The 52,453-nt window shown below is 38.7% G+C and carries 41 protein-coding genes and 1 tRNA gene; 25 read left to right on the plus strand and 17 right to left on the minus strand.

Translation table 11 applies throughout. From position 1 onward, the window contains the following. Positions 1-143 precede the first annotated feature (143 nt). The 4 genes from LC115_04125 to miaB all read left to right on the plus strand — a co-directional run bounded on the left by LC115_04125 (position 144) and on the right by miaB (position 6,150). On the plus strand, positions 144-656 hold the full coding sequence (locus LC115_04125) for a hypothetical protein (GenBank protein ID MCZ2355868.1): 513 nt from the start codon (positions 144-146) through the stop codon (positions 654-656). A 23-nt stretch (positions 657-679) separates the two neighbouring features. Beyond that, a complete protein-coding gene (locus tag LC115_04130) occupies positions 680-1,213 on the plus strand; it encodes an IS630 family transposase (GenBank protein MCZ2355869.1) in 534 nt (177 codons plus the stop codon). A gap of 233 nt (positions 1,214-1,446) precedes the next feature. Next, entirely contained in the window at positions 1,447-4,731 is a 3,285-nt protein-coding gene (gene secA, locus LC115_04135) for a preprotein translocase subunit SecA (protein ID MCZ2355870.1), read from the plus strand. Between the two features lie 21 nt (positions 4,732-4,752). Beyond that, on the plus strand, positions 4,753-6,150 hold the full coding sequence (gene miaB, locus LC115_04140; GenBank protein MCZ2355871.1) for a tRNA (N6-isopentenyl adenosine(37)-C2)-methylthiotransferase MiaB: 1,398 nt from the start codon (positions 4,753-4,755) through the stop codon (positions 6,148-6,150). 61 nt (positions 6,151-6,211) lie between these two features. On the opposite strand, the gene LC115_04145 is transcribed toward miaB, so the two are convergent. The 4 genes from LC115_04145 to LC115_04160 form a co-directional block, all read right to left on the minus strand. Next, complete coding sequence (locus LC115_04145; GenBank protein MCZ2355872.1) at positions 6,212-6,877, minus strand: ABC transporter permease; 666 nt, start codon at positions 6,875-6,877, stop codon at positions 6,212-6,214. 7 nt (positions 6,878-6,884) lie between these two features. Then, positions 6,885-7,079 carry a hypothetical protein gene (locus LC115_04150; protein ID MCZ2355873.1) on the minus strand — a complete coding sequence of 65 codons (195 nt, stop codon included), beginning with the start codon at positions 7,077-7,079 and terminating at the stop codon, positions 6,885-6,887. 48 nt (positions 7,080-7,127) lie between these two features. After that, entirely contained in the window at positions 7,128-10,043 is a 2,916-nt protein-coding gene (locus LC115_04155) for a serine hydrolase (GenBank protein MCZ2355874.1), read from the minus strand. A gap of 129 nt (positions 10,044-10,172) precedes the next feature. After that, on the minus strand, positions 10,173-13,973 hold the full coding sequence (locus LC115_04160) for a PAS domain S-box protein (protein MCZ2355875.1): 3,801 nt from the start codon (positions 13,971-13,973) through the stop codon (positions 10,173-10,175). 198 nt (positions 13,974-14,171) lie between these two features. On the opposite strand from LC115_04160, the gene rpsP reads away from it, so the two are divergent. From rpsP to LC115_04185, 5 genes are all read left to right on the plus strand, one after another. Continuing rightward, entirely contained in the window at positions 14,172-14,657 is a 486-nt protein-coding gene (rpsP, locus tag LC115_04165; protein ID MCZ2355876.1) for a 30S ribosomal protein S16, read from the plus strand. A gap of 3 nt (positions 14,658-14,660) precedes the next feature. Continuing rightward, positions 14,661-15,206 carry a ribosome maturation factor RimM gene (rimM, locus tag LC115_04170; protein ID MCZ2355877.1) on the plus strand — a complete coding sequence of 182 codons (546 nt, stop codon included), beginning with the start codon at positions 14,661-14,663 and terminating at the stop codon, positions 15,204-15,206. A 149-nt stretch (positions 15,207-15,355) separates the two neighbouring features. Continuing rightward, a complete protein-coding gene (gene porQ / locus LC115_04175) occupies positions 15,356-16,399 on the plus strand; it encodes a type IX secretion system protein PorQ (protein ID MCZ2355878.1) in 1,044 nt (347 codons plus the stop codon). After that, positions 16,396-17,130 carry a shikimate dehydrogenase gene (aroE, locus tag LC115_04180; GenBank protein MCZ2355879.1) on the plus strand — a complete coding sequence of 245 codons (735 nt, stop codon included), beginning with the start codon at positions 16,396-16,398 and terminating at the stop codon, positions 17,128-17,130. Before porQ ends, aroE begins: the two co-directional genes overlap by 4 nt. Positions 17,131-17,429: 299 nt before the next feature. Beyond that, on the plus strand, positions 17,430-18,728 hold the full coding sequence (locus LC115_04185; protein ID MCZ2355880.1) for a hypothetical protein: 1,299 nt from the start codon (positions 17,430-17,432) through the stop codon (positions 18,726-18,728). 6 nt (positions 18,729-18,734) lie between these two features. Here LC115_04185 and LC115_04190 read toward each other — a convergent pair whose 3' ends face one another. Next, positions 18,735-19,628, minus strand: coding sequence for a class I SAM-dependent methyltransferase (locus LC115_04190; GenBank protein ID MCZ2355881.1), 894 nt, complete (start codon positions 19,626-19,628; stop codon positions 18,735-18,737). Positions 19,629-19,699: 71 nt separating this feature from the next. On the opposite strand from LC115_04190, the gene prfA reads away from it, so the two are divergent. Continuing rightward, complete coding sequence (gene prfA / locus LC115_04195; GenBank protein MCZ2355882.1) at positions 19,700-20,776, plus strand: peptide chain release factor 1; 1,077 nt, start codon at positions 19,700-19,702, stop codon at positions 20,774-20,776. A 1-nt stretch (position 20,777) separates the two neighbouring features. Then, positions 20,778-21,797 (plus strand): A/G-specific adenine glycosylase, encoded by a 1,020-nt coding sequence (gene mutY / locus LC115_04200; protein ID MCZ2355883.1) that lies wholly within the window; start codon positions 20,778-20,780, stop codon positions 21,795-21,797. Between the two features lie 44 nt (positions 21,798-21,841). Here mutY and LC115_04205 read toward each other — a convergent pair whose 3' ends face one another. The 3 genes from LC115_04205 to aspS all read right to left on the minus strand — a co-directional run bounded on the left by LC115_04205 (position 21,842) and on the right by aspS (position 24,736). After that, on the minus strand, positions 21,842-22,684 hold the full coding sequence (locus LC115_04205) for a glycosyltransferase (protein MCZ2355884.1): 843 nt from the start codon (positions 22,682-22,684) through the stop codon (positions 21,842-21,844). Positions 22,685-22,788: 104 nt separating this feature from the next. After that, positions 22,789-22,861: transfer RNA gene (locus LC115_04210), tRNA-Met, on the minus strand. Positions 22,862-22,963: 102 nt separating this feature from the next. Then, positions 22,964-24,736, minus strand: coding sequence for an aspartate--tRNA ligase (aspS, locus tag LC115_04215; protein MCZ2355885.1), 1,773 nt, complete (start codon positions 24,734-24,736; stop codon positions 22,964-22,966). A gap of 246 nt (positions 24,737-24,982) precedes the next feature. On the opposite strand from aspS, the gene LC115_04220 reads away from it, so the two are divergent. Then, complete coding sequence (locus tag LC115_04220) at positions 24,983-26,212, plus strand: hypothetical protein (protein ID MCZ2355886.1); 1,230 nt, start codon at positions 24,983-24,985, stop codon at positions 26,210-26,212. A gap of 194 nt (positions 26,213-26,406) precedes the next feature. Beyond that, a complete protein-coding gene (locus LC115_04225; protein MCZ2355887.1) occupies positions 26,407-27,513 on the plus strand; it encodes a hypothetical protein in 1,107 nt (368 codons plus the stop codon). Between the two features lie 49 nt (positions 27,514-27,562). On the opposite strand, the gene murG is transcribed toward LC115_04225, so the two are convergent. The 3 genes from murG to LC115_04240 all read right to left on the minus strand — a co-directional run bounded on the left by murG (position 27,563) and on the right by LC115_04240 (position 30,280). Then, the gene (murG, locus tag LC115_04230; protein MCZ2355888.1) at positions 27,563-28,684 is read right to left on the minus strand and encodes an undecaprenyldiphospho-muramoylpentapeptide beta-N-acetylglucosaminyltransferase; all 1,122 of its coding nucleotides are present in this window, start codon (positions 28,682-28,684) and stop codon (positions 27,563-27,565) included. Between the two features lie 175 nt (positions 28,685-28,859). Beyond that, positions 28,860-28,952, minus strand: a complete 93-nt coding sequence (locus tag LC115_04235; protein MCZ2355889.1) for a hypothetical protein — start codon at positions 28,950-28,952, stop codon at positions 28,860-28,862. Between the two features lie 218 nt (positions 28,953-29,170). Then, positions 29,171-30,280, minus strand: a complete 1,110-nt coding sequence (locus tag LC115_04240; GenBank protein ID MCZ2355890.1) for an IS5 family transposase — start codon at positions 30,278-30,280, stop codon at positions 29,171-29,173. A 175-nt stretch (positions 30,281-30,455) separates the two neighbouring features. On the opposite strand from LC115_04240, the gene LC115_04245 reads away from it, so the two are divergent. Next, positions 30,456-31,538, plus strand: a complete 1,083-nt coding sequence (locus tag LC115_04245) for an Mrp/NBP35 family ATP-binding protein (protein MCZ2355891.1) — start codon at positions 30,456-30,458, stop codon at positions 31,536-31,538. Positions 31,539-31,639: 101 nt separating this feature from the next. On the opposite strand, the gene LC115_04250 is transcribed toward LC115_04245, so the two are convergent. Then, entirely contained in the window at positions 31,640-32,416 is a 777-nt protein-coding gene (locus LC115_04250) for a methyltransferase domain-containing protein (GenBank protein ID MCZ2355892.1), read from the minus strand. Between the two features lie 266 nt (positions 32,417-32,682). Here LC115_04250 and LC115_04255 point away from each other — a divergent pair, with 266 nt between their 5' ends. Both LC115_04255 and nadB read left to right on the plus strand, forming a co-directional pair. Continuing rightward, a complete protein-coding gene (locus LC115_04255; GenBank protein MCZ2355893.1) occupies positions 32,683-35,532 on the plus strand; it encodes a DEAD/DEAH box helicase in 2,850 nt (949 codons plus the stop codon). Between the two features lie 478 nt (positions 35,533-36,010). Beyond that, the gene (gene nadB, locus LC115_04260) at positions 36,011-37,606 is read left to right on the plus strand and encodes an L-aspartate oxidase (GenBank protein ID MCZ2355894.1); all 1,596 of its coding nucleotides are present in this window, start codon (positions 36,011-36,013) and stop codon (positions 37,604-37,606) included. Positions 37,607-37,615: 9 nt separating this feature from the next. Here the strand turns inward: nadB and LC115_04265 are convergent, their stop codons facing one another. Both LC115_04265 and LC115_04270 read right to left on the minus strand, forming a co-directional pair. Next, a complete protein-coding gene (locus LC115_04265) occupies positions 37,616-38,377 on the minus strand; it encodes an RNA methyltransferase (protein ID MCZ2355895.1) in 762 nt (253 codons plus the stop codon). Positions 38,378-38,382: 5 nt separating this feature from the next. Further along, a complete protein-coding gene (locus LC115_04270; protein MCZ2355896.1) occupies positions 38,383-39,009 on the minus strand; it encodes a rhomboid family intramembrane serine protease in 627 nt (208 codons plus the stop codon). A 316-nt stretch (positions 39,010-39,325) separates the two neighbouring features. Between LC115_04270 and LC115_04275 the strand changes: the two genes are divergently transcribed. Both LC115_04275 and moaCB read left to right on the plus strand, forming a co-directional pair. After that, positions 39,326-40,081: an IS5 family transposase gene (locus LC115_04275; GenBank protein ID MCZ2355897.1), complete on the plus strand. Its 756-nt coding sequence runs from the start codon at positions 39,326-39,328 to the stop codon at positions 40,079-40,081. A 318-nt stretch (positions 40,082-40,399) separates the two neighbouring features. After that, a complete protein-coding gene (moaCB, locus tag LC115_04280) occupies positions 40,400-41,311 on the plus strand; it encodes a bifunctional molybdenum cofactor biosynthesis protein MoaC/MoaB (protein MCZ2355898.1) in 912 nt (303 codons plus the stop codon). A gap of 78 nt (positions 41,312-41,389) precedes the next feature. Here the strand turns inward: moaCB and LC115_04285 are convergent, their stop codons facing one another. After that, positions 41,390-41,929: a hypothetical protein gene (locus LC115_04285; protein MCZ2355899.1), complete on the minus strand. Its 540-nt coding sequence runs from the start codon at positions 41,927-41,929 to the stop codon at positions 41,390-41,392. Between the two features lie 119 nt (positions 41,930-42,048). After that, on the minus strand, positions 42,049-42,852 hold the full coding sequence (locus LC115_04290; protein ID MCZ2355900.1) for a hypothetical protein: 804 nt from the start codon (positions 42,850-42,852) through the stop codon (positions 42,049-42,051). Positions 42,853-42,879: 27 nt separating this feature from the next. Here LC115_04290 and LC115_04295 point away from each other — a divergent pair, with 27 nt between their 5' ends. From LC115_04295 to rpiB, 7 genes are all read left to right on the plus strand, one after another. After that, complete coding sequence (locus LC115_04295) at positions 42,880-43,374, plus strand: DUF6438 domain-containing protein (GenBank protein ID MCZ2355901.1); 495 nt, start codon at positions 42,880-42,882, stop codon at positions 43,372-43,374. A 180-nt stretch (positions 43,375-43,554) separates the two neighbouring features. Further along, positions 43,555-44,418 (plus strand): hypothetical protein, encoded by an 864-nt coding sequence (locus LC115_04300; GenBank protein ID MCZ2355902.1) that lies wholly within the window; start codon positions 43,555-43,557, stop codon positions 44,416-44,418. Between the two features lie 8 nt (positions 44,419-44,426). Continuing rightward, positions 44,427-45,623: a glycosyltransferase family 9 protein gene (locus LC115_04305; protein MCZ2355903.1), complete on the plus strand. Its 1,197-nt coding sequence runs from the start codon at positions 44,427-44,429 to the stop codon at positions 45,621-45,623. Positions 45,624-45,741: 118 nt separating this feature from the next. Continuing rightward, positions 45,742-46,437: a DNA repair protein RadC gene (radC, locus tag LC115_04310; GenBank protein ID MCZ2355904.1), complete on the plus strand. Its 696-nt coding sequence runs from the start codon at positions 45,742-45,744 to the stop codon at positions 46,435-46,437. A gap of 230 nt (positions 46,438-46,667) precedes the next feature. Continuing rightward, the gene (locus tag LC115_04315; protein MCZ2355905.1) at positions 46,668-49,727 is read left to right on the plus strand and encodes an efflux RND transporter permease subunit; all 3,060 of its coding nucleotides are present in this window, start codon (positions 46,668-46,670) and stop codon (positions 49,725-49,727) included. A 134-nt stretch (positions 49,728-49,861) separates the two neighbouring features. Continuing rightward, complete coding sequence (gene rfbA, locus LC115_04320) at positions 49,862-50,731, plus strand: glucose-1-phosphate thymidylyltransferase RfbA (protein ID MCZ2355906.1); 870 nt, start codon at positions 49,862-49,864, stop codon at positions 50,729-50,731. Positions 50,732-50,738: 7 nt separating this feature from the next. After that, positions 50,739-51,167, plus strand: coding sequence for a ribose 5-phosphate isomerase B (gene rpiB / locus LC115_04325; GenBank protein ID MCZ2355907.1), 429 nt, complete (start codon positions 50,739-50,741; stop codon positions 51,165-51,167). 67 nt (positions 51,168-51,234) lie between these two features. Here the strand turns inward: rpiB and ubiA are convergent, their stop codons facing one another. After that, entirely contained in the window at positions 51,235-52,086 is an 852-nt protein-coding gene (ubiA, locus tag LC115_04330; GenBank protein MCZ2355908.1) for a putative 4-hydroxybenzoate polyprenyltransferase, read from the minus strand. Positions 52,087-52,453 lie beyond the last annotated feature (367 nt).

Genomic DNA, 52,453 nt, shown 5'->3' on the forward strand with positions numbered 1-52,453 from the left:
TTGAGCCTGTTGCACGACAAAAAGAATAAAAATATTTAACTATTTGATTTTGAATTAATTAATACGATAGTGAAAAATAAACAAGACCAATATTTTGCATATTGGATTTTTTATTTTATTTTTGGTTTTTAATATAAATCATTATGTCATTTGCATTATATATTCCTGTATCAGAAAGTTTGACTGAGTTGAGAAAATCATTAAAATCATCGTCTTTAATGATGCAACCTCGCATCAAAATGTTGGTAGCGATGAAAGAGGCGGGCAGTAAAGGTATTTCTAAACGTGAGTTGATGGATACCATTGGTGCCAGCAGTCAAAGCATCCACAATTGGCGCACTGCCTACAAAAAAGGAGGTATGGACACCTTGCTACATAATGGTAGGAAAGGGAAAGCAGGAAAGCCATCAGTGTTCACCAAGGAAGAGCATAAAAAAATGGAAGAGAAACTGCATGACCCTAAAAATGGACTGGCAGGGTATATTGAACTCAAGGAATGGATAGCCAATGAGTTTAACAAGGATATTAAATACAACACAGTGCTTAAATATGCCACAAAGCATTTTGGGACAAAGGTAAAAGTAGCTCGCAAAAGCCATGTCAAAAAAAATGAACTAGCTGTTGAGGATTTTAAAAAAACTTTATCAATAGAGTAACCAATATAATCCTTTCATTTTCAATAGATTTTCAATCTGTTAATCTCTATTTTCAAGACGAAAGCCGTTTTGGATTACATACCAAGTATGGTAGAGGTCTTACGGCCAAGGGCATTCAACCGGTGTGTACTTTCCAACAAGTTTTTCAATACACTTATCTTTTTGGAGCATTTTCTCCTGTAAGTGGTACGCAATTCCAACTGGAGATGCCTAGTTGCAATGGAGAAACTTTTCAAATTTTCATTGATGAATTTTCATTGCAAGAACCTGAAGAATACAAAATAATGGTTTTGGATAATGGTGCATTCCACAAGGCAAAAAAACTAATCATTCCAAAAAATATCTTCCTATTATTTCTACCTCCTTACAGCCCAGAGTTAAACCCTGCTGAAAAGATATGGCAACATATCAAAAGAAAGTTTACCAATAAACATTTCGAAAATTTAGAACAAATCAGCACATTCTTTGACCAAGCAATAAAGAACCTAAGCCCTCAAATGGTAATGTCTATATGCACATTCAAATATATGAATATAGATACATTTTGGTCTAATTAAAATATCATTATCGTATAATTGCCTATTTTTGTTTTCTGGATTAATGCTCTTTTTTAACGGTATTGTATTGAAAATAAACCTTTAATATACAGAATATCAGTTCTCTGTCAAAATTGATAAGAACCTATTTCTTCGGTTTTTAGGTTGCTATATTTTTGTCTTGTACCGAAATATTAAGAATGATAGCCTAAAATATTTGTAACTTTGCAACCTTTTCGAAAAGAAATATTTATATGTGGAACTTTCTTTCTAAATTTTTTCCTTCTAAGAAAGATAAAGACGTTGCAGCTCTAAAGCCATTAGTAGCAGCTATTAACCAAGAATATGCTAAGCTACGTACTATCTCTGACGATATGTTACGAGCCAAAACCGAAGACTTTCAAAAACGTATTACCAATCACTTAACTGCTACTAACTCAAAGTTGGCTTCCCTACAAGAAGAAACCCAAGCCAGCGAAAACCAAGATGATACTACTCATTTAGAGCAAATTTACCGCCAAATAGACCAGCTAACCAAAGAAAGAAATCAAACTTTGGAAGCTGCTCTAAATGAAATTTTACCGGAGGCATTTGCCGTCGTTAAAGAAACCTGTCGCCGTTTAACAGAAAATAAACAGTTGGTTGTTCAAGCTACCGATTGGGACAGAACCATTGCAGCCAATAAGCCTAACGTAGTAATCAATGGAGATAAAGCTATCTGGCAAAACCGCTGGTTAGTAACCGGTAACGAAATTGAGTGGAACATGGTGCATTATGATGTGCAGCTCATGGGAGGGGTCAACTTACATCAGGGAAAAATCTCTGAAATGGCAACTGGTGAAGGAAAAACCTTAGTATCTACACTGCCAGCCTACTTAAACGCACTCGCCGGCTTCGGAGTCCATATCGTAACCGTTAATGACTACTTAGCACGAAGAGACTGCGAGTGGAACGGCCCTATCTTTGAATTCCATAAAATCCGTGTTGATGTAATTGACATCCATGACCCCAATACCCCTCAACGGCAAAATGCCTACTTAGCTGATATAACCTACGGAACCAACAACGAATTTGGCTTCGATTATCTTCGGGACAATATGGTTACCCACCCCGAAAACCTCGTACAACGAAAACTTCATTATGCAATGATAGACGAAGTGGACTCCGTATTGGTTGATGAAGCCCGTACTCCCTTAATCATATCCGGCCCAGTTCCGCAAGGAGATAAACATGAATTTCATCTACTTAAACCACGTATTGAACGCTTAGTGCAAGAACAACGCCGTGTCGTCAATGAATGTTTAAATAAAGCAAAACTGCTAATTGACAAAAACGACACAACGCAAGGAGGCCTAATGCTCCTAAGAGCACACCGAGGACTCCCTAAATACAAGCCACTTATCAAATACCTAAGCGAAAAAGGAGTTAAAGCAGTGCTGAATAAATCAGAAGCACACTATATGCAAGATAACTCCAAAAATATGCATATCGTAGATGAAGAACTGTATTTCGTAATAGACGAAAAAAACAATTCATCTGAACTTACGGATAAAGGACGCGAGTTAATTACCAAACAGGGAGAAGACCACGACTTCTTCGTGCTGCCGGATATCGCAGCAATGCTTAACGAAATAGAATATTCCGCTAACATATCCGATGCAGAAAGAATACAACGTAAAGAAGACCTCTCCCGCAGCTATTCTGAAAAATCAGAACGTTTACACTCCGTCCAACAGTTATTAAAAGCCTACTGCCTATTTGAAAAAGACATTCAATATATCGTTCAAGATGGCAAAGTGATGATTGTAGATGAGCAAACGGGGCGTGTGCTACCCGGCCGCCGGTATTCAGACGGATTACACCAAGCCATTGAAGCCAAAGAAAACGTTCGAGTAGAAGCTGCCACCCAAACCTTTGCAACCATCACGCTGCAAAACTACTTCCGAATGTATCACAAATTAGCCGGAATGACCGGTACTGCTGAAACAGAAGCTGCCGAATTATACCAAATCTATAAGTTAGATGTAACCGTTATCCTCACCAATAAATTAATTATCCGTAAAGATGCCGATGATTTGGTATATAAAACTAAACGAGAAAAATATAACGCTATCATCGAAGAAATAGTAAGCCTTTCACAGGCAGGAAGACCCGTTCTGGTAGGAACAACCTCTGTGGAAGTATCAGAGCTATTAAGCAAAATGCTTTCATTGCAAAAAATCAAGCATAATGTCTTGAATGCCAAGCAGCATCAGCGTGAAGCAGAAATTGTTGCAGAGGCAGGGACTGCCGGTACAGTAACTATTGCTACCAATATGGCTGGACGCGGTACAGACATTAAATTAGGGCCGGGCGTTAAAGAAGCCGGAGGCTTAGCAATCATCGGGAGTGAACGGCACGAATCCAGACGTATTGACCGCCAGCTACGCGGACGGGCAGGCCGGCAAGGAGACCCAGGCTCATCACAATTCTTCGTATCCTTAGAAGATGACCTCATGAGACTTTTTGGCTCCGAAAAAATCGCCGGAATCATGGATAGACTTGGCCATAAAGAAGGAGAAGTTATCCAGCATTCCATGATATCAAGGTCAATCACAAATGCACAGAAAAAAGTAGAAGAAAATCACTTTGGAATGCGTAAACGTCTCCTTGAGTACGATGACGTGATGAACTCCCAAAGAGAGGTTATCTATAAACGCAGACGCAATGCCTTATTCGGTGATAGAATCCGGGTGGACTTTGAAGATATGCTCTATGACACCTGCCAAAATATCATTCAAAAAAGTTCTGATGCCGAAACATTACGATTAGAAGCACTTAGAACCCTCGCTATTGACCCTACCATAACAGATAAAGACCTTGAACATAAAAAACAAGAAGACTTAATCCAAGATTTATTTGAACTTGCTAAAAATCAGTATAAAGTAAGAACCGAAAGAATAGCAGAGATTATCACCTCTTCAATCAAGGCTGTAATCGGGCAAATTCCGCCTCAGGTAAACTATGTTGAAGTAGCCCTCACAGACGGATCAAGCGTTATAGGCTTACCGCTACCGATTCGCCAAATAGCCCAAGAACACGGCAAATACCTGATTGACTTATTGGAAAGAACCATAATTCTTCAAGTAATAGACCGAAATTGGATGGAACACCTAAGAGAAATGGACGACCTTCGCCAATCTGTTCAAAATGCTGTTTTTGAGCAAAAAGACCCTCTCTTGGTTTATAAATTCCAAGCATTTGAAATCTTTCAGCAAATGCTGAGTACCATCAATTTTCAAACGCTATCTTTCTTGTTCAGAGCTCAGATTGCAAATCCGCCAGAAGAGCAAAAACGATTTAACACAACTCAGGCTGCACCCAAGAGAGATGACTTTTCCAAACTTTCTGCTAAACACGAGGAAGAACACAAAGAACAATCAAAATCAAAAAATTATGTTATTCAAGATGACGAATATGCAGATGAAAACCCCCATACAGATGACCGTCCGTTAAGCCGTGCTGAACGCAGAAAATTAGAACGAAACAAAAAAAGATAACCTAATCACCTTAAAACCAATATGTTTAATGAGTCTAAAAAAGTAATTGACGAGCAGAGACAGGGTGAACGCTATCTACCAAATGAGGAAAAAGATAGCTCAAGTAAATTCGCTTTCGTTGAGACTTACGGCTGCCAAATGAATTTTTCTGATACCGAAATCATCGCATCGGTACTTACCGGCGCAGGCTATGGCTTTACTCAAGATGAATTAAACGCAGACTTAGTGCTATTAAACACCTGTTCCATTCGAGAAAATGCTGAAAATCGAGTTTGGCAACGCCTAAAATCTCTCAGCTACCTCAAAAAGAAAAAACCGGGCTTAGTTGTGGGGCTATTAGGCTGTATGGCAGAACGACTAAAAGATAAAGTTTTAGAGCAAGAAAAATTAGTTGATTTGGTCGTTGGCCCTGATGCTTATAGGAGTTTACCAACACTCTTAGCAGAAATAGAAACAGGACAAAAAGCTGTTAATGTGCTGCTTTCTCGCGAAGAAACGTATGCAGATATTTCGCCGGTTCGGTTAAATAGCAACGGAGTAACTGCATTTTTGTCAATTATGCGGGGCTGCAATAATATGTGCAGTTTTTGTGTAGTTCCGTTTACACGCGGGCGCGAACGCTCCCGACCCGCCAAAAGCATTTTAGATGAAGTATCTGAACTTATACAAAACGGCTACAAAGAAGTAACTCTACTAGGCCAAAATGTAGATTCTTATGATTATGAGGGAGTTAGCTTTGCCCAGATTATGCGTCAAGTGGCCGCGTTAGATTCAAGCCTCAGAGTTCGTTTTGCCACTTCGCACCCCAAAGACATCACAGACGAAGTGCTATTTACAATAGCAGAATTTCCAAATATCTGTAATTACATTCATCTACCAGTTCAAAGTGGCTCTACCCGAATCTTGGATATGATGAACCGCAATTACTCCCGAGAATGGTATCTCCAAAAAATAGCCAGAATACGGGAAATTATCCCTAACTGCGCCATCTCTACGGATATTATAACCGGATTTTGTAGCGAAACAGAATCCGACCACCAAGAAACAGTATCACTTATGAAGCAAGTTCAATTTGATTACGCCTATATGTTTGCATACTCAGAGAGAGACGGCACCTTAGCACAACGAAAATACCCTGATGACGTTCCCGAAGAAACCAAAAAACAAAGGCTGAATGAAATCATAGACATTCAGAGCAAGGCAAGTTTCCAATCAAACCAGCGAGATATTGGAAAAAAGTTTTCTATATTGGTAGAAAAAACAGCTAAAAAAAACCAATCTGAATGGTGTGGCAGAAACGACAATAATAAAATGGTAGTATTTTCACCTAAAAATCAAATAATTAATCAGGGAGATTATGTTGAGGTGTTGGTTGAAAGTGCTACATCAGCAACCCTACTTGGCTCGATAGCTGAATAGCTTTTAACTACTTTTGAAACCGTAAATCCTTTATTGCCAGATGCATTCCGGAATTCAGATTTCAGAATAAGATTATCCAGAGAATATAATCAGAAATAAGTACCGCAACAGCAGATCCCACAAAGGCTTGAATAGTAGCGTTTCCAACGCCTACTGAGCCGCCACTTGCTTTCAGGCCTATATGGCAGGAAACTCCAGATATTAATGCCCCAAAAATAACCGCTTTAAAAATACCCCCAAAAATATCCTTTACTTCTACAAAATCTTGAATCGAGCTGAAAAAAGTTTCCGGAGTAATTCCCAAAAAATAATTTGATACAAAACAAGCTCCCACTATTGCTATCATATTGGCATAAAATGTTAGCAAAGGCATCATTATTGTTAAAGCGACGATACGAGGTAATGCCAAAAAACGTATTGGCGAGATAGCTAATGTTAGTAGCGCATCTATTTGTTCGGAGAGGCGCATTGTTCCTAACTCAGCAGCCATTGAAGCACCAATACGGCCTGAAATCACTAAGGCAGTTAAAACAGGCCCCATCTCCATCACAATAACTCGCGTTGCCTGCCCACCCATGATAGATAGAGATATTAAACCCTTAAACTGATAGGCAGCCTGCCAAGCGATAATAGATCCGGCAAAAAAACCAACTAATGCTACTAAGGGAAAAGAATCAACGCCCGTCCGGATACATTGCTCCCGAATACGCCCCCAATCCCGTAACATTAGCTTGCTAAAATCTCCTTTGTCTAAATATAGTTCGCATAATCAGCCGTATAACCATCGAAAAAATGGTCATCAAAATAAACTGCTTAGTGCTACTATTTATCAACGGGTTTCTGTCTGCCTGCGAATTGCTATTATTATTAGACAGGTTGTTAGTTGTGGTGATGTTTTCCGGTTCATCGCGTTCAATACGTACTGGCATAGTTTTAGTTTTAAAGAACCAAATATACAGTTTTTTTATTCAACAAAGTCAATTTTGTATCGCGCCATAGAGTAAATCCATAACTTTTACTCTTATACTCTCCTGCACGAAACGCATATCAGTATCTACTGGGTAGGTTCTATTGGATAAAAATACATACGTTAGCTGGTTTGTTGGGTCTATCCAAACACAGGTTCCGGTGAATCCCAAGTGGCCGTAGGTTTGTGGAGACGCTTTTTCTGAGGTAGGGGAGGCAGCTTTGTTATTTATATCAGGCTTATCCCAGCCTAAACCACGCCGGCTATAGGTTAGAGAAGGGCGAGTAAAAAGTTCTATAGTTGTAGAATCTAAATAACGTTTTCTGGCAAATAGACCGTTGTTTCGCAACATCGAAAGAACTTTAAGGATGTCATAACCTGTTGAAAATAAACCTGCATGACCGGAAACGCCCCCTAATAAAGCAGCGTTTTCATCATGTACATAACCAGATACAGTTCCAAGCCGCCAAATATCATCTATCTCTGTTGGGGCTATTGGCTTATTCAGGCATTTCATTCCGGGGTTAAAAACCGTATTGGTCATCCCAAGTGGTGAGTAAAATGTTTCTGTAAGATACCATTCTAAGGGCATCTTAAGTATGCGTTCAATAATTTTTGCCAACACAATCATACTTAAATCGCTATAGACAACTTTTCCTTTATTGGGTAAATCACAATGCTGAATCCAGTGCCACATGGAATCCGGGAAATTTTTGTTTAGGAATAAGCTGTCGTTTAATGGGATAGTAAACGGGGTTTCCATTTTTTTGCTTATCCAATTCGGGTCAACGTTTTTTCCATTCATCGTGCGCTTCCAAAATGGAATAAATGGCGGGAAACCTGCATTATGCTGTAATAGCTGGATAACTTGAATAGTTGCTTTGTTTGTGTTTTTTAGCTCCGGAAGGTAGGTAGCTATGGGTTCATCTAAGAGCAAGCGACCTTGTTCATATAAGCGCATGGCGGCCAACAAAGTAGCCGTTACTTTTGTAACGGAGGCTAAATCATACAGCGTGTTGGCCGGATTTACGGGCACTTTGGCACTGTAATCCGTAAACCCAAAGCCTTTGGCATAAAATACAGTATCTCCTTTCATGGCCATTACAACGGCACCGGGAAATAGCTTTTTTTCTAAGCATTTGGACATTAAGGTGTCTATTTGGCTCAAAGAATTTCTTTTTATTCCCATCGTTGTAGGTTCGCCGAAAACAAAGCGTTTTGTGAGTGAATCTTTTTTGATAGCACTTGGTAAGCGGCCATTAACTGGAATTCTTCCATAGGGAATAAATTCAGATAAGATAGTTTCTGCCGCAACTGACTGTGCTTCAACTGATTCGTCATAACATTGCAACCACGCTCCTTCAAAATTTGGAATTAACCGTTGTGAATATGCATTTCCAAAAACAGATAGGATTGTTTTTTTCCCTTTGGAAGCAATTCTTTCAATTAGTTGTAATGTACCTTGACTTAGGCCAAAGTTTTTGGCTGGCTGACGATTCATATCAAAAATCCCGATAATCACGGTATTAACTGCATTTAAGCGCATCAACAAAGAATCTTGCTGAATCGGGCTTAAACCCTCTTTGGGTAAAATGAGGGTTTCTACGCCTATACTTTGGTAAACTTGGTTGGTAAATGGGGTATTTTGTTGATAACCTACTTGTAAACAAATTGTTTCTTGAGGGTTTGTAACCTGAATCGGGATCAGTTGATTGTCATTTTTAAGTAGGGTAATGGCTGCACGGTAAAGTTCCTGTTTTAGCTTCAAGGCACTTGGGCTGTTGAGTTCTGTTTCCCATAAAGTAGGCTCTACAAATCTATTTTGATGAATACCGAGCCATTCTTTGGCCAATAGAATTTTATATACTTTTTCATCAAGCCAAGCTTTGTCTATCGTTCCATTTTGATAGGCGCGTAGGATGGCTTGAAACATTACGGAAACTTTTTCGGGGTAAAGTAAAATATCGTTACCGGCGAGCAGTGCTAAAATCCCTAAGGTATCTTGGCTAAAGTATTTATTTGCGCCTTGCATATTTAGGGCATCCGTTAATACGATACCGGGAAAATCAAGGGAGTCTTTTAAAAGTCGGGTAACTATTGGGTAGGACAGCGTTGCCGGAAGGTTGATTGTTGTTTCATAGGCTGGTAGGTATAGGTGCGCAACCATTACAGACTGGACGTTTTCACAAAATTGCTGCACAAAGGGGTATAGTTCGAGGGTATCCAGGCGGGTGCGTCCGTGTGGGATTATCGGTAGGTCGTGGTGCGAGTCTGATTCAGTGTCGCCGTGTCCCGGAAAGTGTTTTGCACAGGCTATTACGCCGTTGTCTTGCATTCCGCGCATAAGCATCACGGACTTACGGGCGACATTGTATTTGTCTTCACCAAAAGACCGGTCATTGATAACCGGATTTTGTGGGTTGTTATTAACATCAACGACCGGTGCAAAGTTGAGATGAACGCCTACGGCTTTGCATTGCCGGGCAAGTTCTGCACCATAGCGGTAAATTATAGAATCATCCTGAATTGCACCGAGTGCCATATTCTTGGGAAAGCGTATGGTACTATCTAAACGCATATTTAAACCCCATTCGGCATCTTGGGCAACTAACAACGGTATGTTACTGAGCATCTGATAGCGGTTATTCAGATTAACTTGACTTCTGGGGTTACCCTGCATCCAGATGATTCCGCCAATTCGGTATGTTTTGATTAAGTATTCTACTTCTGCAGAATTTTGTTTTCCATTAGAAAACGCGCTGCACATAAATAGCTGGCCAATTTTCCCCTCTATGGATAATGTATCTAATACAGACCTTGCCCAATTTCCGGAAGTTTTGGGAAAAACAGCATGAACTGGCGGCAACTGGGCAAAACCAACTAATACCATCCAGAGAAATAACAATAATAAACTAACTTTTTTCAAAAAATTACCTCAAGGCCGATTGTTCTGCAAAAATATAGCTTAGGGCGAATGATATACAAAATAATGTCTTTTATCCTAAGTATTGATTAAAAGCAAAAAGTATTATGCTGTAAAAAAAATGGCTACACGCTAAGTTGTTTTTGAGTTAATATGTAGCATCCAAGTAGTCATAATTAATTTCTGCAATTCATTGGGTTTAAATGGCTTGGTTATATAACCATTGAAGCCGGAGGCTAAACATCTTTCTTTTTCTTCTTCTGAAGAATGAGCCGTTAGGGCGATAACCGGAATACTCAAAAACAATTCGTTTCTAATCTTTTCAATGGTTTGATAGCCATCTAAAACCGGCATCTGAATATCCATCAAAACTATATCATACTTATTATCAAATAGTTGATGAATAGCTTTTTCACCATCAGATGCTATGGTAACTGTGTGGCCTAAGTTTTCCAATACTTTTTTTACCAAGATTTGGTTCAGGGGGTTATCTTCAACGGCTAATATTGTTAAAAGTTGGTTCGGGATAGCTTCTTCGGGGGCTACTGTTATGGGTTCTGTGATAGTTGTTGGATCAGGAATCCGGAACGGTATAACGATTCTAAAAGTAGAACCTTTCCCTAATACGCTGCTTACGGTGATTGTTCCGTGCATAAGTTCTACAAAATTTTTGGTAATGCTCAGGCCAAGCCCGGTACCTTCAAACTTACGATTTATTCCGGAGCTAACTTGCTCAAAACGTTCAAATATAGTAGTTAGTTTATCTTCGGGGATTCCAATTCCGGTATCTATGATTTCAAAGGATAGCCAGCAATGCTCTTGGGTTCTTTTTTCTACGCCTACGGAAAGAGTTACTGAACCTTGCAGGGTAAACTTACAGGCGTTACCCAGTAAATTGATTAAGACTTGATGTAGGCGGCTTATGTCTCCTACCAATATTGGGGGAATATTTGGGGAATAGTCCACCAAAAAAGAAAGATTTTTTTCCCGAACTTTAAATTCAAATAGGTTTTGTAGGAATAAAACGGCTTCTTTGACATGAAATTCTGCCGGATGCAAGACTATTTTGCCGGATTCTAACTTATTAAAATCCAATAAGTCATTTATGATTTGCAATAATTTTTCAGAGGCTTGGTGAACAATTCGTGTGTATTGGTTCTGTTTTTCGGAGAGCGTAGTTTGTTGGAGGAGGTCTGCAAAGCCTATAATTGCGTTTAGTGGTGTTCTGATTTCATGGCTCATATTAGCCATAAAATCATCTTTAACCCGCATTGTTTGGGTTAGTTTTTCGTATGTTTCTTGGAGTTTATCTAAGGTAGCGTTTAGTTCCGCGTTATTGTCTTTTAGGGCTATGTTTATTTGCTCTATTTCTTTTTGATATTCATATTGGCGGGTTATGTCAGTAGATATTCCAAGTATCATTTGTTCATTGTTACTTAAAAAGGACATTTTGGTGAAGAAGAAACGTTTTTCTTGGTCATCATGCTGGAGGGAATGTTCGTAGGTAAAGATTTGGTACGGGTTTTTGATACATTCTGTATCCATGGCTTCATAGAATCTTATTAGGTGTGATTCTTTTACTAACTCTTTGTCAGTAGTTCCAATTATTTCTGCTGCTTTTTTGTGGAAAAAGTCGGCGAAGGATTGATTTACTAAAATGTATTCTTGGTGTTGATTTTTGACAAAAATCAAGTTAGGGGATATTGATATAATTTGCTGAATTAATGCTTTTTGTTTTTCGATTTCTTTTCTGGTGCGTATGTCTTCTGTTACGTCTATTGAGCTGGCAATGATATACGGAGGGTCAGCTTCTACATAAATATTTTTATAGGCGGCAATACGTCTATCTCTATTTTTATTAAAGATAGTCATATAGCCCTGGTCTGCTTTTTGGTGAATTATTTTTTCTAAGTAGGTGTCAAAGAACTCTGCGTGTTCTTCCGGAAGAAATTCTTTAATATTTTTACCTGTAAATTCTTCTTTTGAGTAATGAAAGTTTTCCAGAACAGCTTTATTGGCTTCAATAACATATCCTTCTGTATCATGGATTAGCAACATAGTTTGGGTATTTTCGAGGATATGGCGGATTCTTTGTTCGGATTGGCTTAATGCGTCTTCTAATTCTTTATGTTTGGTTAGGTTGGTAATCGTAATCATAAAGCCGTTTATTTCTCTATTTGTGTCATAAATAGGGACAGAGGCCATTTTCACCCATGCAAATTGGTTAGGATCTCCGGTAATTGCGGCTTCTAAATAAGTTTGCTCGCCGGATAGTGTTTTAGTTGTTAGGCTATTAAAGAGTTCCTGATCTGCTTTATTTGTAAATATTTGTGAAAAGTCATTAAAAAGCGTAGGTTTCGTCTTAATCTGGGTGAGTTCATAGAAAGAAGGGTTGGCAAAAATAATCTTAACTGCTGTATCAAAATATACTACACTTTCGGTCATGTTTTCAATCAAGCGTGCATATTTTTCTTCTTGGTTTTTCTTCTCTATTTCGGTATTAACTTGTTGGGTTATGTTAGAAACAAAAATTGCTACCCCCCGAACTTTATTCTGTTGATTATAAATTGGATACGCAGAATATAAGATGTGAATTAATTCATTATTAGTAGCATTTTTTACTTTTTGATATTCATTTTTGATATAGGATCCTTGTAAAACGCTGCGGGCTTTTTCTTCAACATATTGCTGCCCTTTTGTATCCGAATAGTAATCTAACATACATCCACCCACTTCAATATCTCTTAGGGTAAATAGTTTCATGAATTTTGCATGCGTTTGATTAAAAGTGATATAGTTGAATTGAACATCGAGGGCTATTATCTGCTCTTGGGTGCTTTCTAAAATTCCTTGAAGCAGGTAATTATTGGTGCTGAGTTTATTGAGTAATGATTTGTATGACGTAATATCCTGAACTGTACCGGATAGTTTTACAGCCTCTCCTGTTTGATTTTTAATAAATTTAACTGTATTTCGGAGGTATCTTACTTTTCCGGTGGTGGTTACTATGCGGTACTCAACGTCAAAAGCTGTGTAGGATTTAAGTTTTTTTTCAATAAGTTCTTTCACATTGTTTAGGTCATCAATATGAATATTTTTCCAAAATGAATTCTGTGAATTTTTGAGAATATTGTTGTAAAACTGCTGCTGTTCATCAGGTGTATATGCTTCATATAAAGCAAAGAATTGTTCTGAAAAAGAATGCTCGCCGGAAGTCAAGTCTATGTCCCAACTTCCTATTTTTCCTAACTGTTGGGTTTCAGATAGTTTAGTTTCGGCTTTTTCAAGTTGCTTAGAAATTATTTTATTTTTCGCACTAATACGAATTATGGTATAAACCATAGCCAAAAACGGCCCTACCAAGAGGCAAAATATAGCTAATATACCCAAAGATATAGTCCATAATAGATTTAATTCAGTAGATAGTTGGCGCTGAATGTTGGTAACGAGTTCTGTTGTTTCGACTATTTGGGTATAGATACCTTTTAAGTCTTGGATAATCGTTTCAGTAGCAGCTTTTCTCTGAACAACGAGGGTATTCTCAGAAATATGCTTATTGAGTAGCTGTATTTTGGGTAAATATTTTCCTTTAAAGTGCTCAACTTGGTATTTATTGTCTAATATCAAATATTCTTCTAACTCCTCAGAAAACCGTTTTAATTCACCCCAATAATGAAAAATAGCACTATCTCCTTCAGGAGAATTGTATTTATTTATATCTGTAACCTGATACTGAAAGGATTGTAGTTTATCAGCTACTTGAGATAGCCGGGCTTTTATTAAGATATTGCTTTTTAGTTCATTACGTAAATATTCCGAGCGCAATAAAACATAAAGGGTGCCAGATGTGATAAGTATTGATAACGTCCAAGCGATTGTTAGATGTACCCGTTTATTTGCAAAAAACTGAAGTACGTTTTTTCCAGAAAACACGCTCAAAGTTACGAAATTATGCTTAATATTTTATATCTGCTCTAATGTTAATACCTTTTTCAGCTATATCTCAATGAAGAAGCAACAACAATCATTGTTCCGAAAAAGAGTTTAAATTTTCTTTTTATAAAGTTTTATTGTAAAATACAAGTAAAATTTTGTACCTTTGCGCTCTTAAAAAATTATTGAGTACTCGAAATGCCTGTACGTTTAAGACTTAGAAGACTTGGTCGTAAAGATAGACCTTACTATCATATCATTGCAGCAGATTCTCGCTCACCCAGAGATGGACGTTTCATTGAGATCGTTGGTCATTATGACCCCCTAACGAACCCCGCTACAATTGATCTTGATCAAGATAAAGCTCTAAAGTGGCTGAAAAATGGTGCCCAACCTACCGAAACCGTTCGTGCAATCCTATCTTACAAAGGAGTATTATTAAAATTGCATTTAACGCGCAAAGGATTTTCACCGGAAGAAATCCAAAGCCGATTTGAGACTTGGCAAAAAGATAAATTAGCCCAAATCCAAGCTAAAAAAGACCGCTTAGCCGCCGAAGAAGCAGTACGTAAATCAGAAGCTCTAAATCAAGAATCTAAGCGCCGTCAAGCTATTGAAGAAAGAATCAGAAGCAAGAACCAGCCATCTGTTGTTGAAGAATCCGCTCCGCCTGCAAGCGAGTAATCTATGAAAGACCTGCAATATTCTGACTGCTACTATGTTGGCAAAATATTGCGCGCACACGCCCTTCATGGAAACGTAGCTGCACTCTTCGACGTAGATACGCCACAAGCATATCTAAAATCAAAACTTTTTTACCTGCCCACAAAAGATCAAGGACTTCAAAAATATTCAGTTTCAGATATAAAACATACCGGAGGTCAGTCTTTCTTAATTAAATTTAAAGAGATTAATACCCGAGAGGCTGCAGAATCTTTGACCGGAGTAGAATTATTTCTCCCAATTTCTACACTCCCAAAACTAACCGGAAACTTATTTTACTACTATGAAATAATTGATTTTGAAGTAGTTGATAAAAAATTAGGATCTATTGGTAAAGTGCGGGAAGTTAAAGAAATGCCCGCACAGGATTTATTGGTTGTTCCTTACCAAAACGTAGAAATCCTAATCCCAATTGTAGATTCATTTCTAATATCGGTAAATCGTACAGAAAAAACATTGTATATGGATTTACCGGATGGTCTGTTAGATGTTTACTTGGAAGAAAGTTGATTTTCTCTTTTTTAGCACCGCTTTGGGGTGCTAAAAGTGTTTATTCCCTTGTAATTATATTTTACCGAAATAAAGACTTACAATTCAACGTCTTTAATAGATTCGCAAAAGTTTTTCTTCGGTAATTGTCTATATTTGTAGCAGGTTTCATGCGTTTCGGATTATTATTTATTTTTTTAACTTACTGTTATTCAGTAAGTGATGCCCAGATCGGCGGAAGATTTGTTTTTGATTTTTTACGGCTTTCGCCGGGTGCGCGCATTGCAGCCAATGGAGGAGCTAACGTTTCCTTGTATGATAGAGATCTTTCCGTAGCTTTTTTTAACCCGTCTATCAATTCCGACTCTATGCACAGTCGCGGGCAAATTGGCATAACAAGCTATTTAGCAGATATTTCCTATGGGTCTTTCGCCTACTCACATCGTATTGCCGGAAACCTAAATTTGTTTGGCGGACTTCAATATGTAAATTATGGAAAGTTTACTGAGGCCGATGAATTTGGAAATCGTATTGGGAATTTTCGTGCTAATGATATTGCTTTTGTTGCCGGACTTTCCCGAAGTTTTGGTGAATATGTGCGTTTTGGCGGTAACTTTAAGTTTATAACGAGCTCTATTGCAGGGCGTTCTGCGCTTGGAATAGCTATGGACTTAGGCGGGCTTTTGTATATTCCGGAAAAAAGACTCTCTGTGGGTGTTTCTTTCAGTAATGTAGGTGCACAACTTAAGACTTTTTCACCGGCAGATTCACCAGACCCATTGCCTTTGGACTTGCAAATTGGCGTTACACATAAGCTGGCACATACACCTTTGCGCTTATCCCTAACGCTTGTAAACTTGGTGCGCCCTACCTTAATTTACAAAAATCCCTATCAACCAACTCAATATGACCTTGCCGGCCAAGAAATTCCACAAAAAATTAGTGCCGTAGATAATATCTTTCGCCATTTGGTATTTGGAACAGAACTCGTGCTTTCTAAAAACTTCCATATCCGTTTTGGCTACAATCATCAGCGCAGACAAGAACTTAAACGCCAAACTCAAGGGCTATTTCTAACCGGAATGTCTTTTGGCGTAGGTCTTCGGGTGTCAAAATTTTACTTAGACTATGCTTACAGTAACTTTCATGCTGTTGGCGGTGTACACCAGTGGGGTATCAGCACTTATTTAAATTCTTTCCAAAAGAACCCGTGAGTTATTTTGGGCTTATTGGCTTTCCGCTTTCCCACAGCTTTTCACAAAAAATATTTCAGCAACAATTTGGTGAGGCACATCAGTATGATTTATTACCCTGCGAAACAATTTCTCAGGTAGAAAGCCGGCTAAAAAAAAACCATAAATATTCCGGTTTTAATGTTACAATTCCCTATAAAGAACAAGTAATCAATTTGTTGGATGAATTAAGTATGGAGGCTTCCGAAATAAAAGCTGTTAATACTATTTTGGTGGAAAAAAGTGGAAGAAAAGTCGGATACAATACAGATTCCAATGCTTTTAAGATAACCCTATTAGAGTGGTTACCGGAGTTACCAAAGTCCGCAATAATATTAGGAGGTGGAGGTGCGTCTAAAGCTGTTGCTTATGCTTTGAGGAGTTTAGGAGTTCCTTTTTCGGTTGTAGAGAGAAAACCGCATATTTCTAAGCATCTTTCTTATAGTCAGTTAAATCAAATTGGGCTTGGTGAATTTGAGCTTATTGTAAACACAACTCCCTGCGGAATGCATCCCAATGTATCTGAAACACCCCCAATTTTACTGAATCAAATTTCTGCTAACCATAAAGTTTATGACTTAATTTACAACCCTCATACAACAGCCCTCATGCAAAGCGCAGCAGATAAAAAAGCAGCAACTTTAAACGGAATTAATATGCTAAAACTACAAGCTAAGATTGCTTGGAATATTTGGGGGCTTACTAACAAATAATTAGTTACTTAACAATTTCGGTAATCCATGTAAATCTCGATAAGTTATCCATATTAGACTAATTTCACAGCCCAAAATTTAATGAACTACTGCGTAAGATGAGTAATTCAAGATAAAAATAGTTGATATTGAGCCATAATCAGACTATTACAGCCAAGTTTCTGCTTCAAAAAAATGAATTTCAATTTTTTAGCCCATTTTTGGATATTTTTGTGCTTTGGCAATGAGAGGTAGGTAGCTTTTGTTTCAACCCAAAATTGTAAAATTGCTTCTTTTTGCCAACCTTTATATTGTGCACCTTGAACCACAACTTCTTTTTAATCTGGTTATTATTGGCATTTAGTCTGAAGACAATATCATTTGCGGATAATATTCCGGCAAATGTTCGGATAATTTCTTCCGGCGGAACTAACCTATACCATTACTCAACCAGCAGTGATTTTGTTTCTGTACGGATTGTTATTTTGGGTGGCGTAAATAACTATCTAAAAAAATATGAAGGCATTGAATCATTGGCCTTAGATGCGATGTTGGTAGGCGGTTCAAAATACTACACCCAAGATAGTATCAGAACTATTTTTGAGGAAAATCACGTTCAGATTGCTACAATGGCAGGTTTAGATTTCTCGGTAATTGATTTTTCATGTCCGCAGGTTTTGTTAGAAAATGCTTGGCCGGTATTCATCAAGTTAGTCTGCTATCCCGGTTTTGAAGAAGAATCTTTTAAGCTAACCCAAGTTCGGTATCACAAAGCACTATCTGAAGCCGAAAAGCTACCGGCAGAGCAACTGAAAAGAGCATCTTTTGAGCGATACCTAAAAGGCTATCCTTATGAGCGAAACCCATTAGGCTCACTCAAATCATTATCTATTATTTCGAGAGAAATGGTGGTTTCTTATTATCAGACACTTATGACGAGCTCTCGGCTTCGTATTTTAACATCGGGAAACTTAACCGACTCTACCCTGACATATTTGGCAAAATCATTTCAAGATTTACCGTTAGGTAAATTTGTGAACCGCCCAATATTAAACAAGACTTTCTCTAAATCACAGACATCCGGCAAGCAATCAGTTTCCTCAACCTGTACTATTCGAGGGTTACTTTCAGCCCCTTCGGGTAGTTCTGCAGATGTTCTGGCCGTTGAACTCCTTGTTGCGCTGCTGCAAGATAAAATAACCGCTAATTTGAACGGCCAAGCTACCGAAATTTCTATCGGTTATTTACCCGGCCTGCAAGGTATAATTGTTTTAGAAGCCGAAACATATAATCCCTACGGACTTGCTTTGTTAATTCAGCAGCAAATACAGCACGTTCGCTCAAGGATGCTACCCGAAGAACTCGTTACCGCTAAGAAAAAATTGCTTTATCGAAAAACAATAGAGGCTTTTGAAACCGGAAGCGGCCAAATCTATTGGCTAACACAAGGAGTAGTCTATAACCAGTGGATGGAGGTAAATCAATTAGAAGAAAAATTGCAATTGATTACTCCGGAACAGCTACAAAAGTTAGCTAAGTTTTGGCTAATTCATTGGCAGTGGATACTTTCCGGTAATTTTTCCGAAAGCATTCAGCAGGTATTCGGAAAAATTCCCTGATGATAATTACAACTTATGCCGAATTAAATACAGCACGCTGGCAGAGAACTTTGCATTGTTGCGGGCTGCTATATTAGACCGCAAACCAGACCAAAACGCTTTCGGAAAACGCATTATTCCAACATTTTGGTATTGTTCACTTAGCAACGAAACATAATACGCATCAAAAGGCATCGGCAAAAATTCTGCAATCTCTAACTGATGCTGGTTAAGTAACGCTTCCATATCCTGCGGACGAAAATGATACAAATGGCGTGGAACATCGTAAGCAGCCCAATATTGCCGATAAAATTGGGCATCATTGCTATCTCGATTCGGAACAGCAATAAGTAGCCAACCATTAGACGATAATATTTCCTTTAAAAGAACCAAAGTGCCATGCAAATCATGCAAGTGCTCCAAAACGTGCCAAAGAGAAATAATATCGAAAGAATAACTTTGTTTATTCTGAGATAGCTCTTCAGGGGTAATTACCTGAATATTTTGCTGTTTAGCTATTTTTCTGGCCGTTTCACTGGCATCAACACCCAATGTTTTCCAGCCGGCTTGGGTGCAGACTTGTAAAAACTCCCCGCTGCCGCAGCCATAATCCAAAATACCTCCCGGATTTGGGCATAACCTTGTTATTAGCTGCAATTTATTTTTTAAGGCAATCTTACGAACCTCTCGATATAGTTTCGCTATAACCGAGCTATCACCACCGGAATGAGGTGTATAAGCCGCAGACTCATAATAACGGCCAATATCAGCCATAGCGGGGCGGGGATTCGTAAAAACAAACGAACACTGAACACAACGTACCAAAGAAAACTGCTCTTTGCTAACCGTATAATCTACACAATTTAAAAACGGCTCAAATTGAGCGCGCTTACAGACCGGGCAACTCTCCAAAAACTCCATGTGCAGACAAAGTTCGTAAAACCTGTTCAAAAAAATACTACCTTTGCATCAATAATCGTATAAAGTATCCAATGCTGGAAAAACTTGCTGAAATAGAGGCTCGTTTTGATGAGGTAAATGAAGCATTAGCTAATCCATTAATAATGAATGATATTAAGCAAATGCGTACCTTAGGAAAAGAGCTTAAAGAACTTGGACGTATCGTTGATGCAGCCAAAAAATACCGCAAAATAGTAGCAAATATAGACAGCGCACGCGCTATCTTACAAGAAACAGCCGATGAAGACTTACGGGAATTAGCCAAAGAAGAGCTTGCTCTATTAGAACCCCGCTTTGATGCTATCGAAAATGATATTAAGAATTTGCTTATCCCGCAGGACCCTGACGATAGCAAAAACACAATTTTAGAAATTCGTGCAGGTACCGGTGGCGACGAAGCCGCACTTTTTGCCGGAGACCTCTTCAGAATGTACCAACGTTATGCCGAAGTCAAAGGATGGAAATTTGAAGTATCTGATTTCCAAGAAGGTACAATGGGCGGATTTAAAGAAATTATCGTGGCGGTATCCGGCGAAGATTGTTACGGGCACCTAAAATTTGAATCCGGCGTTCATCGGGTGCAGCGTGTACCCCAAACAGAACAACAAGGAAGAATACACACCTCCGCAGCCTCAGTAGCAGCCCTCCCAGAACCCGAAGAATTTGAAATAGAAATTAAAGACTCTGACCTACGAAAAGACACTTTTTGCTCTTCCGGAAACGGCGGCCAGTCTGTAAACACAACTTATTCCGCAGTCCGCCTCACCCATATTCCAACCGGAGTAGTCGTCAGTTGCCAAGACGAACGCTCTCAAATTAAAAATATGGATAAAGCCATGAAAACCTTACGCGCCAAACTCTACGACATAGAGCTAACCAAAAGATCCCAAGAAACAGCTGCAAAACGCAAATCCCTCGTTTCTACAGGTGATAGAAGCGCCAAAATTAGAACCTACAACTTCCCCCAAAGCCGCCTAACAGACCATAGAATCGGCCTCACCCTATACAATCTACCAATGATTTTAGATGGTAATCTAAATGAAGTTATTGAAACCTTACGAATTGCCGAAAATACCGAAAGACTAAAAGAAGGTGCAATAACCATCTAACATGAATCCGCAACCACACATAACTTTGTTACTTGCGTGGTTCAACGACTTTGGCCGTACTCTTCCTTGGCGAAACATCCAAGACCATTATCAAATTTGGGTTTCCGAAATCATCTTACAACAAACTCGGATTCAACAAGGATACGCTTATTATGAGCGATTTATAGCTATTTTTCCCGATGTATTTTCGTTATCAGAATCTTCCTTAGAGTCAGTATTAAAGGCTTGGGAGGGTTTGGGCTATTACGCCCGTGCACGTAATATGCACAAATGTGCCAAGATTTTAGTTTCCGAATATCAAGGTAGGTTTCCGCAGGATTTAGAAATTTTACTCAAGCTACCCGGGATAGGTCCCTATACCGCAAGAGCTATTGCCAGTTTTGCTTTTAGCCAAGAAGTTGCCGTCTTAGACGGTAATGTCTTTCGCATTCTCAGCCGTTATTATGCTGATACTACGCCGGTTAATTCCCCACAAGCAAAAACACATTATCAGAACTTGGCAGATAGTTGGGTTAAAAATGCTCCCTCAGCAGACTTTAACGCAGCTATGATGGATTTAGGATCATTAATTTGCACTCCCCAAAAACCAAAATGCTCAAAATGCCCATTCTCTGCGTATTGTAAAGCATATTTGCAAAATATAGCGACTCATTTTCCCGTATTTCTACCCCCAAAAGTTCGTTCTGTACGATATATCGTTTTTCAGCTTATTTTCAATGCACTTCAAGACAAAATTCAAATACAAAAACGCCCGGAATCAGGACTTTGGGGAGGACTATGGGAACTACCTAATTATGAAGTAACTGAAACAGAATGGAATTATATTGTAGCTAAAAGAGGAATCATAAAGCCAATAAAACATATTTTGACCCACATAACTTACCAAGCTACCACAATTTTAGATAATATAGAACAAACTCCAAACGGAATTTGGGCAGATAAGCAAAAGGTATCCGAACTCCCGCTTTCTAAATTGACTCATAAAATTATTGAGCTATTACCCAAAAAAATAATAAAGTAGCTTATTTTAAGCTATTTATCACAAAATAATTGATGTTGAAAGAGTTAGTTTGGCGGCTTATTAATACCATGCAAGGTAAAGAATAGTTTTTCTTTCTGTACCTGCTCAAATAATAGCCGGCTTTCATCCGGTCGAGGTAAAAGTTTATGATAGCAATGATACAGTACAGCAATGTTCAAAATGGGTTTTATGGTGATGCCGGCTAAACGCAATCTATATTCTACATCGGTATCTTCCCCAAAAGTAGGTTGAGTATATCGTTCATCAAAGCCATTGATAGCCAGTAGGTCAGACTTATACAGGGAAAAATTAGCACCCAACAAGCCACGCTCTTTTCGGTTAAAATAGCGCAACAAAAGTTGATTTTGGGTATAAAAGCCGTTCATTAGATGAAAGAGTTTTAGGCGTAGATAATCAACTATCATTTGTAAAAAGAAACTTCCTGACTCTAAGTTTCCGTCCTGAATAAATTCTGGAGTTAGTTGTTTGGTAAGGCGGTTTGATAAATCTACTCTTCTTCCGCTAAGGCAGTATTTTTGCTGGGCTTGTTGCAAATGGCCGGATACAAATTCTGGGTGCGGAATGCAGTCTCCGTCTATAAAAATCAAATACTCAGATTCAGCAGCTATTACTGCTTGATTCAGAATTCGGTTTTTCCGAAAACCCAGATCTTCCTGCCAAATGTGCTTAATCCTAAGATTTGACTTCTTTTTAAGTGCATTAAATTGTGTTATGAATTCGGCATTAGAGCCATCATCAGCGATAATAATCTCAAAATCAGACTCTTGCTGGCGTTCAAATCCAGCTAAAACAAGTTTTAAAAAATCAAATCGGTTGTAAACAGAAATAATAACTGACGCCTTAGAATTGCTGGGTAATAAAGACATACAGGGTTTGTTTTTGGCTATTCCACAAATGTAATATATTCCTGCATTGTTATGCTATGGCATAAAAAAATGCAGCCTACTGGTTGAATAGTAGGCTGCATTTGTAGCGGAGACAGGACTCGAACCTATGACCTTCGGGTTATGAGCCCGACGAGCTACCAACTGCTCCACTCCGCGATTTCAGAGTACAAAGGTAGGTACTTTTTTATTATATGTAATAATAAATTTTTGAAATAAAAATAACAATTTAATAATCAGTGAGTTATTTTTTTGTTCTGATTATTGTGTAGAAATATGTAGTTCAGAAAGAGCTGTTTCGGGTACGGTTGCCGGAGCATCAAGCATAATATCTCGGCCACCACTTGTTTTGGGAAAAGCGATAACATCTCGAATAGAGTTTCCTTGTGCGAAAAGCATACACCAGCGGTCTATCCCAAAAGCACAGCCGCCATGTGGAGGTGCTCCGTATTCAAAAGCCCGCAACAGAAACCCAAACTTCTGCTGAATCTCAAACTCACTGAGTCCTAAAATATTGAAAATACGGTTCTGTAATTCCCGTTGGTGTATCCGAATACTACCACTCAAAATCTCATTACCATTGATTACCAAGTCATAACATTGCGCCCGAACTGTTTCGGGGTTTGTTTCTAATAAATGTAAATCATCCGGATTGGGCGCAACAAATGGATGGTGCACAAAAATTAACTGGTTGGTTTCCGGGTCAAGTTCAAACATCGGAAAATCTACCACCCACAAAACAGACCAAACATCAGGCTTTCTGAGAGATAGTTTATTAGCCAGCTCAAGCCTCAAATCTCCTAAAATCTTGTATGTTTTTGAGGAAATATCCGCTACAATCAACACCAAATCTTCCGGCTTTGCTTGGATAGAATGGGCAATCAACAATAAATCTTCCTGCGAAAAGAACTTATCGGCAGAGGATTTTAAGGTATTGTCAGCATTATATTTTAGGTAAAAAAGTCCTTTTCCGTTTCTGTTGGGTGTCTTAACGAAATTAACTAATTCATCTAACTCTTTACGAGATAATGAAGCTGCATTTGGGATGCAGATTCCGGCAACGGTTTCCCCTTTGTTAAATGCTTCATCAAAAGCCGGAAAGATTCCGGTTATTTCTGACCGAGAAAAAGTATGAATTTTCACATCGAAGCGTAAATCCGGCTTATCCGAACCATAAAAACGAATCGCATCGTTATATGTAAGTTGCTGGATTTCAGGTAGATTTACAGCTAATATTTCTTTGAAAACGGCTTGGGTAAGACCCCCAAAAGTTTGTAGAATGTCATCTTGGGTAACGAAAGACATTTCGCAGTCTAATTGGGTAAACTCTGGCTGCCTATCCCCGCGAAAGTCTTCATCCCGAAAACATTTAACTATCTGATAATATCTATCCATTCCGGATACCATAAGCAGTTGTTTTAATATTTGTGGGGACTGTGGCAGGGCATAAAATGTACCCGGGTGCAGGCGGGAAGGCACCAAAAAATCCCGTGCTCCTTCGGGGGTGGATTTAATCAGGTTTGGGGTTTCTATTTCCAAAAAGCCTTGTGCATCCAAATACCGGCGCATAGCCTGTATCATTTGGGCACGCAAAACGAGGTTCTGCGCCATCACCGGCCTCCGTAAATCTAAATAACGATACTGCATACGAAGCTCCTCGCCTCCGTCAGTGATATTTTCAATCTTAAATGGCGGAACTTCAGCAACATTCAGTAAGTTAATTACTTCCGGAATAATCTCAATATCTCCGGTTTCTATTTGTGGATTTTTGTTACTCCGTTCAGCCACCGTGCCTACTACTTGAATAACATATTCTCGGCCTAACTTTTTAGCAAATTCATACAATTCGCTTTGTTCTTTCTGGTTAACAGCAACTTGTGTTATACCAAATCTATCTCGAATGTCAATAAAAATAAACTTTCCAAAATCCCTTGTAGTTTGTACCCAGCCGCACAGGCGTACTTTTTTTCCAATATCTGAAAGCCGTAAATCTCCGCAGGTATGTGTGCGAAGGTTTAATGGAGTTGAATGCATACCGCAAAATTAATTAGGAAACGTTATTCCAATACCTTAGAAACAATTTTAGGCTACAATTTTGCCGAAGCCGAGAAATAGCCTTGTTTTTTGGATTATAGTTCAGAAAACATGAAAGCTATGGTTTGGTTGGTGAATCATAGCTTTCTGGACTACAACCGATTAATCTAACGAAATTATAGACTTATTTCAGAATAAGTTTACAACAAAATAGATTGGTTTTATATTTGCGGCCAAATTGTTCTTATGACTGAAAATAGGTTCAAAATTTGGATTTTCTTTTCTATTTTAAGTTTTTGGGTAGTTTCAGCAGTGGGCACGCTCATGCGCTATAAAATTGGTTTTGAATTTCCTTTTTTTTACCAAAAATACTTACTGCACGCTCATTCACATTTTGCCTTCGCCGGTTGGGTTACCCAAACGCTGATGATATTGATGGTTTATAGTATTCGAGAATACCTAACTAACGCTAAATTAATTCAGTATCAGCGGATTTTTGGTGCCAATTTAGTTGTTTCTTATGGGATGTTAGTCTTCTTTACGATTCAAGGTTATGGGCTTTTTTCGATTACATTCTCAACACTTTCCATCCTAACATTGCTTTTCTTTACTTATTTATTCATCAAAGATTTAATAAATAATGATTTAGTAAACAAGCATTTATGGTTTATTGCTGCCTTATTTTTTAATTTTTTATCTATTTTTGGGACGGCAAAGTTGATTCACATGATGGCTACGAAGCAAATTGTGCAGGATACTTTTTTAGCCTCCATTTATTGGTATTTACATTTTCAGTATAACGGTTGGTTTTTCTTTGCTTTTTTGGGGCTGTTTATCTATTATTTAGAAAAAACCTACGGTTTTCAGTTACCTAAAAAGGTTTTTTACTTATTAGCAGCAGCTTGCATACCTACTTATGGTTTATCTCTTTTGTGGGCAAACTTGCCGCTTTGGATTTATTGCATAGTGGCAGCAGGAGCAGTAGTACAGGTTTATGCCTGGGGAGTTTTTTCTAAGAAGCTGGTTGATGTTAAGTTACATATTTTTCAGAATATCTTTGAACCCCATAAACTACTGTTAATTGTTGCTTTACTGGCATCTACCACAAAGTTTTTGCTACAATTTATTTCGATAGTACCGGAAATCAGCAAATTAGCTTTTGGGTTTCGGCCAATTATTATTGCTTATTTGCACTTAGCACTTTTGGCTATGACTTCGATGTTTTTGCTGTATTTATGCCTAAAGAACAAACTTTTAGAGAATAATCATATCTTCAGAATCGGTGTCTTTGTGGTAATTACTGGCGTTCTTTTGAATGAACTCGTTTTGTTAATTCAGGGACTTGCTTCATTAGAATATCTACCACTTGATATGCTTACATTTACGAATGAATCATTATTTGGTATTTCTGCGCTTATTTTTATAGGGATTGCCCAATTGATAGTTTCTCAGGTTCAGGCTCTAAAAAGTTCTTGAACTAAGATTTGTTATTAGAATGACTTTCTGCGAAGATTAAGGATATTTTAAACAAAGCTTTTAGCTTAGTTAGCTAAACTATGTTTTTTTGTGCATAAAACGTGCTTTTTAGCGATTTAAGTCGTTCAAGATGGTCTATTTTTTGATAACTTTGTGCAAAATTAGACTGGGTTTCTATTTTAAAAAAATCACAAATGCTTAGTAGGGTTCTTTCGTTTTGTTTATGCTGGTGTGCGTTAACAACAGCCGTATTTGCGCAACTTGCCGGCAAGTTGTACATAGGGCCGGAAGTGGCCAAAAATACCGGTTTTGTGATGTCGCCGGATTCCGTATTTAAATTAGTTCCGCCACAAACGCGAGTATTTATTGAATACCGGAACAGTAAGCCACTGCTGATTGACACCTTATTTATGGTTGTAAAATCTGTCAGTGGAGCTACGCTAAAATACTATATGAAAAAAGGCAAAAATGGGTATAGTGCTTACGGTAAGATTTTCTTTAAAAAAGAGGGAATTTATCGTGTAGCGGTATTTAACCCTCGCCAATTAGCGAAACCAATCGCCTCTATGCGATTATACATAACCAGCCAAAACCACCCAACAATTGCTGCATTAATCGAACGCCAGAAAAAAATCCTCGTTGAACGCGGTAAACTAAAACAAAATAACACGGCTTCCAACAAACCCAATACCACCACCAACAAACCCAATACCACCGCTACAACCACAAACCCAAGCACTACCAACAAACCCAACACTACCGCAACAACCACAAACCCAAGCACCACCAACAAACCCAACACCACCGCTACAACCACAAACCCAAGCACCACCAACAAACCCAACACTACCGCAACAACCACAAACCCAAGCACCACCAACAAACCCAACACCACCGCTACAACCACAAACCCAAGCACCACCAACAAACCCAACACTACCGCAACAACCACAAACCCAAGCACTACCAACAAGCCCAACACTACCGCAACAACCACAAACCCAAGCACCACCAACAAACCCAATACCACCGCTACAACCACAAACCCAAGCACCACCAACAAACCCAATACCACCGCTACAACCACAAAACCCAATCAACAAACCCAAAAAACAGTTGTTGATGATGACGATGATGATAGCGATTTAGATGATGATGACAAAAGCACAAACGAAAAAGATGACGACAAAAACTATTCCGTGGACGACGATGATGTTTTAGACATTGATATAGACTCCTCCGATGTTGATGAAGCCACTTTTCAAGATGATGACCCGGAAGAAGATCTGGATGACCTATAATTCAACTTCGATTACTGCTAACAATGAGGGATGTATGATTTTGTGCCTACTATTTTGTTTTGGAAAAAAGGTAAGGTTCTATCTGTTTCAAGATGATTTGTTGAGTATCTGGAAGTTTTATTAATTTCAATTGTTCTTTTGCTTTGGTTATTTGTTCGGGTTCAGTGAATATTTTTAAGATAGTAGGAATTAATTTTTCGGGGGCATTAGAATCCGTAATTAGCCATCCGGCACCTTTTTCTGTAATAGACTTAGCATTATGAGTTTGGTGGTTGTCGGTTACATTGGGAGAGGGAACTAAAATAGCTGGTTGCTGTAATGTGATGAGTTCTGTAAGGGTCATGGCCCCGGCTCTTGCAACCACGAGTGTAGCTGCCGAATAGGCAGCAGCCATGTTTTTGATAAAGGGCAAAATCACAAGCCCTTTTTGCGGAGTTACTTCCTTAATAATAGCCTCATAATTAGTGCCTCCGGTTTGCCAAATAATTTGAATACCATTGTTCAAGAGTATTAGGTATTGGGTTAATAAAGTTTTGTTAAAAGTTCCGGCACCAAGGCTTCCCCCAAAAATAAAAACGGTAGGTTTTTCTGGATTCAATGCAAAAGAGGCGCAAGCCTCTTCGTGGGAAATAGATGCCATACCGGTACGTACGGGATTTCCGACATAATAAACAGCTTTATTTTGAGGGACGAAAAATCGTGTGGCAAATTCATTACCTAACCAAATAGCTTGTGCTCGTTTGGCTAATAAGCGGTTGGCTAAACCCGGAAAGGCGTTTTGTTCTGCCAAAATGGTGGGAATCCCAAGTAATTGGGCAATAAAAACGGTTGGCAAACTGGCATAGCCCCCCACACCGATTACCAGTTTGGGGCTGTTTGTTCTTAGTATTTGAAAGGCTTGCCAGCAAGCTGTTATGATTTTAAATGGTAACGATAGGTTTCTTTTCAAAGCCCGCCACGAGAGGCCGCGTTGAAACCCGGATACCCATAAGCCGCTTATAGAAAAGCCATTTTCAGGGATTTTCTGCATCTCCATACCTCCTTGCGCACCCACGTAGTGCACATAAACCTCCGGCCAACGTACTGTAATCCATTCCCCAATAGCTAAAGCAGGGAAAATATGCCCTCCCGTTCCCCCACCGCTGATAATCACACAAAGTCTGTTTTTCATTCTGCTAAACTAAAAACCTTTTGTCGTGTATGCAATGTATGGATAATTTCCTGCTTATTCTCACTACTTTATACCGTTACCAAAATCGTTACTAAAAAATGAACCTAATACACAAAAACTAAAAATCCACTACAAAGAAATCATCTCCGTAGTGGATTTGTGATAGACAAGGAAATTATTGTTTTACTAATTTTAGACTGTAGGTTTTGCCGTTTAACTCCATCTTTACGGTATAAATTCCACTTTGCTGGTTTGATAGGTCAATTATATTTTGGGAAGACTCGTTGAGCGTGTTGCATAACCTCTAAATTTTTAAAAAAGCTCAGATTTTCTCCCGTTCAAAATAAATTTTGATTTTTTGGGGAGTTTATGGGGAGTTTTTTTACAATTTACGTCTTTTTTTGTGGGTGTGGGGTTTCATTTTTTATGTTTTTGCCCCTTTTTCGCCTCATTTTTACCAATTGGGCGTATTTTGGGCCTACAGGCTTAAAATAGCTGCATTTGAGGTGGTGCCGTTTTTGGTGTTAACATATTGTTTACTAATAGCTTAGGTAACCTATACAGGTTGTATGCAATTGCTTCCAGGGCGTGCTGGGCGTGGGTTTTGGCGATGCCCACATAGCGGGCGGTGCCGCCGCCGAACCAGCTTTTGGTGCCGGCAAAGGTGCGCTCTATTTTGTAGCGGTGTTTGCCGCAGAGTTGGTTGAATTTGAGTTGTAATTTTGTTAAGGGTTTGTTTTTCACTGCTTTATAACACACTCTATCTTTAAGTCCCTTCGCTTTGAGGTAGGTGGTATGGGCTTTGGATTTGTAGGCTTTGTCGGCATAGATGGCGACTTTTGGGGGAACTTGTGCCTTGGTTATCAATGTGTTAAAGTGGTTATGGTCATGGACGTTGGCGGGTGTGGTCTCCAGGGCAAGGACCAATCCGTTGCCGTCGGTAATAACGTGTTTTTTGTAGCCAAAGCGGGTTTCTTTGCCTTTTTTGAGCCAGCGGGCTTCGTCGTCCACGCCAGGTTGATTTACTTTAACAAGCTTTAATTCAGCCGTTTGTGTTTGTATAGCTTCTTCCGTTTGTTCGTTTTCTTTTCTGTCTTCGGCAATTTCGTAGGTGGGTTTTCCGGTGGGTTTGCGGGGGCTGTCGGTAATGGAGGCATCTATTATGCAGCCGGATTTTACCGTAATAGCATGTTTATCAAGCTGTTGGTTAAGTTCTTGCAACAGCAAGTCGTAGGCATTGCTTCCTGCCAGTTCGTTGCGGAAGCGGCACAGGGTGCTGTGGTCGGGTACTTCGTCTTCAAGACTCAGCCCAACGAAGGTCATCCAGCTTAAATCGGTGTTGGTCCTGTCTTCTATGTCTCTGTCGCTCAGGCTTTTATACCAAACGCCGAGCAGTAGCATTTTGAAAAGAATAATGGGGTTGTAGGCGGGTCTGCCGTCCGGTCTAAGCCCTTTTGGGTAGTGTTTTTGAAGTATTTTTACGATTGATTCCCAATCAATTACCTCATTTATTTGCTTTAGAAACGCGTTTTTAGAACTGCGTTTAGAAACGTAGGGCTGGCTAAAACTCATCTGTATTTGGGCGTGCTTTATCACACCACAAAAATAATAAATTAGTTAATTAATTCAAAATCAAATAGTTAAATATTTTTATTCTTTTTGTCGTGCAACAGGCTCTTTTAATATAAAGTCTATTTTACAAAAAAAAAAATTGTAATATAGAACTTCGCAACTTTGCGAATTGTTCATTCTAAAAAACAGTTTTATTACTATGATTACACAAGAGCAGGTGCTGAAAGCACTGCGCACAGTTGATGACCCTGACCTAAAAAGAGATTTAGTAACCTTAGGGATGGTTCAAAATTTAACGATTGAAAATAACCGAATTAAGTTTTCGGTGGTGCTAACAACCCCCGCTTGCCCACTGAAAGAACTTATCCATAATAATTGTCTTAATGCTATCAAAACATTGGTTTCTCCGGATGCAGAAATCGAAATTGAGATGACCTCTAAGGTTACCTCTACACGTGATGGAAGTGCAATGCTGGCCGGTGTAAAAAATATCATTGCGGTAGCCTCCGGCAAAGGAGGTGTTGGGAAATCAACGGTAGCCGTAAATCTTGCTATTGGTTTAGCCCGCGACGGAGCCTCGGTGGGCTTATTAGATGCCGACATTTATGGCCCAAGTGTTCCTATCTTATTAAGTACCCAGCATTTAAAGCCGGCAATAGAAGTCGTTAATGGGCAAAATAAAATCCTGCCGATAGAGCGTTTGGGAATCAAGACATTATCTTTGGGAAATCTAATCCCCGCAGACCAGGCCGTTGTATGGCGTGGCCCGATGGCTTCCAATGCTTTGCGGCAACTTATCGGGGATACTTTGTGGGGAGAGTTAGACTATATGATTTTAGATTTACCTCCCGGAACAGGTGATATTCAGCTAACCTTAGCTCAACAATTATCTTTGACGGGTGCTGTTATCGTAACTACCCCTCAGAAAGTGGCCGTTGCAGATGCTCGAAAGGGGCTGGCGATGTTTGTTGCACCCCAAATTAACGTACCGGTGTTGGGAATCGTAGAGAATATGAGCTATTTTATTCCGCCGGAAGACCCGAATAAGCGTTATTTTATTTTTGGGCAAGGAGGTGGAAACCAATTATCACAAGAGTTTAACATTCCTATATTGGCGCAAGTTCCTATTGAAGAAGCAGTTCAGGCAGATGGTGATGAAGGAATACCGATTGTATTAGATGCAAGTTCGCCTGCCGGATTGGTCTTTCGCCGGCTGAGTGCAGCCGTTGCGCAGGCAGTAGCTATTAGAAATGCCGAAAAAGTAATTTCTCCACAAGTTTAGGATTCCTAAATTTGTGGAGAAATATAATGAAGGGGGATTTTTTCGGAGAAATCTCCCTTATAGTAGCTTTTTGGGCAATAGTCCCATGAAAATTATCCTGATTATTGTTTTTCTGCTACAATAACAATGGCATTCATGTGTTTTGCGTGCGTTTTAAAAACATGATGCATTTCTAATACCCGCTTTCTTGCTGGTTTATTAGCAAGTATATTAAATCCGATTTTTAGTGCTCTGAAAAAGCCTTCATCTGCTATAATTCTGGAAGTTTCCAGCAAATACATAGGGTTAGTAGCTATAAATTTTATTTTAAATCCTTCTCTTTCAAGAAGTTGCGACCATTCATTTTGGGTAAGCGGCCGGGCGTTTACTTTTATACTTAAAGAGAGGTCTTTTTGTATCTGGTCTTTGAGGTTTTTGTCAATAGAATCTGGGGTAAGCCCTAATTCATGGATAGCATATAGGCCGCCCTTTTTTAGGATACGATGTGCTTCTTGAATAATTTCTGTTTTGCGGTGGTCAGCGTGCATAGTTAGCATAGCTTCACCATAGACTTTGGTTACGCTTTCTTCTTTGAGGGCTGTTTGAGCAGCATTTCCTTCAATGATACGTTGATTATTTCCGTTAATCGTTTTTCGTAACTGTTTAATTGCATCAGGGTTAGCATCAATTCCTGTGTATGTTTTAGGTTTATGCTGAAGTGCTAATGAGGCTGTGTATCCTAAGCCGGGGGCTAACTCAACTACGTCGTCTTCAGGTGTTATCGCTAATGCTTTTATGAGTTTATGGGTTAATTCTTTGCCGCCCGGCCGCAGCACTTTTTTTCCCATTTTAGCCAGCACCCAGTGGCCTTGTGCTTTTGATATATCTAATACTTCCATCTTCTTGGTTTAGAGTTCAAAACTATTAATTAGAATGATTCTAAACAATACCACAAATTAGGTATTTTATAGCTTCTATGTAGTGCTTTAGATTGTTTTCTAAAAATAAGATAGTCCTCTTCTTTCTTGGAAAAGTAAATAATCTTCCGTTTCTAACTTGTAATGTTAAGCTGCTCTTTATTGCAGAAAACTTCATTATACTTTTCGAACCACAGCCAATATTTGAGTTCGCTATTCTGTATAAAGTTAATTTTGCTGACTTTTAGATGAACCACCCTGTCAATACTGTTTTACCGTACGTTTCGGTATATTCTATTACTATTCATGACATTATGGGGCCGCTTGTTTCAGCCCATATTGTTAAAACCTTGCCTTCCGGTAAACTTTCCCTCAATCACCAGCATTTATTACCGGAAAATTTTAATCATTTTGCTGCTTATCTTGACCAAAATGATCACGCACTATGCTTATTAACAAGTGAGCTAACGATTCAAAAAATTCAGCAAAAACACGATACCAATAAGTATCTTTCGCCCAATGCTTTTTTTAAATCCTTAAAAGATCCCAACAAAAAGGCAGTTTTAGCTATTGTTCGGCAGTATTTGCAGGTTAGAATTACTAAAATACTAAAACTATTAGCCGGAAAAAATCTATACTTAATGGGAAAAGATTATTATCCTGCTGATACACCCATAAAGCTAATTTCAGAACCTGCTGATATTCAGTTTGCTATTTATAAAAATCCCCAAAACCTGCACTATTTTCCCAGAATTCGGGTTAATCAAGTACCGATTGAAATTAACCAGAAAAATACCTACATCTTACTAAACTATCCCTGCTGGGTTCTTAGTGAAAAAATGCTGTTTCATATTCCAAATGTTCCGGAAAATATTAACTTACAGCCATTTACAAGGAAAAAATTTATAGAAATACCGATTGATAAGGAATATGAATTTTTACACAAATTTGCCAGCAAACTGCTTGAGTCGGATTCTGTAAAATTTTATGGCTATGAAGTAGTCGAAATTCGAGAAAACCCCAAACTGTGTATCGAACTTTCACGGGATAATCAAAGGCTTTATACCATCAAATGCTGCGCTTACTACCAAGAATATGCCTTAGACATTAATAGTCTCAAGCATAAAATTGAGTTAATATCTCAAAATGGTGCCTATCACTTCATAAAAGTTTTTCGGGATTTAGCGGCAGAAGAAATTCTAAAATCATGGTATCATAAACTACAAACAGAATTTAACTTGTTTAACTCTCTGTTTACCGTTTTGCCTGAATCAGATTTAATTACTTGGCTTTGCAAACATATAGCCGCGATGCGCCAAGATGGAATCCAGATTGTACAATGTTATGAGAAGCCACATTTTAGCTTTGAAAACCCTGAATTACATTGGGAAATTGTTCCGGTTCAAGAAGATTGGGAGTTTCGGGGTGAAGTTTCTTTAGGAAATAAAAAAATCACATTCAATCAGTTAATTCCTTCTTTGGTGAAACAAAGCCGTGAATATGAATTTTCTGATGGGACGAGTATGCACATTCCTACTTCGTGGGTAACGGATTTTCGTCATTTTGTGGAAATAGCCCAAAAAACTGAACAGGGGTTGCGTTTCAAAACCTATCAAGGCTTAGCACTGCCTCAGTATATTCAAGAAGGGCATACTGCAATTCGGGCTATGTTAGAAGAGTTTAGCCATATTCAGACTTATGAGCCTCCTCATGAATTACGAGCTACTTTACGTCCGTATCAGCAGGCCGGCTACGATTGGCTGCGGTTTTTAAATCGGTTTCAGTTGGGAGGGATTTTGGCTGATGATATGGGGCTTGGAAAAACCCTACAAACCATCACCTTAATATGCCATGAAGTTTCCTTAAACCCACATTTCACAGCCTTAGTAATATTACCAAACTCACTGCTATTCAATTGGTCTAATGAACTAAAAAGATTTGCACCGCACCTGAAAGTATCAGAATATCGAGGCAGTAACCGTGCTGCACAACTATCACAATGTCTTGCTTCTCACGTTATTTTGACGACCTATGGCATTGCCCGGCAAGATGAATCTGTACTTCAGCAATATGTTTTTAATTACATCATTTTAGATGAAAGCCACGTTATTAAAAATAAAGATTCCCAAACTACTCGGGCTATTTTGCGGTTAAATGCGCGGATGAAATTATCGCTTACCGGCACACCCTTAGAGAATACAACGGCTGACTTGTGGCCACAATTAGAATTCTTAAACCCCGGCTTTTTGGGAAGCCAGTCTTTCTTTTACAACCGATACGTAGTTCCAATAGACAAAGAAGGAAACCTTGAGTCTTCTGCGAAGCTACGAAGTATGTTAAATCCTTTCTTACTCAGAAGAACTAAGGAGCAAGTAGCTACCGAGCTTCCCGCCAAAATTGAACAAACTATTTATTGTGAAATGGGTGAAGACCAACAGGCTGTGTATGACCACCACAAACGATTATTTCGGGGACAAATTACCTTAGATGGTGAAAATGCCAGCAGCCGAACCTCTATCTGGGCTGCATTAATTAAGTTACGGCAAATAGCACTGCACCCAAGTTTAATTATACCGGATTATCGAGGCTCTGCTACTAAATATGAAATTTTACTATCTCGTATCGAAGAACTTATATCAGAAAAAGGAAAAGTTTTGGTTTTTTCTCAATTTGTACGTTTTTTAGACCTCTTAGCGAATGACCTTCGTCAAAAGGGGTTGAGTTTTTCTTATTTAACGGGCCAAACCCAAAATAGGCAAGATGAGGTAGCCCGTTTTCAAAACGATTCAAGTGTTAAAATCTTCTTATTAAGTCTAAAAGCCGGTGGTGTTGGGTTAAACTTAACGGCTGCTAATACCGTTTTTATTGTGGATCCTTGGTGGAATCCCGCTACCGAACGGCAAGCAATAGACCGTGCACACAGAATCGGCCAGCAAGCAACCGTTTTTGCCTACCGGCTTCTAACCCAAAACTCTGTCGAAGAAAAAATCCAAAAAATCCAAGAACGAAAAAAAAATATTTATGATGAATTAATCACTGCCGAAGAAAGTTTCGCAAAATCCCTGACCAAAGAAGACTTATTGGCATTATTTGATTAATTTTTGCTTGTAGTTCAGAAAGTATGATGAGATTTTTGACAATAAGGACTAACTTTCTCGTCTATGCCAGAAGTCCAAACTAACGCTTACTTACCCTCATTGCCGAAGCACAAAATACCTAAAAAACAAATATAAATGATTGATTACAAGTTAGAAATAGAAGATTTATTGGAAGGCTACCTGTTTTCCCAAAAAATAAGAAAACGATGATGCTTTGATAGCAACAATGATCCACCAACGAAACCATAGCTTTCATACTTTCTGAGCCACAACCAAATATAGAATTTTAGAAAAATACGTTATATTTGCTTTAGTTTGAGAAAATTAGCAATGGGATTCTGTGTTTTGTTTCAAATTAATTCAAAAAAAGAATTTTTAGAACCCTCCTAAACTTGTTAGAGTAAAACTTTCGTTAAAAGCTATTTTTTCGTAAGATAGACTTTTTGTAAATTGCCCCTAAAATTGGATGAGTTGAGCTATGACAAAGCGAGTGGACTATTTAATCATCGGTTCGGGAGTTGCCGGGCTGTTTTTTGCCTTAAAAGTTGCAAGAGCCGGCCAAAGCGTATTGGTCATTACCAAACAATCTCCCAGTGAAACCAATACAAATTATGCTCAAGGAGGCATTGCCGGAGTCTTTGCTTCTACAGATTCTTTTGAAAAGCATATTCAGGATACATTGATTGCCGGGGACGGTTTGTGTAACGAAGGAGTGGTTAGAATGGTTGTTTCGGAAGGCCCTAATAGAATTAGAGAGCTAATAAACTTCGGGGTTGAATTTGATAAAGATAATCAGGGTATTTTGCGTTTAGCCAAAGAAGGCGGGCATTCGGAACACCGGATTTTACATTCTGCGGATGCCACAGGGCGTGAAATTCAACGTGCCTTACTGCAAGCCTGTGACCAACATCCGAATATCCAAATCACAGACCAGTTATTTGCCGTTGATTTACTCACACAGCATCACCTTGGGCAATATGTAAATCGCGGGAATCCCAACATCACTTGTTTTGGAATTTATGCCTTAGACGTTCGGAAACGAAAAGTCATGAAGATATTAGCCAAAATAACCGTTTTAGCCTCCGGCGGAGCAGGTAATGTATATGCCAGCACAACCAACCCCAGTGTTGCTACCGGAGATGGCGTTGCAATGGTATTAAGGGCCAAAGGCAGAATTGCCAATATGGAGTTTTATCAATTTCACCCCACCGCATTATACGACCCGGGAGTTAGCCCGTCATTCTTAATCACAGAAGCTTTGCGCGGAAAAGGTGCCGTTTTACGCAGCTTTTATGACAAAACGGAGTTTATGTACAAATATGACGAGCGCGGTTCCTTAGCTCCAAGAGACATCGTAGCCAGAGCAATTGATAATGAAATGAAAATATCCGGTTCTAACTATGTGTTTTTAGATGCCCGCCACATTCCTAAAGAAGATTTATTGCAAGAATTTCCCAATATTTACCACAAATGCGCCGAAAAAGGTATCAACTTAAATGAAGATATGATACCTGTTGTGCCGGCGGCTCATTATATGTGCGGGGGCGTTCATGTGGATATGCGGGCACGAACTTCCATCCAAAATTTATATGCTGTGGGCGAAGTTAGCTGCACTGGACTGCACGGCGCGAATAGACTCGCATCAAATTCACTCTTAGAGGCCATCGTCTATGCCGAAAATGCCGCACAAGACGCTGCGCAAAGAATCGAAAATATTGATTTCCAAGCCGAAATAGCTAACTGGAGCGAAAAAGGAACTCAAAACCCAGAAGAATGGGTGCTGATTTCACATAATACCCAAGAAGTGCAGCAAATTATGAGCAACTATGTAGGAATAGTTCGTTCTAACCTTAGATTAGAGCGTGCCGAAAGACGTATTAACTATCTCTATGCCGAAACAGAAGCATTTTACCAAAGAACCCGCCTTAGCCCGGAACTTTGTGAACTCAGAAATATTTTAGCCTGCGCCTATTTAATCATAAAATGCGCTAAAATCCGAAAAGAAAGCAGAGGGCTGCATTTTAGTACAAGCTATCCTGAAAAACTTAAACGAGTGTATGAAACAATTGTTTAACTAACTTATCTATAAACTATTACCAGCCATCCAGAATAACAAGATACCTCCGGCTACTCCAACATTTAAGGATTCACCGGCATAGCCGGGAATCGAAACTTTTTCAACCAAATTATTATGGATAATTTCTGGTGGAATCCCGTGCGATTCATTTCCCAGTAATAATATATTTTTACGTGGCTTTATTTGTTGAATAGAATTTCCGTTGGCAGAAGCAGCATAAATGAGTTCGGCATATTGGTTAATCCAAGACTTTGAGTTTTCAGGCCAAAATGGTTGAATATGAAAAATACCGCCCATACTGGCACGAACTACTTTTGGGTTTGTTAGTTCAGCACAACTCGGAGTTAATAATAACTGCTTTACCCCAAACCAGTACATTGTTCTGATGATTGTGCCCAAGTTTCCGGGATCTTGAATGTCCCACAAAAAGATACTTGGCCGGTTAAAATCTAAGGTTTCAATAGGAAGCCAATTCGGGATTTTAATGACAGAAAGTAAGCCTTCGGGATTTTGCTGGTCTGTTAGCTTCGCAAAGTCCTCAAAATTAGCAGAATAAATAGGTACATCAATGGGTATTGAAACCTGCCCTACATAATCAGTGCGTATTATTATCGCTTCAATTTGAAAACCGGATAAAATCGCCTCCTGGCACAATTTTTCCCCATAAGCTAAAAACAGCTTATACTCTAACCGGTATTTTTTTTGCTGTAATTGCCTAAAAAAATTTAATTTACTTTTAGAGAGATTGCTATGAGACAAATGATTCATTGACGTTATCTTTTGAGATAACGAAAGTAAGCAACATAGATAGCGGCTACCAACATACCGGCAAAATGCCCAAAGTGAGAAATACCATCTCCATAGCCAGAATTTATCAGCGGTAACACAACTCCCAGCACAAACGAAATCACAAATGATCCCCAAATCAGATACTTTGCACGAATTGGTATCGGAATCGGAAATAAAATAAGCTCATTATTAGGATACAAAACAGCAAAAGCAATAGCAACGCCCGCTATAGCTGCCGAAGCACCTAAAACCGGATACGGATTGGGATCAAATATTGAAGTAACAATCCCAGCACCAATAGCACAAATTAAATAAAACTCAATAAAACGCCTCGAACCAATGGTCATCTCTACCATAGAACCTAAGCCGTATAAAGCAATAGAATTAAATAAAATATGCAGAAAGCCTCCATGCATAAACGCATACGTTAGCCACTGAATAAAGTTAAACTCAGGAAGCGTTTTCATCAAATCAGGGTCCCGCTTGATTACCCAATTAACTTTCTCTAAAATTAAATACGGCTCAACTTCCGAAAAAATTAATTGTAGTAAAAAAACAATAATATTGATAATCAGAATATTGGTAACAACAGGTGTAGGTCCACGAAACATGAAGCAGAAATTTTAATAAACTATAATAACAACTAAAAAGGTTTTTACCCAAAAAGAAAACTCAACAAAATGCTTGAGCAAATCAGTAAAATTTTGAAACGAACACATTAGGCTGCTATTTTAAGTAGTTTTTAAAAACGCTGACACCTTTAACCCCAAAAATATATATTAAGTTCAAAGTTATAGCCTGGCGGAAAAAATTTGATTCAGAGGTTGTTTAAAAATGGTGTAAAAATTGTTAAATTATTTAATATCACATGGTTAAATACATATTTATTTGTATATTGCTGATTATTAATCAGATAATTAAGCAAGTATGAAAGCCTACCCAACCAACCTAACTGATATTCAGTACGAAGCTATTGAAAAAATAGTAAATGATAACAGGAAAAGAAAGCATCCTTTAAGATGTATTGTAGACGCATTATTGTACATCACCAAAACTGGTGTTCAATGGAGATTGCTGCCTAAAGATTTCCCTAAGTGGCAACTCGTTTATTATTATTTCAGAAAATGGACAGCAGAAGGGCTTATTGAAGAAATACATGATTTTTTGCGTGATAAGTTAAGAAAGGAAAAAGGAAAACATGTTTCACCAAGTCTTGGATTAATTGATAGTCAAACTGTTAAAACTTGTTCTTTCTCGTTATCAAACGGTTATGACGGAAACAAGAAAATTAAAGGAAGAAAAAGACATATTATTACTGACACATTCGGATTTATTATAGCTATTGTGATTCATAACGCTGATATTCAGGACAGAGAAGGAGCTAAATATGTTCTTGAAGAATTAAGATATAAGTACCCTAGATTGACAAAAATATTGGCAGATCAAGGTTATACCGGTAACTTAGCTGAATGGATTTTAAAAAGTTTGAATTACACTTTGGAAATTGTAAAAAAAGTGGCAGGAATTAGTGGATTTAATGTCTTACCCAAGAGATGGATAGTTGAACGAACTTTTGGATGGCTTGGTTTTCAACGAAGATTGGTTAATGACTATGAATTCCACCCCGAATGCAGTACAAGCTTTGTGCACTTAGCTATGATTAGAATTATGCTTAAAGAATAAAAAAATAAATTTTAAACAACCTCTTAGAGAACAGAGACACTCCTAATGGATATTTTTGTGCTTTGGCAATGAGGGTAAATAACCCTTAGCTTGACTTCTGGCATAGACGATAAAGTTAGTCTTTATTGCCAAAAACCTCATCATACTTTCTGAACCACAACTTTAAATCACTTCACTATGCTAAATAAATACCGACACTAAAGGCAGTCTTAGATTTGAAATAAACCGCTTGTTTTAGCGAGTAGAAGTTGTTTTTTTTGCGCGGATAAGAAAATCCCATATTTTCGTTCAATATCAAATTTATAAGTTACATAGAAAATGGTTAATATCACCCACAAAAATCCAACCTATCGCATTGCTTTAGCGCAGGCAGTTGTAAAAGTAGGCTCACCGGAAACAATAACCGCTATTGTAGAAAAAAAAGTTCCCAAAGGAGATGTTTTAGAGATGGCTAAAGTAGCCGGACTTTTTGCAGCCAAGAAAACGAGTGATGTAATCCCTGACTGCCACCCAATGCCCATAGAAGCAACCTCAATCACCTATGAAATCACGCCTGTTGAAATTAAAATATCAGTAGAAGTACAAACTATCTACAAAACCGGCGTTGAGGTAGAGGCTATGTATGCCGCATCAGTAGTCGCACTCACGATTTATGATATGCTAAAACCTATAGACAAAAACATTGTTATTGAGCAAGTTAAGCTAATTAACAAGCAAGGTGGAAAAAGCGATTGGGCTAAAAAGGAGGTCTCGGGAATTAAGGCATCCGTAATCGTTTGTTCAGATTCTATTTCAAAAGGAACCAAAGAAGATAGAGCCGGCAAGGCGATTATTCAAAAATTAGAGCAATTTAAAGTAACAGTGGTTGATTATGTGATTATTCCTGATGAGAAAAAGGATATTCAAGAGATGGTAAGCAGCTATTGTAATCAGGGTTTACAGTTGGTTATTCTTACTGGTGGAACGGGGTTATCTCCGCGCGATGTAACGCCGGAAGCCTTAGATCCGCTTATCCAAAAAAGAATTCCCGGTATCGAAGAGGCTATTCGGAGCTACGGTCAAACGAGAACTCCCTATGCGATGCTCTCCCGTAGCGTTGTGGGATTGATTGGCCAAACACTGGTATTAGGGCTCCCAGGATCTACCCGCGGCGCATCTGAAAGTATAGATGCTGTATTTCCCCAAATCCTGCACATATTTCGAGTAATGAAAGGCGCTAACCACGATTAAAGACTCCTATTCAGCATTCAAAAAATGCTGAATAGCACTCAAATACTGAAAATCTAACTTAGTAATTTACTCCCCTAATTATTTTTTGGGGGTAAATACCTGATTCGGAAAAGAATTAGCAGTAGGTACTTGTATCTGAATAAAACCGTGTTTTGCATTAACGTGGCAGGTATTGCAGCCATCAATTAACGCTAAATAAGATTGTTGAAATAATTTAGCATCTTGCTTTTTGATGGAATTATCAACAGCTTCGATTTTAGAATACAGAGCCTCCTTAATTAAGGTGCTGATGTTTATTTCATCTTCAACAATGTTGTGTTTGGCAATATCTTCTGCTTTTTCTGCTAATTCTTCTAAGTAAAAATCTGCGAGTTCCCAATTTTTATTGCTTCCTGCGAAATATAGCTTTTCGATAAACCGCTGATTGTAAGACATAGCCATAATGAGGTCATAATCTTCTTTTTCGTCCTTTTTCTCTGCCTTTGAATGTTCTTTTTTATCGCCATCTACTGGTTGGGTTACTTTTTTTTCAATATCATTTATTTTGATGAATAACCCGATATTCATGATGATAGAAAGCGCAAATAAACCTACTAAAACGGTGTTGGTAATTTTCATGGCGCAAAATTAATTTAGATTAGGTTTAAATAAAAATTGTATGCTAAATTTTTTTGCTTTTCACAGAATTGATTTTCAGGAAATTAGTAAAAATCTTTTTCTGCCTTTTAAACTTTTATTTATCCGCCGTGTTTTTGTTCTGTTGGCTCCATTGGGGGAGGCGGAGGGCAAATTAGCTTGAAAATTTTATCCCAAAAAGGAGTACGAATCTTATCCGGCGGATCTTTGGGAGGCAAAGCAGGTAAACCATGCGGATCCGAAAAAGTATTGAACTTCAAACTTTTATGATAATAATTTGATAAGAAATAGATCAATAAATCTTTGGGATTATCTCTATCCATTTGAAATTCATAGTAGAGGTAGCTATACCAACTACATTCTTGCTGAAAAATTTTTACCTGATTAATGAGGTCTGTTAAGGTTTTGGGAATATTCCCTTCCTCTTTAAATTTAGTTTCTAATTCTTTTAGGCTGTCTAATTTTTCGCCTGCTTCTTTAAAGGAACGGACGTAGTATTTTTCCAAGCTATCAGCATAATCAATCATCCCTTTTAGGTATAAGCAATGCGTTTTGTAGGGTATTGGAACTTCTGGATTCTTTTTGTTGAATGAAACTACTGCTAAGTAGGTTTTTTGGCCGCGATTTGCTAAGCGATACCCGTTTACCTTGATGTCTGTGGCGGTAATTATATGTAGATAATAGTTATGCCAGCCATATTTTAGTTTATATCCCCTTCGAGTGTATAAGCTAGGGTTTGATATTTCTAAATCTATTCCGCTTGCAATCTTGATACGCTGATTGAGGGAATCGTTGGTGGTTATCCACGTATCATAGATAGTATCAATAATTTGCGCTGTAGTATTCAGTTGAATAAAACAGCCAAAAAACACCGAAATAGAGATTAAGAATTCTTTTAACCTCATGAGCAGCAAAGTTACTAACTTTGCTCTGTGAATGTAGCAAAGTATTTATATATCGTAATTTTAGTAGGGATTTTATCATTTTTATTTGCCTGCCAGAGTAATCGGTTAAGTAAAAAGACACGAGTTCCCGCAGATTTTATTTTTCAAGTAGAGCATAGCGGTTGTTACGGAACTTGCCCAATTTATCAAATGCGGCTGAATGCCAAAAGAGAGGTACGCTGGGTCGGAAAACGCTTTACTGAAAATATCGGTACTTGGCAAAAAATAATGCCCGAAGATCAGTTTGCAGTGCTGTTAAAATACATTAAAGAAGCTACTTTAGAATCCTACAAAGATTCTTATGATGACCCCAACATAAGCGATATACCTGCTACAACGCTCACTTTTACTCAAAATGAAAAGACAAAAACCATAGTTTGCCGCTACAAAGTTCCCACTACCCTCGTTCAATTTATAGATAGCGCAGAAGCAATTATTGGAAAACAAAATTTCGTTAAAGTATCTGATGAAACCAATTATTAAGCAAATATATTTTATAACAAATTGTTTATCAATTAGTAAATACTTATTAATCAGTGGTGGTTTATTGCTAAGTTTCACCTTAAATTGCGCTGGAGACCCGCGCAAAAACTGTAATCATCCAAAACATGTTGAATGGGTGAAAGAAAAAACGCTCAAGAAATACGGTAAGAAATAGCTATTATGAATATACGCCAGCTTTTGTATAACCGTTTAGTGCATTTAGCCGGAAAAGAAGGCCGTGCTAATTGGGAACGACAGCTACTTCAAACAGCTTATTTGAAACTATTAGCCGCAGAAAATCCATTAGTAAGCACTAAAATTGGACAATTAGAAATTCATGTTCCCTTTGCAGAAACTCTACCACATTTTGTGGCTACCTCAACGCTGTTTTCAGACTTTTTAAGCCGCGTTCATCAACAGTTAATTACCTATTTTGGGGAAACTTCCGCCGTCATAGCCGGTGCAGAAACAGGGATTTTATTGCCTTTTTTGCCGGAAAAACTTCCCACATTGGCTATTGAAGGAAATCAAACCTATTTTGACACTATATCCAAGCAATTTAGCTCCCTTCCCAACCTTCGTTTTGAACCAGCCCGAATTACCAATGAAGAGATTGACGAATTTATGGACGTTCCGCTGGGAACGGTTGTTTCTATGCCTTTTAACTGGATATTACAAGCAAGCCCGGACTTTTTACACACTAAATGGCTGATTGTGAGCAACCCTGATGTTTTACTACCGGTTTTAGAAAGTGGTTTTTCGTGGCTTAAACAAGAAACACCTCTTCTCCAGATACGGCTAATTCCCAACCGCTTATACTATTCTGACACAGAAATCAAAGACATCTTCACCCTCATACGCGACATCGGCTATTGGTCATTAACAGGTTTTTCTATCTTCGGTAAAAAGATTCATACCTGCACTGTAACAGACCAAACGGGTATTCAAAATCTACTGAAATATGCTAAAAGTGCCTCCGAAGGAATGATTTGGCTTATTTTATTACCCGGAAAAGAAAAGGAGCTTCATCAAGCACTGCTCTAACTTCTTTTATGATTGCCAAATATTTCCAAATTTATTATTGGAAACGATTAATACGCAGTATTTTAGCATATTTTCGGTATCTTCTTTCGTTTCAAGAAGCAGCACAGCCACTTTTAAAACCGGATGAAAAGTTTTATCTGTGGATTCGGCTTGATGAAATTGGGGATTATATTTTGTGGCGCAACTTCTTACCGTTATTACACCAAATTTGGCCGGAGAAAAAAATGATACTCTGCGGTAATATTGCTTGGAAACAATTGTGGGAAGCCTTAGATGCCCAATTAGCTGCTGATTGCGTATGGGTAAACAAAACAAAGTGGCAACAAAATCTCGAATATCGAAAAGAAATTATCCGGCAGATCCGTCAATATAACCCAGAACTTACCATCAACTTAACCTATTCTCGTTCTTTTTATTTAGATGATTATATTGTTTATCATACCAATAGCCCCAAGCGAATTGGGGTAAATGGGGATTTATCCAGTAATTTTAGCTGGCAAGATGCTATTTCGCGCACTTGGTACACAGAGTTTATTTCACCTCCTGATAATATCCGGTTTGATTTTTTTAGGAACCGATGGTTGATAGATAAAGTTGTTCATGCAAAACTACCGATAAATCGTCCGGAAATCATCTGGGATTCGGTAGCGGAGGTAATCGGTAAGCCGCCTTCTAAAACGTATTTTGTGCTTTTTCCTGCCGGGAGGCAGTCGTATAAACGCTGGTCAGCTGTTAACTTTGCTATGGTTGCGCAGCAAATAGCCCAACAGTTTGGCCTAACGATTGTAATTGCCGGAGGGCCAGGCGAAGAAATCTACTCAAAAGCTGTTTTAAATCATTTAACTGTTCCGGCTATTGACCTTACCGGCCAAACATCACTCCCACAACTTTTGACCCTACTACGCGATGCAGCACTGCTGATTTCTAATGACACAAGTTCTGTTCATATTGCCACAGCCTTAAACACACCAGTTGTTGCAGTCTTAAACGGAACACATTATGGTCGTTTTTGCCCGTATCCAGACGAAACAAATGCCTGCTTAGAAGCTATTTACCCACCAGAATTAACCCAAGATAAACTTACGGAAACCCAACGATGGGAAAAATATCGCTACCGGTCTGCTTTTTCTATACATACTATTTCGCCCAAAGTAGTTTTAAATACTTGCCAAAAAATATTAGACAAAAATTGGTTAAAGCCTTGATTAATAATTGAATAGTTATTTTTCAGGTTTTAAAGAGCAGGTTCTTGTTACCCACTTCGTTTTCTTTCCCTAAATGCGGCCTAAATTTCCCTGATTTTTGTCCTTAAATACAAGAATTATGGAAAGGAACTGGGTACAACCCACGCGGATAAAAGACTGGTTGGTAGAAGATCGGCCACGAGAGAAATGTTTGAAATTGGGGGTAGGCTCATTAACAGACTCTGAATTGCTGGCTTTAATATTTGGTAACGGGACCAAGAACCAATCTGCTGTGGATTTAGGGCGCAATTTGCTGCAACAGACCCAAGGACTTTTGCAGTTGGCACAGTGTGAATATGAAATGCTGCTTACCATTCCCGGTATTGGTCAGGCCAAAGCCCTGCAATTATTAGCTGTTTTTGAGTTAGGGCGCAGAAAAAATATACAGGCTCCGGAGAATATAACCTTTACAAGTGCTTCGGAAGTAGCAATGTTTATGCGCCCTCGTTTGGTTGATTTACCCCATGAAGAATTTCATGTGTTATTTCTAAACCGAAAAAACAGGCTTTTAAAGCAAAAACGTCATTCTACTGGCGGCTTACACACCATACTCGTTGACCCACGTTTGATTATTCGAGAAGCTATATTACTTCGCGCCTCAGCACTTATTTTGCTCCATAATCACCCCTCTGGAGACCCAAATCCCAGCACACAAGACAAAGAAATAACCGAGAAACTAAAGAAACTATCCAATCTATTTGAAATCAGTCTATTAGACCACATAATCATTGCAGGCTTATCTTATTTCTCTTTTGCAGATAAAGATTTGTTATGAAAAAAGCCCAAGAACAAAGATAGCTTAGCAATCCTGTCCTAAACAATGCCTTAAGCGATTGATAATCAACTCGTTTTAAAGAACAAGCATCCCATTTTAAAAGTAGTTATATTTTGCTCATTTTCAATAAGATACAAAGATTTTAAAAAAATATTTAGGGCACTATTGATTTTGTAAAAAAAGTTTAAATTACTTTATTTACAAAATTTGTTTTTATTTCGCAATTCTTTATGAGTTTACCTTCCTTATCCTTAAGTCGCCCGGTTTTAGCTATTGTAATGAATATTGTTTTGCTGCTATTTGGGATAGTAGCTTACCAATATTTGCCGGTTCGGGAGTATCCGGCCATTGACCCGCCAACCGTTACGGTACGCACAGCTTACACTGGAGCTCCGGCAGAAATTATTGAAAACCAGATTACAGAACCCCTTGAAAAGCAGATAAACGGGATTCCGGGAGTTAGAACGATAACCTCGACCAGTTCTGTTGGCACAAGTCTTATTACCGTTGAGTTTAACCTTGGAGTAGAGATGGAGGCTGCGGCGGCAGATGTTCGGGATAAGGTAAGCCAAGCTATGCGTAATCTCCCACAAGATTTAGACGCTCCACCAGTTGTTTCAAAAGCCGATGCTAATAGCGACTTTATCATTCTGATAGCTATCCAAAGCCCGACAAAAGGTATTTTTGAACTCTCAGATTATGCTGAAAACTCCTTAGTGCCGCGCCTCCAAAGCATTGATGGTGTGAGTTCTGCCAATATTTTTGGGCAAAAACGCTATGCTATGCGGCTATGGATTGACCCCATTCGCTTAGAAGCTCATCAGCTAACATTTCAGGACGTTAAAATTGCACTTAACCGCGAAAATATAGAGCTACCTGCCGGAAAAATCACCGGTACTCAAACAGAATTAAGCCTCCATACACAAGGGCGTATGGAAAGTCCGGCAGAGTTTAACCAACTGATTGTCAGAAAAGATGCCAATGGAACAGTAACCATAGGAGACATTGGCTATGCAGAGTTAGGCACAGAGGTAGAAGAATCTACGTGGTTGTTAAACGGGATGCCCGGATTAGGAATCGCTATTATCCCCCAGCCGGGAGCAAATCATATCGAAATTGCAGATGAATTTTATAAACGATTAAAAGTAATACAGGCTGAAAATAAGCAAGATATACATATCGAACTGCTTATTGACAATACCCAAAACATCCGTCATTCGATTCATGAAGTTATTGAGACCCTGCTAATTGCGTTTAGCTTAGTTGTGTTGGTAGTATTTGCATTTTTTAGAAATTGGCTGATAGCGATTCGCCCGCTGATAGATATTCCCATATCGTTAGTAGCCTCCTTTTTTGTGTTGTATCTCATGGGTTATTCCATTAATGTACTTACGTTGTTGGGGATTGTTTTAGCTACAGGTTTGGTTGTGGATGATGGTATTGTGGTTACAGAAAATATTTTCCGGAAATTAGAATCCGGTATGAATATTCGGGACGCAGCGCGGGAAGGCAGTGATGAAATTTTCTTTGTGGTAATAGCCACTTCGTTAGCCTTAGCAGTTGTCTTTTTGCCGGTTATATTCTTGCAGGGTTTTGTAGGTAGTTTATTTCGGGAATTTGGGGTCGTCATAGCCTGCTCAGTTCTGATTTCGGCCTTTGTGTCATTAACAATTACTCCGGTATTAAATGTTTATCTAAACCGTAACAACGAACAGCATAGTTGGTTTTATTTAAAAACAGAACCATTCTTTGTTTGGTTAGAGAAATCTTATGAGTCTATATTAAGCAAAGCATTACAAGCACGTTGGATTATCGGGATCATTATCGCGGCAAGTTTTGTAACAATTTATCATCTAAACCAAACGCTTAGCGAGGAGTTGGCTCCGATGGAAGACAAAAGCAGCATTCGTCTGATGCTCACGACACCTGAAGGAAGTGGCTTTGACTATACCCGAAAGTTATCAAACTCCCTCAGTAACTACCTTTATGATTCAATACCGGAAAGGACGTTTGTGTTTAATGCTACTCCCAGTTTTTTTGGAACAGGAATGAACAGTTCTTTTGGGCGATTATCATTGGTTCCGCCTAACGAAAGAACTCGTTCTCAAAATGATGTTGCTATGCAGATTAACAAAATGTTTGGTCAATATTATGATGCAAAAGTGTTTGCTATTCAAGAGCAAACGATTTCGGTGGGAATGGCTTCACGGGGAACGCTACCGGTTCAATTTGTAGTTCAAAATTTTGACTTTAAAAAACTACGTGAAGTAGTACCTAAATTTTTAGATGCTGCTAAACAAAATAAAGTTTTTCAAAATGTGGATGTAAATCTTAAGTTTAATAAACCTGAACTTCAGATTTATGTAGATAGAGATAAAGTACGTGAGTCAGGGCTTCAAACTGCGGACGTTTTTGAAGCATTACAGACCGGTTTTGGCGGCGGGCGGGCTGCTTACTTTACCATGAATGGAAATCAATATACAGTTATTATTCAAGTTTCGATGAATAACCGTATGAAACCGGAAGACCTCCTAAAAATTAATGTACGAAGTAGCACCGGAAAGTTGGTTCCAATAGCGAGTGTAGCTAATTGGGTAGAAAATAGCACTCCCCCAACCATTTTCCACCATGATAGATATAAGTCTGCCACTTTTTCGGCTTCTTTGGTCGAAGGAAAAACAATTGGAGACGGTATTAAAGCGATGAACCAAATTGCAGATTCTTTATTAGATGAAACTTTTCAGCGGTCTCTATCCGGCCCCTCGCGGGACTTTTCTGAAAGTTCCTCCAATGTATTTTTTGTATTTATCTTAGCTCTAATTCTAACATACTTATTGTTAGCTGCTCAGTTTGAGAGTTTTATAGATCCATTTGTTATTTTGCTTACCGTTCCTTTGGCTCTTACGGGTGCATTTGTTACGTTGTGGGCTTTTGACCAAACCATCAATTTGTTCTCTCAAATTGGTATGATTTTGCTGATTGGGTTGGTAACTAAAAATGGTATTATGATTGTAGAGTTTGCCAATAATGAGTTTAAGTTAGGTCTTAGCCGCGAGAAAGCCGCATTACGAGGGGCGGTTCACCGCTTGCGCCCGATTCTGATGACCAGCTTGGCTACTGCCTTTGGTGCTTTGCCTTTAGCTATTTCACTTGGAGCTGCTGCTACCAGCCGAAAACCGCTTGGCTTGGTGATTGTTGGCGGAATTGCTCTCTCACTCATCTTAACGCTGTTTGTAGTTCCCGTAGTTTATACATTCACCAAGCCCAAAGTGAATAGAAACCCAAGTTAGTTATGGCACTAACTTAAAAACAATGGTGTTTAAAGCTAACGGAGTAAAGAACCACAATAGTGAATTTACGGTTAATTCGGTGGTATTAACTGCTAAGGGAGCTAAATAACCTAAAAAATGCGCAATTTTGCGATATGAAAGGTATCATTTTAGCGGGAGGCTCAGGAACTCGCCTGCACCCACTTACGCTGGTTATGAGCAAACAGCTCATGCCTGTCTATGACAAACCGATGATTTATTATCCGCTTTCTACGCTCATGCTGGCCGGAATTCAGGAAATATTGATTATTTCTACCCCGCATGACTTACCGCATTTTAAGCAATTGCTAGGAGACGGAAAAAGGTTGGGGTTGTCATTACACTATGCAGAGCAACCTTCACCGGATGGCCTTGCACAAGCATTTATTATCGGTGCGGATTTTATTCAGCAGGATAAAGTTTGCTTGATTTTAGGCGATAATATTTTTTACGGAGAAGGTCTTTCCCAAACCGTTCAATCTTGTAGCAATCCAGACGGCGGAATCGTGTTTGCATATCATGTCCATGACCCAGAACGTTATGGTGTGGTGGAGTTTGACGAACAATGGAATGCTTTGTCCATAGAAGAAAAGCCGACTAAGCCACGCTCTTCCTTTGCCGTTCCCGGAATTTATTTTTATGATAACTCCATCGTAGAAATTGCCCGAAACCTAAAACCCTCTCCCAGAGGCGAATTAGAGATAACAGACGTTAATAAAATTTATCTTGAAAGAAAAAAACTGAAAGTAACGGTCATAAAACGTGGCACGGCTTGGTTAGATACCGGAACCCATGAATCACTATTACAAGCTGCTAATTTTGTGCAAATTATAGAAGCCAGACAAGGACTTAAAGTCGGTTGTATAGAAGAAGTAGCTTGGAGAATGAAATATATAACCAACCAACAATTAGCTGAAATATCTCAGCCATTAGTTAAAAGTGGATACGGGAGCTATTTACTCAAGTTATTAGAAAACCGATTGTAGTTTCTCTATGTATTTGGTTGCTATAGCTGCTGACCATGCCGGCTTTGAACTAAAAGAAGCCTGCAAGGCTAATTTGACGCAAGCCGGCATTGAAGTACGTGATTTTGGAACTCACAATCAAAATTCCGTAGATTATCCTGATTTTGTGCATCCGGTAGCAAAGTTTCTTCAGGAACATTCTGAATATAAAGGGATTTTGATTTGTGGTAGCGGGCAAGGTGTGTGCATAACAGCGAACCGATATACCCATATCCGAGCAGCACTGTGTTGGGAAAAAAACATTGCAGCACTTGCCCGAAAACATAATGATGCCAATGTGCTGTGCCTCCCCGCCCGTTTTGTAACTCCACAAGATAGTTTTGATATTATCCAGACATTCTTAACCACACCGTTTGAAGGCGGACGCCACCAAGTTAGAATAGACAAAATCAACTGACACAATCCTGTTGGCTATTTTGAGATTTGAAATAGCACAAAATCGGTGTTCTAAGGTTTTTACTGCATTACGTAAACGTAAATAAATCTAACACGATTAGACCCCCAAAAACTACGGATGCAATGCCATTTGTGGTAAAAAAAGCAAGATTAACTCTGGATAAATCTCCTTTTCCAACAACCTGATGTTGGTATCCTAAAAGCATTGCAAACAACCCCGTAGCTGTCCATGAAAGCCAGCCGGCCTCAATCTGATACGTAAATATCATCAGACCTAATAAACAACCTATGTGTAGCCCCCTCGAAATAAATAATGCTTTTTGTAGCCCAAAATATGCCGGAATACTATTTAGGTTATGTTCTTTATCAAAACCAATATCTTGTAAAGCATAAATGATATCAAAGCCGCTTACCCATAGCATCACCGTAAAGCCAAGCAAAACAATCATCCACGAGAAGGAATCAACCACAGCTACATACGCCCCTACGGGAGCTAAACCCAGTCCTATACCTAAAAAAAAATGACAAAGCCACGTAATTCGTTTCGTGTATGAATATCCTAAAATAACAGCTAAGGCAATCGGCGATAAATAAAAGCATAGTTCGCTGATGCACCATGAAAAAAAGCTGAACAAAATACTATTCACGACCACAAAAAGGAGCGCAACTTTTGGGGAAATAATCCCTGCCGGAATTTCCCGAACCCAAGTACGTGGATTCGCCGTGTCATATTTTCTATCAATATAACGGTTAAATGCCATTGCCGCATTACGAGCCGTAATCATACAGCCTAAGATCCAAAAAAGAGTTTTCCACTGAAAATCATGCTGTTGCTGAAAGCCAAGCGACGCACCCACGAGTGCAAACGGAAGCGCAAATATGGTATGAGAAAACTTAACTAATGAAAAAAAAGACTTCATTACGTACTATTTCAATTAAGGTGCAAATCTGCAAGATTTTAAAACCCTAATATTAAACTTAGAAAAATAAAGACGTATCCTGTAACAATACTTCGATAAAGATTTAAGCGGCTATTAAGCCTACTCACCTTAGAAACTGTCTAAAAAACAGGTAATTAAAATCATTAAACATGATAAACAATAACTCCAACCATGGCTTAGGCTTATTTTTTTAGCTTCGGTTTGTACGCATCAAGTGCTTTTGACTATAGATTTGAAAGTATATGAATCCACTTATTAGCCATATTTTGGGTCAAACTCGAGTTTAAAATTACTGATGTTACGCAAGGATATCATTAATTTAGCTGTATGAATGTTGAAAACATAG

Source organism: Bacteroidia bacterium (genome assembly GCA_026932145.1).
GTDB lineage: Bacteria > Bacteroidota > Bacteroidia > J057 > JAIXKT01 > JAIXKT01.

Coding starts and splice junctions, on each gene's coding strand:
- prfA (MCZ2355882.1), top strand. CDS start 19,700: ATGCTGGAAAAACTTGCTGAAATAGAGGCTCGTTTTGATGAGGTAAAT.
- LC115_04275 (MCZ2355897.1), top strand. CDS start 39,326: ATGAAAGCCTACCCAACCAACCTAACTGATATTCAGTACGAAGCTATT.
- rfbA (MCZ2355906.1), top strand. CDS start 49,862: ATGAAAGGTATCATTTTAGCGGGAGGCTCAGGAACTCGCCTGCACCCA.
- miaB (MCZ2355871.1), top strand. CDS start 4,753: ATGTTTAATGAGTCTAAAAAAGTAATTGACGAGCAGAGACAGGGTGAA.
- LC115_04220 (MCZ2355886.1), top strand. CDS start 24,983: ATGACTGAAAATAGGTTCAAAATTTGGATTTTCTTTTCTATTTTAAGT.
- LC115_04265 (MCZ2355895.1), bottom strand. CDS start 38,377: ATGAATCATTTGTCTCATAGCAATCTCTCTAAAAGTAAATTAAATTTT.
- LC115_04255 (MCZ2355893.1), top strand. CDS start 32,683: ATGAACCACCCTGTCAATACTGTTTTACCGTACGTTTCGGTATATTCT.
- LC115_04250 (MCZ2355892.1), bottom strand. CDS start 32,416: ATGGAAGTATTAGATATATCAAAAGCACAAGGCCACTGGGTGCTGGCT.
- LC115_04305 (MCZ2355903.1), top strand. CDS start 44,427: ATGATTGCCAAATATTTCCAAATTTATTATTGGAAACGATTAATACGC.
- secA (MCZ2355870.1), top strand. CDS start 1,447: ATGTGGAACTTTCTTTCTAAATTTTTTCCTTCTAAGAAAGATAAAGAC.
- LC115_04270 (MCZ2355896.1), bottom strand. CDS start 39,009: ATGTTTCGTGGACCTACACCTGTTGTTACCAATATTCTGATTATCAAT.
- ubiA (MCZ2355908.1), bottom strand. CDS start 52,086: ATGAAGTCTTTTTTTTCATTAGTTAAGTTTTCTCATACCATATTTGCG.
- rpsP (MCZ2355876.1), top strand. CDS start 14,172: ATGCCTGTACGTTTAAGACTTAGAAGACTTGGTCGTAAAGATAGACCT.
- rimM (MCZ2355877.1), top strand. CDS start 14,661: ATGAAAGACCTGCAATATTCTGACTGCTACTATGTTGGCAAAATATTG.
- aspS (MCZ2355885.1), bottom strand. CDS start 24,736: ATGCATTCAACTCCATTAAACCTTCGCACACATACCTGCGGAGATTTA.
- LC115_04245 (MCZ2355891.1), top strand. CDS start 30,456: ATGATTACACAAGAGCAGGTGCTGAAAGCACTGCGCACAGTTGATGAC.
- murG (MCZ2355888.1), bottom strand. CDS start 28,684: ATGAAAAACAGACTTTGTGTGATTATCAGCGGTGGGGGAACGGGAGGG.
- radC (MCZ2355904.1), top strand. CDS start 45,742: ATGGAAAGGAACTGGGTACAACCCACGCGGATAAAAGACTGGTTGGTA.
- LC115_04300 (MCZ2355902.1), top strand. CDS start 43,555: ATGAATATACGCCAGCTTTTGTATAACCGTTTAGTGCATTTAGCCGGA.
- porQ (MCZ2355878.1), top strand. CDS start 15,356: ATGCGTTTCGGATTATTATTTATTTTTTTAACTTACTGTTATTCAGTA.
- nadB (MCZ2355894.1), top strand. CDS start 36,011: ATGACAAAGCGAGTGGACTATTTAATCATCGGTTCGGGAGTTGCCGGG.
- LC115_04150 (MCZ2355873.1), bottom strand. CDS start 7,079: ATGCCAGTACGTATTGAACGCGATGAACCGGAAAACATCACCACAACT.
- mutY (MCZ2355883.1), top strand. CDS start 20,778: ATGAATCCGCAACCACACATAACTTTGTTACTTGCGTGGTTCAACGAC.
- LC115_04205 (MCZ2355884.1), bottom strand. CDS start 22,684: ATGTCTTTATTACCCAGCAATTCTAAGGCGTCAGTTATTATTTCTGTT.
- LC115_04315 (MCZ2355905.1), top strand. CDS start 46,668: ATGAGTTTACCTTCCTTATCCTTAAGTCGCCCGGTTTTAGCTATTGTA.
- LC115_04225 (MCZ2355887.1), top strand. CDS start 26,407: ATGCTTAGTAGGGTTCTTTCGTTTTGTTTATGCTGGTGTGCGTTAACA.
- LC115_04190 (MCZ2355881.1), bottom strand. CDS start 19,628: ATGGAGTTTTTGGAGAGTTGCCCGGTCTGTAAGCGCGCTCAATTTGAG.
- LC115_04125 (MCZ2355868.1), top strand. CDS start 144: ATGTCATTTGCATTATATATTCCTGTATCAGAAAGTTTGACTGAGTTG.
- rpiB (MCZ2355907.1), top strand. CDS start 50,739: ATGTATTTGGTTGCTATAGCTGCTGACCATGCCGGCTTTGAACTAAAA.
- LC115_04145 (MCZ2355872.1), bottom strand. CDS start 6,877: ATGTTACGGGATTGGGGGCGTATTCGGGAGCAATGTATCCGGACGGGC.
- LC115_04285 (MCZ2355899.1), bottom strand. CDS start 41,929: ATGAAAATTACCAACACCGTTTTAGTAGGTTTATTTGCGCTTTCTATC.
- LC115_04290 (MCZ2355900.1), bottom strand. CDS start 42,852: ATGAGGTTAAAAGAATTCTTAATCTCTATTTCGGTGTTTTTTGGCTGT.
- moaCB (MCZ2355898.1), top strand. CDS start 40,400: ATGGTTAATATCACCCACAAAAATCCAACCTATCGCATTGCTTTAGCG.